Consider the following 57,671-nt stretch of genomic DNA (forward strand, 5'->3'; position numbering starts at 1 on the left):
GTCCATGAGCTTGGGATGGCCGGGCAAACCGGATAAACCAAGCTCGTCGTCTGTCGTTACATCGATTCGCGCGCGGCGTGCAGTGACGCTCGAGGTCGGTCAGTATAGCGGTGTTGCGCGGTTCCTCGAAGCATCGCTTGCGCATCGTGCCTATGGCCGCGACCGCCGCATGCGTGCCTCGTACGGACCACGAAAAACCGACCCGACGGTTAGCCGACAGTCAGCCGACAGCGGGCCGACACAAAGGCAAATGCCCGTCCGATGGCGTCGAAGGCGCGCTATCATCCGATGTTTTTCATCCCCCGCAATTCGACGAACGAAATGAAAAATATGGGCCTATGCGCCGCCGTCGCGGCGCTTTTCGCATGTGCATCGACGATCGCGTTTGCACAAACGGTCGAGACCGATTGCACGAAACCGCACCAGCCGGTCGATCGCATGGTCTGCAATAACGCGGCGCTGCGCGCACTCGACGCGCGTACCAACGCCTACTACTCGATCTTGCTCGAGGCCAAGCCGGCTGCCGACACGAAGGCGTATCACGACTTCCGCGACGGCCTCCAAGCCGAACAGCAAAAGTGGCAACACGACACGCGCGACGCTTGTGGCGCGCAACTCTCATGCCTGACGCAGGCTTATCAAAACCGCATCGACGCCTTGCGCGATAGCGCGCTCGCACGCCTAAGCCTCGTCGTCACGGCGGCGCCCGCGCAAAGCCAGCCGGCGGCGCCCTCGATCGACTATAAGAACGCGATCTATCACGTTGGCGACAAGGATGTAACGCTGCTCGAAGGTCAGCACGCCCAGCCGGCCGCGGACGATTCGTCGGCACAAGACGTGACCCATATCGTGGAGCCGCCCGCGCATGCGGCCGGCAAGCTCGGCGGGCGCAATGTCGTGGCCGTGTTTCTTTCCGAAGAAGGCGGGGGCAGCGGGACGTTCTATTACGTCGCCTTGGCGTTCAACGACGGGCGCGGTACCACGTTCAAAATCGGCGATCGAATTCAGCCGATCTCGATCGCGATCAATGGCGACGACTTGGTCGTGAGCTACCTCGACCGTAAAGCCGACGAGCCGATGGCGGTGCCGCCGACTGTGCCGCGCGAACGTCATTTCGCCTACATGAACGGGCAAATCCTCGAGCGTCCGCAGGCGGCCGCCGCGCAGTGACGGCCGCCTGGCCGGTGCTTCGGCGCGCCGGCCGGCTCCGAATTCAATCGCGCGCCGGGTAAATCAAGCGGTTGAGCAATTCGCGCACGGCGGGTGCGAGTTCGCCGGCGGTGAGCCCGGCGGGACCGCGGCCGGCCGCGGTGAGGGTTTCGGCGGCTAGGCCGTGTAGATAGACCCCGGCCAAGGCCGCTTCGTAGCTTGGCAACCCCTCGGCCAGCAACGCGCCGATCATGCCGCCAAGTACATCGCCCGTGCCGCCGGTCGCCAGCGCCGCATTGCCTGTCGGATTGACGGCTGCCCGGCCGTCGGGCGATGCGATGACGGTACCCGCTCCCTTCAGGACGACGACGGCGTGCAAGCGCGCGGCGAGCGCACGTGCCGCGCCCATTCGGTCGCGCTGGATCTGCGTGGCGTCGCATCCCGTGAGCCGCGCGGCTTCGAGCGGATGCGGCGTCAATACGCACGGCCGTGCGCCCGTGTCGCCGCCGGCCTGCAATGCGCCGCGTGCGGCCAACGCGTCGGCCAATGTTGCTTCACGCGCGAGTAAGTTCAACGCGTCGGCGTCGATCAGCAGCGGAATCTCGCAGGCAAGCGCCCGTGCGAGCGCGGATACGGCGCCGGGGCCGCTGCCCATGCCGCAGCCGATCGCGAGCGCATCCATCGCCTCGAAGCTCAGCGAACCGGGAGGATGCAGCATCAACTCGGGATAAGGGGGATCGTAGGGCGGCGCACCCTTGCCGACGAAGGCGACGTGAACTTTGCCCGCGCCTGTGTGCAGCGCTGCGCGCGCGGCGAGAATCGGTGCGCCGCACATCCCGCTATCGCCGCCGACGATCGCCAAGCTGCCGAACGTCCCTTTGTGTGACGCGAATGTCCGGGCGGGGAAATGGGCCGCGAAGAGCGCGGGCGCGTTCAGCCTCGGGACGTCGTCGGCTGCCGGCAGATCCACGCCCAACGGGGCAAGCGTCACGGCGCCGGCCAGGTCGCGACCGTGAAGCATATAGAGGCCCGGCTTCGCACCGAGGAACGTCACCGTTTCGGTCGCATGCACGGCGCTCCCGCCACCGACGACGTTTCCCGTATCGCTATCGAGCCCGCTCGGGACGTCCAGCGCCAGCACCCGCCCCCCGTTTTCCGCACGGTGGCCGATCCGTGTCGCGAGGTCGGCGAAAACGCCCTCGAGCGGGCGGGTCAATCCGATGCCGAACAGGCCGTCGACGATCCACGGGTAATGTTCGAGCGATGCCGGCGGCATATGCGAGATGGGCACGCCGGCGGCTCGCGCTTCCGAGAGCGCCCAGCGTGCGTCATCGGGCACGACTTCGACCGGCATGCAAACTTCGACGGCGATGCCGGCCTGTCTGAGCCGAGTGGCCGCGACGAGCGCGTCGCCGCCGTTGTTGCCGGGCCCCGCGGCGATCCAGACGGGGTGTTCGGCCGCTAGCGAGCCGTCGTGAGCGGCCCGCTCGAGCAGATATTGCGCGCTCGCGGCGCCCGCGCGCGCCATCAGCGTGTGCTCGGGCAAGCCCGCGGCGCCTTGCGCTTCCAGCGCGCGTAGCTCGGTCACGGTCGATAACGGGAGCGGCCGATCGGCCGGCGAAAGCAGCGAGGGCGGGACGGCTGGCGAGCTGGGAACGTGGGTCATGGTCGGCGCAATCCAGTGAGAGCCCGCATCTCGCGCACGCAAGGCGGCGCCCGAAGTCGGCCGCAGCACGCATGCGCGCGAGCGCGGGGCGGCATGCAGCGTCGGCGCCCAAGCGGGCGCCTCGCGAAAACCTATCGGGCCGCCTGCGTCGCGAAGCGATCGACGCGCAGTGCCGCCAGCGTATCGGGCGGCACGCTCGGCGGCGTGCCCGAGACGAGATCGGCGACCACTTTAGCAGAGCCGCACGCGAGCCCCCAACCGGCGGGGCCGTGTCCGGCGTTGACGAACAGGCGCGGGTGAAGCGCATTGCCGACAACGGGCAAACCGTCGGGGGACAGCAGGCGCAAGCCTTCCCACGCGTGAGCCGCGGAAATCCTGGCGGCCCCGGGAATCCAATCGTGCGTCGCCTGCGCGAGCAGCGCGGTGCCCGCTTCCAAGACCGATTCCGCGAGCGGTTTGGCGAGTTCGCGCTCGGGTTGCAGTACGGCGGCGCCGGCAACGCGAATGCGCTGATTCATGCGCGTCATCGAGACGCGCCGCACGGAATCGACAACCGTCATATGCGGCACGCATTCCTCATAGGCAATCGGCGCCGTGAGCGAGAGCATGCGGATCGGATGCAGCGCAAGCGTGAGCCCGAGCCGTTCGAGCAGCGGTTTGCTCCCCGCGCCGGCCGCGACGACGATCGCGTCGCACGACATCACGTCCACTTCGCGGCTGCTCTTGCGCTCGCCCTCGGCGGGGGCGAGTTCGACCGCCGCGCGGTGGTTTTCGAGCCGGATCGCCTCGACGGCCCGACCGAACAGGAACTGGACGCCGCCTTGCTCGTCGAGCACTTGTTTCACGAGCTTCGTAAATAGGGGGCAGTTGGCCGTTCGCTCTTGCGGGAACAGCACGCCGCCGGCAAACGCGGGTTCGGCCGGCACGGAGCGCTCGGCTTCTGCGCATTCGATGGCCGACAGCACGTTGTGATGCATTTCGAATTCGCCGAGCAGATCGAGCGCGCTTTGCGCCTGTTCCCATTCCCGGGGAAGACGCGTCACGTGCAGCACGCCTTCGCGCTGCTCGAATTCGAGGTGGAAGCCGGCTTCGATCGATGCGATGGCTTCGCGCGAGAGGTCGACGAGCGGGCGCAGGCGCAGCCATTGATCGCGGAACGCGTCGGGCGCTTGCAGGCGAGCGAGCTCGCGGGCGAACCGGCGTGCGCTTGAATTGAAGCCCGGCCGATACACCACGCCGCGGCGGCTGCCGAGGAAGGTGGGGCCGAACCAGGCGTCGAGCGGCGTGGGCAGAACGATGCCGCCGTGGCCGTAGGTAGCGCCCTGGGCGACCGTCGCGTGACGTTCGACGACGCAGACCCGGTGGCCGGCTGCGCGAAGCTGGTAGGCGGTGGCGACGCCGACGATTCCGCCGCCGATGACGATGACATCCATGAGAGAGCTGGTACGGTGCACTGCGGACAGCCACGGCGCATCGGCGCGGCAAGCGCCGTGCCGAATGCAAGACGCAAGCGAGACGCAAGGCGAGGGCCGTGACGCTCGCTCATCCGCATGGGATGAGGCAAACCGCGCATGATAGCGCCAAACGCATTCGGATGGCTCGCAAAACGGTGCAAAAACCATGCGGGCGTCGCGCCCGCGCCCGTCCGAATGGCTTACAAGCGCCTATGGGGGACCGACTTCCGGGTATAATCTCGGTCTTCATTTCGCCTCACGTCGTGGCATGCGCGCGCGAACCGCGCGATGCGCGACTCATCGACGCCTACGTCCTTCCATGGCCCACTTCTCGTGCTTCCCCGGTGCTTCGGCGCTTTCCGATTTCCGTCAAACCCGCCTGCTCGAAACGCTCGCCCGCATCGACTCGAACATCGTCGGCGTGCGCGGCCAGTACCTGCACTTCGTCAACGCGCTGACCCCGCTGTCGGCGCAGGACAACGAGCGGATCGAAGCGCTCCTGCACTACGGTGAACCGTTCGCGGCCGGCGAGGGGCGCGGTGCTCAAGAAACGTTCCTCGTGCTGCCCCGCCTCGGCACCGTCTCGCCGTGGGCGAGCAAGGCCACCGACATCGCGCACCACTGCGGCCTCGAGCAGCTACGCCGTATCGAGCGCGGGATCGAATTCACCGTCATCCTGAAAACGGGCTTGACGGGCCTGCTCGGCGGCAAGAAGGCGTTGTCCGACGAAGCGCGTGCGGCCGTCGCCGCGGCGCTGCACGACCGCATGACCGAAAGCGTCGTCGCGTCGCGCGAGGATGCTCTGCATTTGTTCGACGAGTTGCCGGCCAAGCCGCTCACCGCCGTGGACATCCGCGCGCAGGGCCGCGCGGCGCTCGAGCGTGCCAACGGCGAACTCGGCCTCGCGCTGGCGGACGACGAAATCGATTACCTCGTCGACGCATTCTCGAAGCTCGGCCGCAATCCGACGGACGTCGAACTCATGATGTTCGCGCAGGCGAACAGCGAACACTGCCGGCACAAGATTTTCAACGCGCAGTGGACGATCGACGGCGAGCCGCAAGACATCTCGCTGTTCCAAATGATCAAGAACACCGAGAAGCTCAATCCGCAAGGCACGATCGTCGCCTATTCGGACAACTCGGCGATCATGGAGGGCGGTCCGGCGGAGCGCTGGTTCCCGCGTCCCGCGCAGGCCGGCGAAAGCGCTGCGCTCGACGAACGCTACGGTCGCCACGTCGAACTGACGCATACGCTCATGAAGGTGGAGACGCATAACCACCCCACGGCGATCTCGCCGTTCGCCGGCGCGGCCACCGGTGCGGGCGGCGAAATCCGCGACGAAGGCGCGACCGGGCGTGGCGCACGGCCCAAGGCGGGCCTCACGGGCTTCACGGTGTCGAACCTCGAATTGCCCGGCGCGATCGAGTCGTGGGAGAACGCACGCGATTGCGCGCAGCCGTCCACGCTGCGCAATCCGAACGAGCAGCACGCGGCATACGGCCGTCCGGACCGCATCGCGTCGCCGTTGCAGATCATGATCGACGGCCCCCTCGGCGGCGCCGCGTTCAACAACGAATTCGGCCGACCCAACCTCGGCGGCTATTTCCGCGTCTACGAGCAGAACGTCGGCGGTCAGGTGCGCGGCTATCACAAGCCCATCATGATCGCGGGCGGGATCGGCAACATCTCGGACGCGCATACACATAAGCACGATCTGCCGGCGGGCTCGCTGCTCGTTCAAATCGGCGGCCCCGGCATGCGCATCGGCATGGGCGGCGGCGCGGCCAGTTCGATGGCCACGGGTGCGAATACGGCCGAGCTCGATTTCGACTCCGTCCAGCGCGGCAACCCCGAAATCGAACGCCGTGCGCAGGAGGTTATCAACGCGTGCTGGCAACTCGGTGCGAACAACCCGATTCTGAGCATTCACGACGTCGGCGCGGGCGGTCTTTCAAACGCGTTCCCCGAGCTCGTCGACGGCGCCAACAAGGGCGCGCGCTTCGAGTTGCGCCAAGTGCAGCTCGAGGAAAGCGGTCTTTCTCCGCGCGAGATTTGGTCGAACGAGGCGCAGGAGCGCTATGTCTTGGCTATCGCCCCGGCCGATCTGCCCGCGTTCGAAGCGATCTGCTCGCGCGAGCGTTGCCCGCTCTCCGTCGTCGGGGTCGCGACCGAGGAGCGCCAATTGCAGCTCATCGACGCGCAAGCCGAAGGCGAGGCCGTTTATCCCGTCGATATGCCGATGGACGTCCTGCTCGGCAAGGCGCCGCGCATGCACCGCAATGTCGCGCGCGTTGCGGCCGAGCGCCCGAGCGTCGACGTGACCGGCCTTGCGTTCTCCGAAGTGGCGGTCTCGGTGCTCAAGCACCCCACGGTCGCAAGCAAATCGTTCTTGATCACCATCGGCGACCGTTCGGTCGGCGGCACGAGCGTGCGCGACCAGCTCGTCGGGCCGTGGCAAGTGCCGGTTGCCGACTGCGCCATTACGGCGGCCGATTACGCGGGTTTCCGCGGCGAGGCGATGACGATGGCCGAGCGTACGCCGCTTGCGGTCATCGATGCGCCGGCCTCGGGCCGCATGGCCGTCGGCGAAGCCGTGACGAACATCGCCAGCGCCCCGATCGCGGCGCTCGACAAGCTCAAGTTGTCGGCGAACTGGATGGCGGCCTGCGGCACGGCCGGCGAAGACGCCGCGCTGTTCGATACGGTGAAGGCGATCGGGATGGAGCTGTGTCCCGCGCTCGGCATCAGCATTCCGGTCGGCAAGGACTCCTTGTCGATGAAGACGAAGTGGGACGATAAGGGCGTGGCCAAGGAAGTCGTCGCCCCCGTTTCGTTGATCATTTCGGCGTTCGCGCCCGTCGAGGACGTCCGCCGCCACCTCACGCCGCAACTGCGCCGCCACGACGAGGTGGGCGATTCGGTCTTGATCGCTATCGACCTCGGCCGCGGCAAGCATCGGCTCGGCGGGAGCATCCTCGCGCAAGTCACGCAGCAGGTGGGCGACAGCGTGCCCGATGTCGACGATCCGGAAGACCTGAAGCGCTTTTTCGCGGCGATTCAAGCACTGAACGCGAACGATCGTCTGCTCGCTTACCACGACCGCTCGGACGGCGGCTTGTGGGCGACCGTTTGCGAAATGGCCTTCGCGGGTCATGTGGGCGTGTCGCTGAACGTCGACATGCTGACGCTCGACGCGGCGCACGAGTTCGACTACGGCGATGCGAAGGATTGGGCGAAGCAAACGAGCGGCCGCCGCGACGACCAAACGTTGCGCGCACTGTTCTCGGAAGAGCTCGGTGCTGTCGTGCAAGTGCGCGCCGCCGATCGCGATGCCGTGCTGGCCGCGTTGCGCGAACATGGCTTGGGCGCGTGTTCGCACGTGATCGGTAAGCTGAACGAGCGCGACGTCATCGAAATCTATCGCGATGCGAAGAAGATCTACGACGCCCCGCGCGCCGAGTTGCATCGCGCTTGGAGCGAAGTGAGCTGGCGCATCTCGCGTTTGCGCGACAACCCGGCCTGTGCCGATGCCGAATACGAGATGCTGCTCGATGCGGCCGACCCGGGCATTGCGCCGCATCTGACGTTCGATCCGAACGAAGATGTCGCCGCGCCGTTCTTGAACGTGGGTGCGCGTCCGCGCATCGCGATTCTGCGCGAGCAGGGCGTGAATTCGCATTTGGAAACGGCGTACGCGTTCGATCGCGCGGGCTTCGACGCGTACGACGTCCATATGAGCGATCTGCTCTCGGGTCGCGCCACGCTGGCCGATTTCACGGGTGCGGTGGCTTGCGGTGGCTTCTCGTATGGCGACGTGCTTGGCGCCGGCGAAGGCTGGGCCAAGACGATCCGTTTCAACCCGCAACTGGCCGATATGTTCGCGGCGTTCTTCGGACGAGCCGATACGTTCGCGCTCGGTATCTGCAACGGCTGTCAGATGATGAGCAGCTTGGCTTCGATGATCCCGGGCGCCGATGCATGGCCGAAGTTTACACGCAACAAGTCGGAGAAATTCGAGGCGCGTTTCTCGTTCGTGCGTGTCGAATCGTCGCCGTCGATCTTCTTCGCCGGCATGGAAGGGTCTCGTATTCCGGTGGCGATCGCGCACGGCGAAGGCTTTGCCGACTTCTCGCAGCAGGGCGATGCCTCGCGCGTGGCCGTGGCGATGCGTTTTGCCGACCACCATGGCGAAGCAACCGAACGCTATCCGTTCAACCCGAACGGCTCGCCGCAGGGGATTACGTCGGTCACGACACCCGACGGCCGCTTCTCGGTGCTGATGCCGCATATGGAACGCGTACACCGCACCGTGACGATGAGCTGGCACCCCGAGGGCTGGGGCGAGGCCAGCCCGTGGATGCGCGTGTTCCGCAATGCGCGGCGCTGGCTGGGTTAAGGGATGAGGGGACGATCGCGCAGTCAGCCGCGATAGTTACGATCATCACGATAGCCGCTGCGTAGCTGCTTCATGGCTAGAAAGGCGGCGGTTCGATCGTCCCGTAGTTCGGCTCACGATTTTCCCTTCAGGAAATTCGGTGCGCGTTTGCCATAAAATTTGTTGATATCTCTCGCGCCGGTTTCCGTCCTTTCGAAAAGCGACGCGGCGGTCAGCAGGTATTTGAGGTATAGCCGGTCGTCCGCCAGCAGGACCTCGCGCGCGAATGCGATGTCTTCGCCCTCGGCGGCAAGGTCGGCAAGTATCGACTCTATCCGAGCGCGCACGCGTGCATAGGCAGCCACCCGATCCGTGCCAATGCGCTGCACGAAACCCTCGACCAGAGCCGCGATGTTCAATTGCAGCGTAATCGTGGTAAACATTTGGGCCAGTGCGAGCCGATCGGCGGCCTCGATCCGTAGGTCCTCTAAGCCGTGCAAATGCACATCGAGCGCCGGCCAACGGCTTGCAAGCAGCCCACGATCGATACGCGCCGCATCGTTGTCTTTCAGCAGCAACCGCAAGCCGTTATCCCCGTAGGCCAGCATGGAGTTTTGCTGATTCGATTCCAGGGCGATACCGTAGCGCAGCCATAGCGTTAGATGCAGGCGCAGGGTCAGTTCCAGGTAGTCGTCAAACCAAGCGTCGAGGTTGCGGTAGCGGAAGCGTTCGGCCAACTCGACGGCAACCAACTTGCCCGCGCTGGTCTCGGCGAGTAGGGCTGCAACCGGTACAACCGTTGCATCGGTGAGTGCGGCCACGGGATAGCGGCGCAGAATGAAACCCAGGAAAGGGCGCTTGTCGACGTCTGCACCATTGCCCTCGTCAGTGAGCAGTATCCGTCCTTGAATTGCGGGCTCCCGTTCGGTAATGGCTTGAAGCAGCGTTTGGATCCGCTGCCCATCCGTGATCGAACTGGGCTTGATCGTTCGGATATTTTTCACGCCGAGCGTGCGGATGGTGAGGGGCACCTTGATGTGCCATTCCGGCTCCTTCAGAAGAATCAACGACCGAACCGATAGCGTCGGGCTCACTTGCAGATAGGCGCTCGGTGCTCGAATCGCTTTGCCGGTTAAACCGGCTCTTTCCAATAGGGCGCCAAGATGACGGCGCCAGACAAATGGATGAACGGGGATAAGCGCATGCGTGGTCGATAAAGACGATGCCAGCCCGACGTCGGGGAATCGTGGCCAATGCGCCGGGCGCACGAGCCCGATGGGTTGGTGCAGCTCATGAGGGACAGCGAGCCAGTTGAGCTCGAACACGGGGCCGAATTCGGGCGCGTAGTGCGCGAGATCGCTTGCGGCAAAACCAACTTTGGCTCGGGCGCTGGGGTAAAACGGGTGGTCTACGAACGAGGCGAGTCGCTCGTAATAAAGCATGCGACGGTCCCAACGCGATGAATTGGAATCGGCGGCACCTCGCGGCGATGCGTACCATCGTGCACGTTCAGCCAGCGCCGCACTCCGATGATCGCAGGCGAGTTTGCACTCGTCAGCGTAGGCAGTGAATGCTCGAGCCGTTTCATCGGGAAGTCCGCTAGCGAACGCCGCCAAGATGGAATCGACGTCGCGCAATGCGACCCATCCTTCAGCGCTTTCGCACACGACTACCGGGGCTGCCGCCCGCCAATCTTGCATATACCGTGTAGGGACGACGGGAATCCAGAGCGGCGCGGGCCCGAGATGGCATACACGCAGCCAATACCGATCGACGTCGAAACCCGCCGGTGCGCAAAAGGACGAGATGTCGCGGCGAACCAATGTGGCGCGGCTGACGCATTCGCGAACGTTTTCTCGAAGCAATGTATCGAGGACGCGGATACAGATGTAGTCCGCAGGCGACTCGCCTTTTTTGGAGGATGGTCCGATGGAAGCGCACGGGACGTCGATCATTATGCGAACGGTCCAATGCCCCAAACCGTCCTCACCTCGAATATGAGCGTGCCTCGATTACAGGAAGTGAATTGAAAACATCGCACCAAGCGCATTTTCAATCTAATTCTCGGTAATGTAATTGGCCTGCTCGATTTTGCAAGCGATCAATGGCGCTCGCGTTCAACGCGTTTTCTCTATGTGAGGTGGCGTGCTTGCTGTGCGTTACGGCGATTTCGTGGCCGATCCGCTGTGAGGGAGGGCGAATGGTGTCGCCGGAAAGTCGATTAGTCGAGCCGGTGGATGGGGGAGTGCGTGGAGTGCTTGGAGTACTTAAGACCGACGCTGGAATCACGCCAAACGTCGAGGCGAAGTCAGCGCCAGGCGCTGACTTCGATGCCTAACGGCCGACCAAACTTACTGGATCTTGGCCTTCGAGCGCAGGTTCTGTTCGAACGCCTGCACCTTTTCCTGCTGGATCTGCTGGACGATCTGCCCCTTGACCTGATCGAGCGGCGGCGGGGTGATGTTGCGGATGTCGTCGACACGAATGATGTGCCAGCCGAATTGCGTATGCACCGGCGTGTCCGTCATCTGGCCTTTTTGCAGCTTCTCGGCTGCGGCGGCAAATTCGGGCACGTAGGTGTGCGGATTCGCCCAGTCGAGGTCGCCGCCGTTCTTACCCGATCCCGGATCCTTCGAGAATTGCTTGGCCAGGTCTTCGAACTTCGCGCCGCCCTTGATCTTCGCGATCAAGTCTTTCGCTTGCTGCTCGTTGTCGACGAGGATGTGGTGCAAGTGATATTCCTTGCCGCCGGCTTGCTTGACGAGATCGTCGTAGCGCGCTTTCACTTCGGCATCGCTCGGCTTATTCTTCGCCGCGTAATCCTCGATGAGCGCATGCAGCACGACGCTTTGCTGAGCCACGGCCACTTGCGCCTTCACGTCGGGGCGATTCGGGATGCCCTCACGCACGGCTTCTTGCATGAGAATTTCGCGATTGACGAGTTCGTCGCGAACGGCTTGGTGCAGTTGGGGCGTATCTTGCTGGCCTTGCTTGACCAGTTGGCTCACCAGTGCGTCGGCCCGCGATTTCGGAATGGCCGTGCCGTTGACGACGGCGATGTTCTGTGCGAAAGCCGGGGCGGCAGCGAATGCAGCCAGCATCACCCAGAGACGGGTCTTTTTGTGGGTCATCGGAAGTTCCTAGCGTTCCTGTCGAAATGAATCGGTTCAGTCAGCGCGCCTCCGCCAAAAGAGGGGGGCGCTAGAGGTTCAACCCTGCGACGATACGAGTTTCACGCGCCGGGTAGCTGCGCAAATTCCTCGGGCGTGTAGGCCATGATCGCGAGCGCATGAATCCCGCGTTGCATAACGTCGGCCAGCGCATCATACACTAGCCGATGCCGCGCCACGCGGGGCTTGCCCGCGAATGCCGCGGCCACGATCGTCACCGTGTAATGCCCGCCCGCGGCCGCGCCGGCGTGGCCCGCGTGTTGTGCGCTATCGTCGCGCACGGCAACCGACTCCGGGGCGAGTGCCGCTTGGAGCCGGGCTTCGATAAACGCGATGCGCGCGTTCGGCGATGCATCGATGAATTCGGAGGGCGTGCTCATTGTTCCTCCTCCTTCATGTACTTCGCGAGCCAAAGGCTTTGGATGACGATGAATACGACCATCGCCCCCGTCGTACCGAACAGTTTGAAGTTGACCCACTGTGCCTCGGTAAAGTTGCCGACGACGTACAAATTAGCCACGCCGAGCGCGACGAAAAACAGCGCCCACGCGATGTTCAGCTTGTCCCAGACGGCGTGCGGCAAAGTGAGCTGCTTGCCCATCATCGATTCGATGACGTTTTTACGGAAGCCATAACGCGCGACGGTCAGGCCGACGGCGAACAGCCAATACAGCGCCGTTGGTTTCCATTGGATGAATTTCTGGTTGTGCAGCACAAGCGTGGCGCCGCCGAATACGACGATGACGCCCAAGCTGACCCACAGCATTGGATCGACCTTCCGATGGCGAAAGGCCACCCACGCGACCTGCACGAGCGTCGCCGCGATAGCGACGGCGGTGGCCGTGAAGATGCCCCAGAGCTTGAATGCTACGAAAAACAGAATGATCGGGAATAGGTCGAAAAGAAATTTCATGAAGGCCGAAGAGTCCGAAAGCGTCGATGGACGGGGCGCGCCCGGCGCCTAGCGCGCTCGTCGCCGCGCCGGTACGGCGCGGCAAAGGCAACTTGCGCGGGTTGCGCTACTTGGGCTCGAATTGTAGCGCAGCCGAATTGATGCAGTAGCGCAGCCCCGTCGGCGCCGGGCCGTCCTCGAATACGTGGCCGAGATGGGCGCCGCATTGGTTGCAACGCACCTCGATGCGCAGCATGCCGTGCGAGCGATCGGTTTTCTCCTCGATGACCTCGCCGTTGATCGGCTTGAAATAGCTGGGCCAGCCGCAGCCGGCATCGAACTTCGTCGACGATTCGAACAGCGGCGAGCCGCAACAGACGCACTCGTAGATACCGCCTTCCCAATGGTCCCAATAGCGGCCCGAAAACGGCCGTTCGGTCGCGGCGTGGCGCGTCACTTCGTATTCGATATCGGACAACTGCTCGCGCCAAGCGTTATCGCTTTTCTTGACCTCGTAGGTATCGCGCGAGGCGTCGGAGGAGTCGGTCAAAGCAGTTGGGCGTTCGTTCATGAGATGTGTCTCCGTTGGACGATGACGGCGCAGCTTGTGGCGCGCCGGGTAAGGGGCGTCGGCCGCGCGGCGCGATGATCGAGTGTCGCGATCGATGGCGCCGGGCGGCGCGGCCTATCGGTTAATACGTCGGCAAGGGGCGTTCGGATGCACGCCGCGACGCCGCACGATAAGGACAAGACAGCGTCGCGCCGGCCAGGTTCACGACGAGCAGCTCACTTCGAGCGAGCCGGCCCAGTCGGGCGGCAACGCGGCATAGGCCTCGTTCTCGGGCTGTTCGTCGAACGGGCGGCGCAGCACTGCGGCGAGCCGTTTCAGTTCGGAAAAATCCTTTTCCTTCGCTCGCCGTATGGCCGTTTCCGCGAGGTGATTGCGCAGCACGAACTTCGGATTGACGCGGTTCATCGCCTCGCGCCGTGTTGCGTCGTCGGCCTGCTCCAGCGCGAGCCGAGCGCGATAATCCGCCAGCCAGCCGTCGATCGCGGGCAAATCGAGGAAGAAATCGCGCACCGGAGCGTCCCCGCTCGCGTCGTGCTTCGATATCTGCGCGAGCCGCCGGAACGTCAACGTGAAGTCGGCGCGGCTCGCATGCATGAGCGCGAGCAACCGGTCCGCGAAAGCCGGATCGCCGTCGCGCTGACCGGTCAGACCGAGCTTGGCTTGAAAGCGACGCTCGAGCTCGGGCGCGAAGTGCTCTTTGAAGCGCTCAAGAACGGCTTGCGCATCGGCCACGGATCGCTCCGCACGCGCCGCTTCGTCATAGCGTTCGCCGACGAGCGGCAGCAGCGCTTGCGCGAGGCAAAAGCAGTTCCAGTAGGCGATCTGCGGCTGCATCCGATAGGCGTAGCGGCCTTGCGTATCGGAATGGTTGCAGATGTAGCCCGCATCGAATCCGTCGACGAAACCGTACGGACCGTAATCGATCGTGAGCCCGAGGATCGACATGTTGTCGGTGTTCATCACGCCGTGGCAAAAGCCGACGGCCTGCCATTGCGCCACGAGCAGGGCCGTGCGCTCGACCACGGCGGCAAGCAGCGCGAGAAACGGATCGTCGGCTTCGCGACAGTCGGGATAGAAGCGGTCGATGACATGCTCGGCCAACGCGCGCAGCTCATCGGGTCGATCGGCGGCGTAAAAGTGCTCGAAGTGACCGAAACGCACAAAGCTTTGAGCGACGCGCGTCACGACGGCAGCCGTCTCGATTTCCTCGCGGCGCACCGGCAGGTCGGAGCCGACGATCGATAAGGCGCGCGTCGTCGGAATGCCGAGATGATGCATCGCCTCGGAGCAGAGGAATTCGCGGATGGACGAGCGCAACACGGCGCGGCCGTCGCCCATGCGCGAGTAGGGCGTGCGTCCGCTGCCTTTCAGTTGAAGCTCGAAGCGTTTGCCCTCGTGCTCGAGTTCGCCGAGCGAGAGCGCGCGGCCATCGCCGAGCTGGCCTGCCCAGACGCCGAACTGATGGCCCGAGTAGACGGACGCGTACGGCAACGCTTCGCTCGGCCATTCGCGCGAGGCGTTGCCGGCGAATAGGTCGGCGAAACGCGGCTCCGACGCGATCGCGGGATCGAGCCCCAACATGCAAGCGACCTCGCGGCTGACGCCCACGAGATAAGGGTCCGGCAACGGTGCAGCCGGCAGCCGAGTATGGAATGCGCTGCCCAGCGCGGCGAATGCGCCGGGGCGTCGAGTCGATAACGCGTCGGTCAACGACGAAATGCTTGCCGACGGCTCGGCAACGCCTGGGGAAAACGACATATTGAGGGCCTCTGGGTTACCCGATATTGTAAGTCGCCGCTTCGCGGCGTGCTGAGCACGGCTCAGACGGCGCGAACGCACGACAAATCAAGCTTGACGGGCCCTAACCGTACGACCGCGCAAGGAGACCGCTACATGCCAATGCCGTTGCTGGGCCAGATGATGGATGTACCGTTGAACGTATCGACGTTGCTGACGCATGCGGCGCGCTACGCCGCCGAGACCGAGATCGTGTCGCGGCGCATCGAAGGCGATATTCACCGCTATACCTACCGGGACTGCGAGCGTCGTGCGAAGCAACTCGCGCAAGCGTTGATCCGCCTGGGCGTGGCGCAAGGCGACCGAATCGGCACGCTTGCCTGGAACGGCTACCGACACCTCGAGGCCTACTACGGCACGACCGGATTCGGCGCGGTTTGCCACACGATCAATCCGAGGCTTTTTCCCGAGCAGATCGCCTATATCGTCAATCACGCCGACGACCGCTACGTGCTCTTCGATACGACGTTCGCGCCGCTCGTCGCCGCGCTCGCGCCGCATTGCCCGAAGGTCAAAGCCTGGATCGCTTTGGCCGACGACGCCCACGTGCCGGCGCTCGACGCGCCGCTGCTCGGGTATGAGTCGCTCGTGAATGCCGAAGACGGCGACTTCGAATGGCCCGTGCTCGACGAACGGCTTGCGTCGTACCTTTGCTACACGTCGGGTACCACGGGGCATCCGAAGGGCGCGCTTTATTCGCATCGATCGGTCTATCTCCATGCCATGGGCGCCGCGTTGCCCGATGCCATGGCCTTGTCGGCGCGCGACTCGGTACTACCCGTCGTGCCGATGTTTCATGTGAACGCATGGGGTATCCCGCACGCGGCGCCGCTCACGGGTGCCAAGCTCGTGCTGCCCGGCAAAGATCTCGACGGCAAGTCGCTGTTCGAACTGATGGAGGCCGAGCGCGTGACGTTTTCCGCGGGCGTGCCGACGGTTTGGATGAGTTTGCTCGCGCATGTGAAGTCGATCGGTGGGCGCTTTTCGTCGCTTGCGCGCACCGTCATCGGCGGCTCGTGCTGCCCGCCGTCGATGCTCGAGACGTTCGAGGACGAGTACGGCGTGCGTGTCATCCACGCGTGGGGGATGACAGAAATGTCGCCGCTCGGGACGCTCGGGCGATTGAATTGGGAACAATCGCAGCGCCCGCTGGCGGAGCAGCGGCGCCTATTGCAAAAGCAGGGCACGGTGATTTGCGGGGTCGACATGAAGATCGTCGGCCCCGACGGACACGAGTTGCCCCGCGACGGCGTGGCATTCGGAGATCTCCACGTGCGCGGCCCGTGGGTCATCGACCATTACTTCTCGAGCGGCGACGCGCCGAACGAGCCTTCTCCGCTCGTGGACGGCTGGTTTCCGACCGGCGATGTCGCGACGATCGATCCGGATGGCTTCCTTCAGATCACCGATCGCAGCAAAGACGTCATCAAATCGGGCGGCGAATGGATCAGTTCGAGCGAACTCGAGAACGTCGCCGTCGCGCATCCGGACGTGGCGGAAGCCGCATGCATCGCTTGCCGTCATCCGAAGTGGGACGAACGGCCGGTACTCGTGGTCGTCAAACGCCCCGGCGCCACCGTGACGCGCGAGGCGCTGCTCGCCTTCTACGAGGGCAAAGTGGCCAAATGGTGGGTTCCTGACGACGTCGTATTCGTTGCCGAACTGCCGCATACGGCAACCGGCAAGCTGCTCAAGTTGAAGCTGCGGGAGATGTTCCGCGATCACGTGCTGCCGACGTCGGGCGCGGCATCGGCTTGACGCGCACTGTCCGCCGCGAGTTCATCGCGCTTGCGGATCGGATAGGGATGGACGAGCACGAGGTTCGCTGCCGACGGTAGGATCGTGATCCACCTGACTTGGGCTCGCATCTCGGCGTCGTCCTCGCGGATGCATTGAGCCGCGCGAATTCCGCCCCACAATTGCAAGCACGGCGGACGGGGATCGTCGGGATGCGGCTCGTCCCAAGCGATCTCCATCGAATCGCCGGAGGGAAATTCGAAATAAACCGTCTCGGCTGCGAGCGGGGTCAACTCGCCGGACGCATCGCGGATATAGGCTTTGATTGGCTTCGAATCGGGCATGCCGAGGCTCCTACGGTGAACGATGATCCGACTATTTAACCTAATGCCGCAATGCGGCGGGCACTAGGACGCCGCCGCGCCTGCGCGCAGAGCAGTCTCATCAATTGGACGCCCCCGGATCAGAGCCGTCGCGATGCCGGCCCGTCTCGTTACGATCCATAAAATGCACGGTCGTTCGATTGTGTGTATTCTAGCTGGCATCCATAGGATAGGCGGCCCGCTCGGGGCGCCGCTCGACAGGGAGGCACATCGATGGCAGATCAGCAGATTCTGGAAAGCCGTGCGTTGGAGCATGCTCGAATGGCCGCACACGCGGCGCGCGAGATCGCGGACGTCCCGGCCGACACCCCCTTGCGAACCGTCGCGCGCGTCGCCGTGATCGGCGCCGGCACGATGGGTGGGGGCATCGCCATGAACTTCATCAATGCGGGCATCCCCGTCACCCTCGTCGAGACGAACGCGCAAGCGCTCGAGCGCGGCCTCGGAACGATCCGGCGCAACTACGACGTCTCCGTCAAACGGGGCAAATTGACCGAGGCCGAGCGCGACGGGCGCATGGCGCTGCTTGCGCCTACGCTCGCGTATGAGGCGATCGCCGATGCCGATCTCGTCATCGAGGCCGTATTCGAGGAAATGGGTGTCAAGGAAGCGGTGTTTCACGCGATCGATGCGCATGCCAAAACGGGCGCGATCCTCGCGTCGAACACGTCGACGCTCGACGTCAACCGCATTGCCGGCTTCACGAAGCGGCCGGCAGACGTCGTCGGCATGCACTTTTTCAGCCCCGCCAATGTCATGAAGCTGCTCGAGGTCGTGCGCGGTGAGGCGACATCGAAGGACGTTCTCGCCACGGTCATGCACGTGGCCGGGACGATCGGCAAAACGGCGGTCGTCTCGGGCGTATGCGACGGCTTCATCGGCAATCGGATGATCGAGCAATACTTTCGGCAAGCGTTGTTCATGCTCGAAGAGGGCGCGCTGCCCGAACAAATCGACGGGGCGATCGAGCGCTTCGGGTTTGCGATGGGGCCATTCAGGATGAGCGACTTGGCCGGCAACGACATCAGTTGGGCCATCCGCAAGCGCCGCTACCGCGAACTGCCGTCGATGCATTACCCGCGCGTGGCCGATCGCTTATGCGAGGCCGGCCGTTTCGGGCAAAAGACGGGCGCCGGCTGGTACGACTACGAAACCGGTCAACGCGAGCCGCGCGTCTCGAGCGTCGTCACCGAGATGATCGTCGAACACTCGGCCAGCATCGGCTGCGCGCGGCGAGCCATCGCCGATGAGGAGATCGTCGAACGCTTGGTCTATGCCCTCGTGAACGAAGGCGCGAAGATATTGGCGGAAGGGATCGCGTCGAAGTCATCCGATATCGACGTCGTTTATTTGAACGGTTATGGTTTTCCCGCTTCGCGCGGTGGGCCGATGTACTACGCCGACCATGTCGGGCTCGAGCACGTGGCGCAGGCGATTCGCCGATATGCGTCGCAGGTGAACGGGGACGGTTGGGAGATCGCGCCGCTGCTCGTCGACTTGGCTCGCTTGGGGCGGCGCTTTGGCTCCTAGCCTGCCCGGGCAGCGCGTAACGAAGGAGGGGTGAGCACCCATGAAAGGACCTGACGACGCACTGCTCGTAGTCGATGTGCAAAACGATTTCATGCCGGGCGGTGCGCTCGCGGTGCCGCATGGAGACGAGATCGTTCCGATCGCGAACCGCCTGGCCGCCGCGTTCGAACATGTCGTGCTGACGCAGGATTGGCACCCGCGCGATCATCGCTCGTTCGCCGCCAATCATGAAGGACGGCAGCCGTTCGAGACGGTGAGTTTGAGCTATGGCGAGCAAGTGCTGTGGCCCGTTCATTGCGTACAGGACACGCCGGGGGCCGCGTTGCACGACGGACTGCACATACCGCACGCCAGACTCGTGATCCGTAAGGGATACCGGCGCGACGTCGATAGTTACTCCGCGTTTGTCGAAGCCGACCGAACGACGCCGACAGGGCTCGCAGGCTACCTGCACGAGCATGGCGTAAAGCGTGTCTGGTGCTGCGGGCTCGCGACCGATTATTGCGTGGCATGGTCCGCGCTAGACGCACGAGCGGCCGGGTTCGACGTGATCGTGATCGAAGACGCTTGTAGGGCGATCGATATGGACGGATCGCTCGCGCGCGCCTGGCGGCAACTGGACGCCGCCGGCGTAGTGCGAATGCGTTCGGAGCAGGTCTTGGCCCAGCTATAGAGTAGGGCGGAGTACGGCGGCGGCAAATCGTGGGAGCTTGGCGGGCGCTTGACGGTCCAAGCGTACGATCGTCGCAGCGCGAGTGTGCGCCGCGACCCTTCGCTCATCGCCCCCACGAAAGGATGCATGCCATGAACTACTACACCGAGCACCGCTACCTCGAGCCGCGCGATCTTACTCCTGCGAGAACCCCCGAGCGTTACGCCGCCGTGGTCGGGACGGCCGCGCTTTCGACCGAACACGAGATTACCGGCCGCGACGGCGAGCACTGGCAGTTCTATGTCGATACGGGCAACGGCGTTCGCTACCAAGTAGACGTGAATATCCAATCGAGCGACGGCGAAGCGACCGAAATGTATGTCGGCGCGGAGAATTTGGATCCCACCGGCGTCACGCCCGACGAGCCCTTCGGCTCGCCGCAATACGGCGTGTTCGCCGCTTCGCTGAGCTATGCGGCAATCGGCCTTGCCGACGCCATGTTCGAGCCTGCCGATTCCCTGCGCATTCGCCAGCAACTCGAAGCCGCGCTCGCGCAGTCGACCTTCGTCGCCGTCTACGGGTTCGTCTTCGACGATGGCGGTCCGCGCGGCAAAGGCATTCACGACACGCATCTGAACGTGCAGCACGCCGATGAGGACGGCGCACTCGCAGTCTATGGCAAAGACGCGAACGGGCAGCCGCAGCGCACATGGTTCTTCTTCAAATTCGCCGAAGATCATATCGCGGCCCGGTAAGTCGGTCCCGTTTCAGTGTCTACGCGTGAGCTCGATCACGCGCGCTTCTCTCATTAACATTCGGTAACAACACTGGCGTCTCTCGAGATTTTCGAGACGATTACAGTTTCCCGCTCGATCCGCGGCGCCATAGCGTGATGCATGGCGCCGCGGCATGTCACTACCGCCAGCCGGCGCTGCAAAGGCTGCCGGTGCGATGTTCGCCGCATACCGCGGCGCCATGATCAACGCATGCCCAAACTCCGAGATCGCCGGCTTGTAGCCGGTGCGAGCGCGCTCGCCGTGCTCGTCCTTACCGTTGCCGGCTACCGGCACCTCACGGCCAAAGACGCGCCGTCTTATCTCACCGCACGCGTCGAGCGGGCCGATCTCGAGGACGCCGTCCTGGCGGTCGGTACGCTTTCCGCACATCGCCAAGTCGATGTCGGCGCGCAAGTGTCGGGGCAACTGAAGTCGCTGAAGGTGGGGCTTGGCGACCAGGTGCGAGAAGGGCAATGGCTCGCCGAGATCGATCCCACATTGCTCGAACATGCGCTCAAACAAGCGCAAGCCGAAGAGCGTTCGCTGCTTGCGCAGCGCGCGGCGACCGAGGCGCGCCTGCGCCAAGCCGCGCTCGCTGCCGCGCGCGAGCGAGCGCTTTGGGCACGCGAGGCCACCTCCCGGGAAGCGCTCGAACGCGCCGACGCACAGTGGGACGTCGAACGGGCCAATCGGGAAGAACTCGATGCGCGGTGCAAAGCCGCGCGCATCGAAGTGGATAAGGCGAGGGCCAACGCGAGCTATACGCGAATCGTCGCGCCGATGTCGGGTGAGGTCGTGGCTATCGTGACGCGCCAGGGGCAAACGGTCATCGCGGAGCAGCAAGCCCCGGTCATTATGAAGCTCGCGGATCTCGACACGATGACGGTCAAGGCGCAGGTATCGGAAGCCGATGTGCTGCGCGTCGCCCCGAACGATCGCGTCCACTTCACGGTGCTTGGCGATCCCGACACGCGTTACGAAGGCAAGGTCCGGGCAATCGAACCGGCGCCGCAGGATTTCGCCGAGCCGCCGGGCCAGGGAAGCGCATCGACAGGCGGTCCGTCGCGCGGCGGCGCGGCGGTCTTTTACAACGCGCTGTTCGAAGTCCCCAATCCCGCGCATCGATTGCGCATTTCGATGACGGCTCAAGTCTCGATCGTGCAGGGGACGGCGAAGGGCGCGCTTGCCGTGCCGGTGTCCGCGTTGGGCGCGAAGGCCGCCGACGGCGCGATCGCCATTCGCGTGCTAGCCGATGACGGCCGGCTGCAAACGCGCCAAGTGCGCATAGGGATGAACAATCAAGTCAAAGCGCAGGTGCTCGAGGGACTGCGCGAGGGCGAGCGCGTCGTCGTCGGCGAAGCGGCGCCCGACGACGCGGCGAGCCATGCCGGCGAAGCGGGTTGAGCGATGACCGAACCGCTTCTGACACTCGACGGCGCGGCTCGTCGCTATCGCTTGGGCGACAAGGAGATCGACGTCTTACGCGGCATCGATCTCACGATCGACGCCGGGGAATTCGTGGCGATCATGGGGGCGTCGGGCTCGGGCAAGTCGACGCTCATGAACTTGCTTGGGTGCCTCGATCGTCCGAGCGTGGGCCGATACTGCGTCGGTGGGGTCGACGTCCGCGAGCTGGAGCCGGACGCGCTTGCGCGGTTGCGGCGAGAGCGCTTCGGTTTCGTCTTTCAGCGGTACAACTTGATGCCGCATCTAACGGCGGCCGACAACGTTCAGGTTCCGTCCGTCTACGCCGGCGTCGCGCGAGCGGCGCGGGTTTCGCGATCCCAGGCATTGCTCGAGCAACTGGGTTTGAGCGAACGCGCGGGGCACTATCCGAACCAGCTTTCAGGCGGTCAGCAGCAGCGGATCAGCATCGCGCGTGCATTGATGAACGATCCCGATGTCATTCTGGCCGACGAACCGACAGGTGCACTCGACAGCCGCAGCGGCGCCGAAGTGATGCGTATTCTGTGCGAGCTACATGCGGCAGGCCGCACGGTAGTACTCGTCACGCACGACGAACACGTGGCCGCGTACGCGCACCGGATCGTCGAAATGCGTGACGGCGCGATCGTCAGCGATCGGCGACGCGATAATGTAATGCCGGCTCGGGCGGCGCCGAAACGGGTAGGCGCCTTGCCGACCTTCAAGGCGGATGCCGCCCCGATCTGCGGTCTTCGGGCCATATCGGCTCGTATCGTTCAGGCCCTCGCCATTGCTTGGGCGGCGCTCTTGGCGCATCGGCTGCGCACCATGCTGACGATGCTCGGCATCGTCATCGGCATCATGGCGGTCGTGTCGATCGTCGCCGTCGGCGAAGGCGCGAAACGCTACATGCTCGACGAAATCGCCGCGATGGGGACCAATACGATTGAAATCTACCCGGGACGCGATTGGGGCGACAGCGAGGCCGGTCAAATCAAAACGCTCGTCGCCGCCGATGCGCACGCACTCGGCAACGAGCCTTACGTCGATAGCGTCACGCCGGGTGTTAGCCGATCCGCGACGGTGCGGCACGGCAACGTCGACGTCCAGGCGACGGTCAGCGGTGTGGGCGAGCATTTCTTTCACGTGCGCGGTTTGACGCTGGCCGAAGGCGCCTCGTTCGATGCGGAGGCGGTGCGGCGCAATACCCAGGTCGCCGTAATCGATGCGAACGCGCGCCGCAAACTGTTCGGTGCGCAGGCCGAGGCCGTCGGGAAAACGATACTCGTCGGCAACGTGCCGTGCGTCGTCATCGGCGTGGCGGCCGACAAAGGTTCGGCCTGGGGCGGCGGCGCGAGCGAGCTAACGATTTGGGCGCCTTACACCACGGTCGGTGCACGGCTCGTGGGCGGGCGCAGGCTCGACGCTGTTACCGTGCGGATCAAGGCGGGCCAGCCGAGCGAAGCGGCGGAACGCGGCATCGCCGAGTTGCTGACTCGCCGCCACGGTCGCAAGGACTTCTTCACGTACAACATGGACAGCGTCGTCAAAACGGTTCGCTCGACCGGGCGGACGCTCACGCTGTTGCTTTCGCTGATCGCGGTCGTGTCGCTCGTGGTCGGAGGAATCGGGGTGATGAACATCATGCTCGTGTCGGTAACCGAGCGCACGCGTGAGATCGGTATCCGGATGGCGGTTGGCGCGCGGCCCGGCGATGTGATGCTGCAATTTCTCGTGGAAGCCGTGCTTGTCTGCCTGATGGGCGGAGCGATCGGTATCGCGTTGTCATTCGGCGCCGGCGCTGTGTTTTCGGCATTCGTCACGCAATGGAGCATGGTCTTCTCGACGGGATCGCTCATTTCCGCCGTCGCATGCGCCACGGCGATCGGCGTCGCATTCGGTTTTATCCCTGCTCGAAACGCTGCGCGGCTCGATCCCGTGCAAGCGCTGGCACGCGATTGAATCGGAGGTTCCTTGCAATCATTCAAACGTTTGTCGGGCTTAACCGCGGTGGCCACAACGACCGCGCTGACCATGCTATGGCTCTCGGGCTGCGCATCCTCGGAGCACCGCCCGGAACTGGCTTGGCCGGCACTGCCGGCGAGCTGGTCCGCCGCGTCGGCCGAAACCCAGCCGGCACACGACGCAGCGTCGCCCGAACGTTGGTGGGCGCGTTTCGGCGATACCGTTTTAGACGAACTCGTCGAGACGGCACTGGCCAACAATGCGGATCTCGCGATCGCTGCGATTCGCGTTCGCCGAGCGCAACTCGAGGCGGGACTCGTCCGCGCTGAGACCGGGCCGCAAGGCGCGCTGGCGGCCGGCGTCGGCGCGACGAGGGCGTTCGGTGCCGATCGTGCTCGCGTGTCGACCGGCGTCAACGCGGCGCTCTCTTTCGAGCTCGACTTGTGGGGGAAACTGGCCGCGCGGCGCGACGAAGCGAGCTGGCGCGCGCAGGCGAGCGAAGCGGATCGCGATGTCGCCGCCTTACTATTGATCGGCACGACTGCGAAGCTATATTGGGGCATCGGCTATCTGAACGAATCGATTGCGCTCGATCAGGCTTCCATTGTCGATGCGCAGCGGACGGTCGAGATCGTCGAGGCGCGTGTCGCCGCGGGCGCCGCATCGCCGCTCGACGCGGCGCAAGCACGGGGGCAGCTTGCCGCGCGGCGAGCGGATTTTGCGCAAACCACGATGGCGCGAGAGGCGAAACGAAACGCGTTGGCGCTACTTCTGAACCGGCCGCCGAACGAGCGTGGCGCGGAGCCGGCGAGCTTGCGCGATGCGGCGATACCCGGCGTCGCGGCCAGCTTGCCGGCCGTCGTACTGGCCAGGCGGCCCGACATGCGAGCCGCCGAAGCGCGTTTGCGGGCGCAACTGGCCAACGTCGATTTCGCGCGAGCGTCCATTTATCCGGAGATCACGCTGACCAGCGAGATGGGTACGAGCAGCGACATGCTGCTGCGCACCTTGCAAAATCCGGTTGCCTCGCTCGGCGCAGCGCTGGCGTTGCCGTTCATACAATGGAATACCGTGCGTCGGAAGGCCGCATTGTCGGAAAACGAGTTTGCCGAGGCCTCGATCGCATTTCGTAAAGGGCTCTACGGTGCGCTAGCGGAAGTGGAGGACGCACTGTCGGCTAAGACCCAACTCGAGCGTCAAGCGGAACAACGCACGCATGCGTTCGAGGAGGCAAAGCTTGCCGTCTCCGTGGCCCGGACACGCTTCGACTTAGGCACGACCGATGCGGCGCCATGGCTCGAGGCGCAGCGTGTTCAGCGTTCGGCCGAGCTGGACCGGACGGCGAATCGACTGGCCCGCCTGGAAAATCGAATCGATTTGTTTCTCGCGCTCGGAGGGGGCTGATAGAGGGCATAGCCGTTCGGAGAACTGGCTAGTTCGGGGGAAGCGAGTATCATCCGTCGCTGTCGGTCAAATCAATCGCCATCCAAGCGTCGAGGAGTTAAGCAAAGTGATTCGTCACATCGTCATGTGGAAGTTGAAGGACAATGCGCTGGGCGCGAGCCGTGCCGAAAACGCGGCGAAGCTGAAGGAACGCTTGGACGGTTGCCGCGATATCGTACCGGGCATCTTGCGTATCGAAGTCGGTCTTGCCACGCCGGGGCTCGACTCGACCTATGATGTCGTGCTGATTTCCGATTTCGCGGATAAAGCAGCGCTCGATGCGTACCAAGTCCATCCCAAGCATGAAGCCATCAAGGAGTTCGTGGTGGCCGTACGTGAGTCGCGCGAATGCGTCGACTTCGAAGTTTGACGGCTGCGCAACCGCGCTGAACGAAGCGAAGGCATGATGTCGGAGCGAGAAAAATCGCAAGCCGCGCAACCCGTTCAGGGCGCGCAGGACCGAACGATCGAAAGCCCATTCGTCGATCACCTTGGCGTTCGTCTGATCGCCGCGGCGAACGGTGAAAGCGAGGTCGCGCTTACGTTGAGCGACGCGCAAATGAACACGTGGAATGTGGCGCACGGCGGCGTGACGATGACGCTTGCCGACGTTGCGCTCGCCACCGCGGCACGCAGCTTGACCGAAGACGGCGTCGGTGTCGTGACCGTCGAAATGAAAGTCAACTTCATGCAACCGGGTCGCGGCGAGTTGCGCGCCTATGGCCGCGTCCTGCACCGTTCGAGCACTATGGCGTACTGCGAAGGCGAGGTCCGCGACGATAGCGGAAACTTCGTCGCCAAGGCGCTCGGCACGTTCAAGTACATGCGGCGGCTCGCGGTTGGCCGCGAAGTCGTCGAGCAAAGAAGGCGCCGGCCGCCCGGCACCCAGCCCGGTCCGAGCGACGGCTGATCGCTCGGGGCTCTGCGTTTTCGTCGCCGTTTTCCCGCCCATTCGCGAATCGGAGAGAAAAATCGCCATGACCCAAATGAATCGCCGCATCGTGCTGGCCTCGCGCCCGCAAACAGCCGTTTCCCCCGATAACTTCCGGCTCGAGCAAACGCCGCTCGCGACGTTGGGCGACGGCCAGTTTCGTGTCCGCAATCACTACTTGTCTATCGATCCGTATATGCGCGGCCGGATGAACGACGCCAAGTCGTACGCCGAGCCGCTTGCGATCGGAGATGTCATGATCGGGGCCACCGTGGGCGAGGTCGTCGAATCGAAGCATCCGAGCTTCGTCGTGGGCGACAAAGTAACGGGCATGTTCGGTTGGCAAGATTACGATACGTCCGACGGCGTGGGCGTGCGCAAGGTCGACGATGCGCTCGTGCCGCTCACGGCATATTTGGGCGTAGCCGGTATGCCGGGCGTGACGGCTTGGTACGGGTTGAACAAGATTATCGCGCCGCAGTCCGGCCAAACGATCGTCGTCAGCGCGGCCAGCGGAGCCGTCGGCAGTGTCGTCGGGCAGTTGGCCAAGCTGGCGGGATGCCGGGCGGTCGGCATCGCGGGCGGCGAACAGAAGTGCCGCTATGTCGTTGAAGAACTCGGTTTCGATGCCTGCGTCGACTATAAAGCGGGCAACTTATACCCGGCTCTGAAGGCGGCAACGCCTGACGGTGTGGACGGCTATTTCGAAAACGTCGGCGGGGAAAGCTTCGATGCGACGCTCTCGCGGATGAATCCGTTCGGCCGTATCGCGCTATGCGGCATGATCGCGGGCTACGACGGGCAACCGGTCCCGCTCAAACAACCGTCGATCATTTTGACGATGCGTTTGCTCGTGCAGGGCTTCATCGTCACCGAGCACCTCGACGTCTGGCCCGAAGCGCTAGGCGCGCTGACTCGCCTCGTCGCCCAAAAGAAACTGAAATTCCGCGAGTGCGTCGCCGATGGCCTCGAGCGTGCGCCCGAGGCATTGATAGGCTTGCTGCACGGCCAGAACTTCGGCAAGCAATTAGTGAAGATCGCCTAACGATTGGATCGGCTTGGCGCGGGCGGCCGTATCCAAGTTAAGGAGGAGGCATGGAACAATTCGACGGCAAGGTCGCCGTCATAACCGGCGCCGCGAGCGGGTTCGGCCGCGCATTCGCGCAAAAGGGCGCAGAACTCGGAATGAAGCTCGTGTTGGCCGATATCGACGGCGATGCGCTTGGGGATGTCGTAGAGTCGCTTACCGCAGTGGGAGCGGACGCGATCGCGGTGCCGACCGACGTCTCCGACGGTGCGGCCGTCGAAGCGTTGGCGCAACGTACGCTCGATGCCTACGGCAAAGTGCATCTGCTGTTCAACAATGCCGGTGTGGGCACGAGCGGCTTTATTTGGGAGATGAGCGCGAACGATTGGTCGTGGGTGTTCGGCGTCAACGTGATGGGCGTCGCTCATGGCGTGCGCGTCTTTACGCCGATTATGCTGAACCAAGACGAGCCCGCTCATATCGTCAATACGGCGTCGGTCGCTGGCCTCGTATCGCCGCCGGCGATGGGAATCTACAACGCGTCCAAGCATGCTGTGGTCGCGCTGACGGAAACGCTCTATCACGATCTTCGCCGCACAGGCGCAAAGGTCGGATGCTCGCTGCTGTGTCCGGCGTTCGTGCCCACCGGCATCGCGCAAGCCGAGCGCTCGAGACCCGCGCGCTGGCGCAACGAAGCGCCGCCGTCGGCGTCGCAGGTGCTCGCGAGCAAGGAGATTCGCAAAGCCGTACGTTCGGGCCGGCTCGCCGCGACCGATATCGCCGAGGCGACGTTCGATGCGGTGCGCTCGGATCGGTTCTATGTCATCACGCACCCGGCGATCATGGCAAGCGTCCGGACTCGCCACGAGGATATCGAGCAGATGCGGGCCCCGAGCGATCCTTCGCTCCGCCCCGACGGCAGTGTCTGAGACGTTTGACTCGTTAGATACCGGCGCGACACGCGCCGGGCTCGATATATACAAGGAGATTTCGATGCAGGATTTAACGCTTCGGGCGGGCGATTGGCATGGGCTCGGCAAAGACGCCGCATGTGTGCGCGAGGCCGTGTTCGTGCGCGAGTTGGGCATCGAGGCCCCGTTGATATCGGACGAAGCCGATCTTGCCGCGGTGCATGTGGTTGCCTATCGGGAGGGCGATGCCATCGCGGCGGCTCGTTTGCTGCCCGATGGAGCGATCGGGCGGCTCGCGGTCCTGCCACACGAGCGCAGCGCCGGAGTAGGGTCGAAGATCCTCGAAGCGCTACTGGTTTGTGCGACCGAGCGTGGCGACGAATGCGTACGGCTCTACGCGCAGCGCGATGCGGTTCCATTTTACCTCCGGCATCGGTTTTCGACGGTGGGCGAGCCGTTCTACGAGGCCGGCGTCGAGCATATCGAAATGGTTCGACAGTTGGGAAAATGAGCGATTAGCTAGCGGCCCGTGGCCGACAATGTCGACGCCGCATCGAGGGTCGTGGGCAGACGGAGTACTTCGAGCATTGCGCCGATAGGCGAGTAGCGCTCGCTAGACGGGCTGCCCGGAGATCGCGAAGTCGAATGCGAAGCGGCGTTCGTAGGAGCCCGGGCGTACGATCCGGTGCGAGCCGTCGTCGTCGCTGCGCTCCGCCATATCCGCGCCGAGTACCGTGTCGCGCGTAAAGACACGTAACGCCGTTGTGCCGCGTGTGCCGTAATCGGGCGTTTCGATGAAGGCGGCCGATAGTGCGCGCTCGCGTTCGAGACTGATCCCGGTCGATGGCAGGGCTTCGTCGGCGGCGACACGGGGATCGCGCATCAGCTCGATGAGCGTATCGAGTCCCGGGGCATCGTCACCGTCGACCAGCGCGCCAAGCTCGGCCCGCTTACGGACGAGCTTAGGCCAAGGGGTGTCGAGCACGGCGTTCGAGATGCCGTGTACGCCCGCCGGCAAGAGGCAAGGGGCCGTGTCGGCGCGATTGCAGTACCAGCCGAGTTCGCGCCGCGCGAAGTCGCCGACGATCACATTGAAGCCGTTATACGCCGCGCCTCGCTTCGCAATGTCGTCCAGATAATCGAGCGGCGCACGGTGCGGCCCCGTCAGGTAATCGGCGACGAGCGCACCGCGCGTGGGCGCGTCGGTGCGGAAGGCACGCGGGTCGCGATGATTCGTTAGCGCGGCGAAGCGTCCGTCGCGCGAGAGCCCGAGCCAAGTGCCCGCGCCCACTAGGTCGCGTCCGGCCAGTACGCTTGGGGCGTCGTCCCACCAATCGAGGGGCGCGCTGGCACGCGCGAAAAACTCGTCGCGATTGGCGGTAAGCGTGAGGAGGGCGCCAGTCTCGGCGTTAGGACGCCAATCGAATACGATCAAGCACATGGGTAGGTAGGGGCGAAGGTGACGTTGGCCGGAGGATTGAGGGTAAGTCGGCCCTGATTCGACGCCCGAATGCCGCAGTGCCGCGCGAGCGGTCGGCCCACCGGCGAGCGATACTTTCGTCCGCTCAACGCCCCCGGTGAGCCGAATTGGCCGCCGATACGCTCAGACTTCGCTCGGCAACGCATACGGCAGCGGTTGGAACGCGAGCTGCGGTCCGTCGGCCGAGCCAACGTGGACGCTTCCACCTTCTAGTGCAGCCAGCTTGATTTCGGCCAGCACATCGAACCCGCCCTTAGGCGACGTGGCCGCGTTCACGATCATGCCGCACGGTTGCCCCGGATCATCGGAATGGAACAGCTCCGTACCGGGATTCACCGACTTGTCCGCAGCCTCGGCCGTGCCGCCGGCCACACTCGCGAGCGTCATGCGCCGCTTGATCGTCCCGCGATATTGACTGCGCGCGACGACCTCTTGCCCAGGGTAGCAGCCCTTGCGGAAGTTGATGGCCTCCAGCACATCGAAGTTGACCATCTGCGGCACGAACTGCTCGACCACACCCTGCGTAATGCGGGGCTCGCCGGCGTGAATGTCAAGCCAGTCCCAGACCCCGGGCGAAACCCGCGTGAGTTCGGCGTCGAGCCCGGCTAACCGCTCCTGAACGAGCGCCTTCGGTCCGATCCAAAGGTATCGTGGCCGGGAAGCGGCATCGGGTACCCGAATGAGCGACCCGGCGGGCCCGGCAACATGCACGTGCACGCCGTCCGGCAACGCGTCGAACAACTTGGCGAGCGGCGCGCGTACGTCGCCGGCAAAGCCAACTACCGCAACGGAATCGCTCGCGTCGGCAAGCTTCGCCTTCGCGCGCAGCACGAACATCGACAGCCGCTTTTGCACGGGCGCGGTCAACTCCTTCGAGACCAGCAGGCGGATCGTGTCGGCCGCGCGCCAAATCAGCATCGAGGCCAGCAGCCGCCCCTTGGGCGAGCAGTAGCCGGCCAGGCGCGCGCTCGCGGCGTCCAGATGCTGAACGTCGTTCGTGAGTTGGCCATGGAGAAAACTTGCCGCCTCGTCGCCTACCGCGTCGATCACGCCGAACTGATCGAGCGGCATGAAGGCGCCGTGCGACAGGACCGCTTCGAACTCGGCGGCAGCGGGGTGCGACGGTGCCTGGGACGGGCCGGCACAGGGGGACACGGGAGCGTTCTGATCGTTCATGGAATTCGTGACTAGTCAATCCTGACTTCGGCTTAGGCGAACAAGTATTATATGGGGTCCTCCCTAGCCTTGTTTCGCATGACCTTGCTGAAGAAATGCCTCGCCTTCGGGGTAGTCGTTGCCGTTTTGCTTAGCCTGCTTGCCGCCGTGGGCGGCTACTACTGGGCCACCCGTCCGCTGGCGCTGCCGGCCGCCACAGTCGACGTGACGATTCAACCCCGCAGCACCGTGCGCGGTGTCGCGGCGCAATTGAATCGCGGCGGCATCCCGGTGGAGCCGCAGCCGTTCGTCATCATGACGCGGCTGCTGGGTCTGGAAAGCCGTCTAAAGTCGGGCAATTACGAGTTCCGCACCGGGGTCACCCCGTACGTCGTCCTGCAAAAGCTGGCGCTGGGCGACGTGAACGAATCGGTCGTCACGGTCATCGAGGGCTGGACGTTCAAGCACATGCGAGCCGAGTTCGACGCCAATCCGGCGCTCAAGCACGATACCGCGGGAATGAACGACGCACAGTTGCTGGCCGCTATCGGCGCCAGCGATTCGCCTGAGACAAGCGCCGAGGGCTTGTTTTTCCCCGACACCTACTTGTTCGACAAAGGAACGAGCGACGTGAACGTCTACCGGCGGGCCTATAAGCTGATGCAACAGCGCTTGACCGCCGCTTGGGCTGCCCGGGCGCCGGGCCTGCCGTACCGCACGCCCTATGAGGCGCTGACGGTGGCCTCGCTCATCGAAAAAGAAACCGGCAAGGCGAGCGATCGTCCGCTCGTATCGGCGGTCTTTGCCAACCGGTTGCGCATCGGCATGCCGTTACAGACAGACCCGGCCGTCATTTACGGGTTGGGCGAGAGCTACGGCGGGCGCTTGAGCAAACGCGATTTGCAGCAAGATACGCCGTATAACACCTACACGCGCCGCGGTTTGCCGCCCACGCCGATCGCGCTACCCGGCGTGGCATCGCTGCAAGCGGCCCTGAATCCGGCGCCCACCGCCGCCCTTTATTTCGTTTCGCGCGGCGACGGTAGCAGTATCTTTTCAGACACGCTCGGCGCCCACAACCGCGCCGTCGACAAATACATCCGAGGACAGGAATAAATGGCGCGAGGCAAGTTCATCACGTTCGAAGGCATCGACGGAGCGGGCAAGACGACGCATTTGGCCTGGTTTCGGGAGCGCCTCGAGCAGAAGGTCGCCGCCGCGGGACGCGCCGTCGTCACGACGCGCGAGCCTGGCGGCACGCCGCTTGGCGAAGCATTGCGGGAGTTGCTGCTGCATGAGCGTATGGATCTCGAGACGGAGGCGCTGTTAATGTTCGCCGCGCGGCGCGAACATCTGGCGCAAGTCATCGAGCCGGCGCTCGCGCGCGGCGATTGGGTATTATCCGATCGCTTCACCGACGCCACCTTCGCCTACCAAGGGGGCGGGCGCGGCTTGCCGCGCGATAAGCTCGAGACGCTCGAACGGTGGGTTCAAGGGGGCTTTCAGCCCGACCTGACGGTCTTGTTCGACTTGCCGCCCGAAACCGCGAGCGAACGCCGCGGCGCTGTGCGCTCGCCCGACAAGTTCGAAAGCGAGACCGAGGCGTTTTTCGCCCGTACGCGCGCGGAGTATCTACGCCGAGCGCAAGAGGCACCGTATCGTTTTACCGTCGTCGACGCGTCGCTGAGCATCGAGGAGATCCGCAAACAGCTCGGCGAGGTCATCGACGCGCTATGAGCGTTTCCGCAATCAGCGCACCCATCGCTCCTACGAAGAAGAGGGCTCGACGATGATCTATCCGTGGCAACACGATGACTGGGACCGCCTGCAAGGCATGCGTGCGAAATGGCCGCACGCCTTGCTGCTCTACGGACAAGCCGGCATCGGCAAGCTGCGCTTCGCGCAACACTTGGCGCAGGGCATGTTGTGCGAAGCGCCGACCTCGAACGGCGAACCGTGCGGCCAGTGCGCCGCATGCAATTGGTTCGTTCAAGGCAACCATCCCGACTACCGGGCCATCCTCCCCGAAGCGCTAGCCGGCGATGCCATCGGAGCGGCACCGGCGGACGACAAAGCGGACGGTGAGGAAGGCAAGAAGACGCGTGCACCAAGCAAGGAAATCAAGATCGAGCAAGTGCGGGCGCTGCTCGATTTCTGCGGAATCGGCGCGCACCGGGGCGGCGCGCGGGTCGTGCTCGTCTATCCGGCCGATGCGCTGAACGCGGCGTCCGCCAACGCGCTGCTCAAGACGCTCGAGGAACCGCCGTCCGGCGTCGTGTTTCTGCTCGTGTCGGCGCGGATCGACCGGTTGCTTCCGACGATCATCAGCCGCTGCCGGCAATGGCCGATGTCGACGCCGTCGCCCGAGCAGGCACGCGCATGGCTCGCGGAGCAAAGCGTGCCCGATCCGGCCGCTTTGCTGGCCGAAGCCGGCGGTGCGCCGCTTGCCGCATTGGCGCTGGCCGCCGACGAGAACCGGCCGTTACGGGACTTCACCCTCAAGCAATTGGCGGCAGGCCCCGAATGCGACGCCTTCGCGTGCGCCGAAGCACTGCAAAAGCTGCCGGTCCCCGTCGTGCTCGGTTGGCTGCAACGTTGGCTCTACGATCTCGTTGCGCAACGCGCCGCGCAGCAGCCAAGGTATTTCCCGTCCGCGCAGCGCGAGTTGGAGCGCTGCGCGACGCGCATCGACGCAAACGCGTTCGCCCGCTTCATGAAAGCGGTCACGCGGGAGCGTGCCGTCGAAAACCATCCGCTCAACGCACGGCTCGTCTTCGAAGCGCTGTTTCTCGGGTATCGAGATTTGTTCGTTTAGGCGTCGCGCCGATCACCCTGCGATATGCCTTGTTTTTGTTTGCCGAGTTCAACCGAGAGAGTCCGAGTCATGCATGTCAGTTACCGCGATGCGACACTCGACGATTTGCCCGAGATCGTCGCCATCTACAACTCGACGATTCCGTCTCGGACGGTAACGGCCGACCTCACGCCTGTCACCGTGGAGAGCCGTTTGCCCTGGTTCGAGGCGCACGGGCCGAACAAACGGCCGCTTTGGGTGGTGGAGGGGCAAGCGCCAGGCGGCGCGGATGCCAAGCGCATCGTGGCGTGGCTCAGCTTTTCGGATTTCTACGGCCGTCCCGCGTACGCGCGCACGGCCGAGGTCAGCATCTATCTGGACGAGAACACGCGTGGGCAAGGCCTCGGCACGCGCCTTTTGGCAGCCGCGCTCGATGCTGCGCCGTCGCTCGGCATCGATACCTTGCTGGGCTTCATTTTCGGGCACAACGCGGCAAGCCTCGCGCTGTTCAGGCGCTGCGGATTCCACGATTGGGGGTTGCTGCCGCGCGTGGCCGTGCTCGACGGTATCGAGCGCGACCTGGTCATTCTCGGGCTTCGCGTCGGCGAGTCGTCCGCTTAAACGTTTTCCGGCGCCTGTTGCCAAACCATCTGAACGAAGGTGTAAGGAATAAGATGTTCGTCGATTCGCATTGCCACATCAATTTCGAGGGGCTCGTCGAGCGCCTGCCGCAGGTGCTCGAGAACATGCGTTCGCACGACGTGACGCATGCGCTGTGCGTCAGCGTCGACTTCGAAACGCTGCCGAGCGTGCTTGCCGTGGCGTCGGCTCACGAGAACGTGTACGCCTCGGTGGGGGTGCACCCCGACCATGAGGACGCGCGCGAACCGACGCTCGCCGAGCTGATCGAGCTGGCGGCGCATCCGAAGGTCGTCGCGATCGGCGAGACGGGCCTTGACTATTACCGCCTAGAGGGGCGCTCGATCGCCGATATGGAGTGGCAACGCGAGCGTTTTCGCACGCATATCCGCGCGGCCAAAGCGGTCATGAAGCCGCTTATCGTGCATACCCGTGCATCGAGCGAGGACACGTTGCGGATCATGGAGGAGGAGCAAGCTCATGTCCCGGGCGGCGTCATGCACTGCTTTACGGAGCCGTGGCCCGTCGCCGAACGCGCGCTGGCGCAGAATTTTTACATTTCGCTTTCCGGCATCGTCACGTTCAAGAGCGCGACGGATGTCCAAGACGTGGCACGCCGCGTGCCGCTCGACCGGCTGCTGATCGAAACGGATTCGCCGTACCTGGCGCCAGCGCCGTATCGGGGCAAGCCTAATGAACCTGCGTACGTAAGTTATGTCGGACGCTTCATTGCCCAGGCGCGGGGCCTGTCGGATGCCGACCTCGGTGCCGCGACGACGCAAAATTTCTTCCGTTTGTTCGGCATCCCAACGCCGGATGCCCCTTGAACGAACGCCCCCTCTAATACGACAAAACAAAGGAAGACCAGTTGAACATGCATAACGATCCGTCGCTCTCGACCGTTTCCCGACGCCTCATGCATCGCCTCGCGCTCGTGTGCGCGGGCGTCCTCGCATCGGCGGCATTGACCGCGCACGCCTCCGGTCTCGACTCGCTCATCAAAGCCGTCAAGTTCGACGACGTCGATGCCGTGCAAAAGGCGCTCAAGCAGGGCGCGGATCCCAACGCAACGGACCCGCACGGCATGCCCTTGATCGTGCTCGCGGCGCGCGAGAAATCGGACAAGGTGGCCAAAGCCTTGATGGCCGATTCGAAGACCGATATCGAAAAGCTCGACTCGGCGGGCGAAAACGCGATGATGCTCGCGGCGCTCAACGGCGACGCGGATCTCGTGAAAGCGCTGATCGAGAAGGGCGCCGAGGTCAACAAGCAAGGCTGGGCGCCGCTGCACTACGCTGCCTCGAACGGCCACGACGATATCGTGAAGATCCTCCTCGATAACTCGGCATATATCGACGCTGGCTCGCCGAACGGCACGACGCCGCTCATGATGGCCGCGCGCGGCAACCACCTGTCCACCGTCAAGGTCTTGCTCGACGGCGGCGCCGATTCACGTGTGAAGAATCAACTCGGCCTGACCGCGCTCGATTTTGCCAAGCGCTACCACGCGAAAGACGTGACCGTAGCCATGGAAGACATGTACGCCCGGGAAGCCGCGGCGGCATCCGGTGCGGTCGGTGCGTCTGCTCCGGCCCAAAACGGTGCAAAATGATCGTTTTTTGGCCCGGACGCATGCGCCGGGCCAGTCGTACCCGTTCACCGCTCGGAGAAAAGGAAGATTATGTTGCGGGCATTGATATGCGTCGGCGCGTTTGCCATGCCGGTCGCCGCGATGGCGGCGGTTACGCTGGGGGGAGGCAAGTTCACGGCCGGCGACCTGCATCGGCTGTGCACCCAGACCGACGCGATTTCGCGCACCGCCTGCGTTGCCTATATCAAGGGGGCCGCTGACGGCGTGTTCAATACGATCGATGCGATCGGCGGGACGACCGGCCCGCGCGTAGGCCAATACTTCTGCCTGCCCGAACGCGTCGATTCGCAACGCCTGGTGGACGCGATCCGCCGCTACGTCGCCGAGAACCCGGACACGGCCGAGTACAACGCCAGTACGGCCGTCTCGCTGGGCCTCGAGAAGGCATTTCCGTGCAAGGGCGAATGAAGGACTAACGCGCCGCGGGCAGCGCGGTACCGAACGATCGAACTATCTTTCGAACTGAACGCCATCACTATGGGTCGACTCATCGCCGTATCGAATCGTGTCGCGACACCCACCGAAACGAAGGGCTCGGCGGGCGGACTTGCCGTCGGCATCTACAGCGCGCTCAAGGACATGGGCGGCGTCTGGTTCGGGTGGAGCGGCGATGTCGTCAGTGAAGCGGTAGCCAACGCCGGACCGACGCTCAAGCCCGAGGGCGCCGTCACGTTCGCGACGATCGGCCTGACGCGGCGCGATTACGATCAGTACTACCGCGGCTTTTCGAACGCGACGTTGTGGCCGGTCTTTCACTACCGCAACGATCTCGCGGGCTACGAGCGCGAGGAGTATGCGGGGTACCGCCGCGTCAACGCCTGGCTCGCGCATAAGCTCGTCAAACTGATCGAGCCCGACGATATCGTCTGGGTGCACGATTACCACCTGATTCCGTTCGCCGAGGCGTTGCGGCGCGAGGGCGTCACCAATCGGATCGGTTTTTTCCTGCATACGCCGTTTCCGTCGCCGCAGATACTGCTCAACGTGCCGCCGCACCAGGAGCTCGTCAAGTCGCTCTGCTGCTACGATTTGCTCGGCTTCCAAACCGACACGGATCTCCGCGCGTTTCACGACTACGTGCAACGGCACGCCGGCGGCACGGTCAGCGCGGACGGCGAAGTCCAATGCTACGGGCGCCGGTTGCGTACGGGCGTCTATCGTATCGGCGTATTTCCCGATCAAATCGCAGCCGAGGCGGAGCGCAACGAGAGCCGTCAGCAGGTGCTGGAACTCAAACATAGTCTCGAGGGCCGCAAGCTCATCATGAGCGTCGATCGCCTCGACTATTCGAAGGGCCTCATCGAGCGATTCCGTGCGTTCGAGCAATTGCTCGAACACGCGCCCCAATGGCGCGGCAACGTCACGTTCGTTCAAGTCGCGCCGCCGACCCGAGCCGACGTCGAAAGCTACCAGCAAATCCGGCAAAACCTCGAATACGAGGCGGGGCGCATCAACGGCCGGTACTCCGGCCTCGATTACACGCCGATTCGATATCTGAATCAGCGCTTCGCCCGCTCGCAGTTGATGTCGATGTGCCGCGAGTCGCAAGTCGGTTTCGTCACGCCGCTGCGCGACGGGATGAATCTCGTCGCGAAGGAATACGTCGCGGCTCAGAATCCCGACGATCCGGGCGTGCTCGTGCTGTCGGAATTCGCCGGCGCGGCCGCCGAGCTGTGCGCCGCCTTGATCGTCAATCCGCACGATATCGTCGGGATGTCGGAAGCCCTCGAACGCGCGCTATCGATGCCGCTCGAGGAGCGTAAGCAACGTCACGAAGTCAATATGGCCGTGCTCAGACGCAACGATTTAGGCGTGTGGCGCGATACGTTTTTGGCCGATTTGCGGGGCGTGCAGAAGCCTGTTTCGCGACTGTAACAACGCGCAGCAAATGAAAGAAGCGCGGTTTCGGGGGCTGTCGTACCGAATAATTGAAGCCATGGCGCCGCATTCGCGGGTTTGGACGAGCGAAGCCGTCTCGGCGCCTCCGAGTAACCGGCCGGACCGGATGAAGAAGAATCATCCCTAGAGGTCCCCTTGCATGGAGTCCATCGAATGAAAATTGCGCAGATCGCGCCGTTGACCGAATCGGTGCCGCCAAAGCTTTACGGCGGCACCGAGCGTGTCGTCTCCTACATCACCGAAGCACTGGTGGACCTGGGGCATGACGTTACCCTCTTCGCGAGCGGCGATTCGAAAACGAGCGCGAAGCTCGAGGCGGTATGGCCGCGTGCGCTGCGGCTCGATCCCGCCATTCGCGATCGCATCGCACCGCACATGCTCCTCATGGAGCTCGTGCGGCGCCGGGCCGAGGAGTTCGACGTCCTGCATTTCCACATGGACTACTACTCCTTTTCGCTCTTCAAACGGCAAGACACGCCCTTCGTCACGACACTGCACGGGCGTCTCGATTTGCCCGAGCAGCAGCCCGTGTTCGATACGTTCAATACCGCGCCCGTCATTTCGATTTCGAATGCCCAACGCCATCCGATGCCGCAGGCAAAGTGGTTGACGACGGTCTACCACGGTCTGCCCGAAGCGCTTTACACGCCGCAGCCGGTCGAGCAAAAGTATCTCGCGTTCCTCGGTCGCATTTCGCCCGAAAAGCGTGTCGACACGGCTATTCGAATCGCCGCCCACTGCGGGTTGCCGATTCGGATCGCAGCCAAGATCGATTCGGCCGATCGCGAGTATTTCGAGCGCGAGATCAAGCCGATGTTCGATTTGCCGCACGTCGAGTTCATCGGCGAGATTGCCGACGACCAAAAGGCGAGCTTCCTATCGGGCGCGCACGCGCTGCTCTTTCCGGTCGATTGGCCGGAGCCGTTCGGGCTCGTCATGATCGAGGCGATGGCCTGCGGCACGCCGGTCATCGCGTTCAATCGCGGATCGGTGCCCGAGGTGGTCGACGAAGGATTGTCGGGCTTCATCGTCGAAGACGAAATCAGCGCCGTGGCGGCGGTGAACCGCTTGCATACGCTGCCGCGAGCGCGCGTGCGGCAACGCTTCGAAGAGCGGTTCACGTCGCATCACATGGCGCGGCAGTATGTAGCGGCCTACCAGTCCGTTATTCGGGCGCAGAAGCGATCGCGCTTCAAGGTAGTGGATTCGGCGTCGAGCTCGGGCACAACGGGCGCCTAAGCGCACGAGCCACGGCCGCCAAGCCGATATTGAAGGTAGATGTCGCGGCGCGCTACCTCGGGTAGCGCGCCGATTTTCGCTGGATCGCGGGTTAGATGTTCAGCCGCGTGATCTTGGTCCCTTCGAGCGAGAGATCGCCCATGAGGCCCGCGTTGGTCATCACGATGACTTCGACGGGCTTGGTGGCCGTCGTCGTATCGATGGCGCCGTTCGCCCCCATCTTCAGCACGGCAACCGAAGCATCGCCGCCGGCCGACCAGCCGTCACGCGCACGGAACGCGTTCAACGCATCGTCCGTCATGAAAAGGAAGACGACGGCCTTCGATTGGGCACCCGCCTGGAGCCCAAACGAGCCCGCGACGGTGTTGTAGTAGCCTACCGTTTGGCCGCCTACGCGCAACGCGCCATCTCCGTATTGCGCCCCCACGACGAAGCCGGCTTGCAGCACCTTCGGGAACACGAGCACGCCGTGCGCCTTTTGCACCAGCTCGCGCGAGCCTGGGACTTGGGCATACATGCGAGAGAGCGTCGCATCGACGCCCGAGTTGATCTCCTGGCGTTTCGACGCATTGCTACCGGGTGTCGAACCGACAGGGTTGCCGTTGTTCGTGGTCGCGGTGCAGCCGGCGAGGGCAAATGCGCCGACCACGACGGCGGCTGCCGCCGCGCGCATCAAGGTTTGTTTCTGCATGGACTCTCTCCGTTATGTTCCGTCGGTCAAACCGCTCGACGGCGGGTTCGGACGAAGCGTGATGTCACACAACGCAAGGAGAGCCGAGCACGGTCCATGCCAGGGCCCGGCCCGAATTTGCATAATACGGTGCGAGGCGGCTCAATGCTGGACCGTGCGCTTGACGACCGGCGGGCGTCGCAGCGCGCGCCGAATGCCCGCAATGAGAACCCCGACGGCAAAAATAAACGCGGCGGGAACGATCCAGTAGCCGACGAACGCATGCCAGAGGTAGAGAAAGAGGGTGCGGCGCCGCAGCGCATATTCGGCGAGGGCATCGTGCTGACGCGGCGCGTTCGCCGCGAGAACGGCGGCAGGGCAGCCGGCCGCGCGCGCGTCGTCCGGTTTGCCGCGACAGCGCGCAGCGTCGCCCGCGGCGCGTTGAGCGTCGGTCAGTTGCCAAGTCGTCAGCGCGCGGTCGAGATCGACGATGTTGTACGACATTTCGTCCTGAATCTCGCGTACCGCGACGATCGCCACCGGGACTGCCCAAAAGACGATGACGACGAGCCAACGTCTTACCCAGCGGTTATGTCTCCATGCCATTTATGCCTCCGCAATGCACTCACGCATCCACGACGAGACGGTGGCCCGATGGCTTATGTCATAGGGGTTCTAGCGGGCCGTCCTGGCAGCCATCATAGAAGAAATGCGACGAATCGTCGCTCCTAATAACAGGTAGATAGGCCGAGCGCGCGGCGTATCGCGGCGCCGACCGGTAATTTCTTCAAACTTCCCGGCATTTCGGATCTTCGACGAAAGCGCGCGCCACCGGGCAAGCGCGCTAGCGTTCGACGCGATAAAGGGAACGCCTTTTGCGTTCATTGGTATGACCGTCAAAGGTCAACTCACACCGCAGCGGTTGGCGCGGGACAGACAGTCTTTCTATCGATGGAGCGTCAGTCATGGCCGTACCGTTTTCCGAGCAATACAAGGGTTTTGCGATCGGGGTGCAGGCGCTTCGGCGCGCGAAGGAGCCGGATCAATCGGACGACGCGCCGCGCAGATTCGACATTGTCGTGACGATCACGCGCAAGGCGAGCGGTGACCGAGCCAAGCCGGAGATGTTCGGCGTTCCCGAACACGCGCCGCTCGACGACCAACTTCAAGCGCATCGCATCGGCGTGCAATACGCGCGCGACATTATCGACGGCAAGGTCGACGGCGCCTCGCTCGAGCATTAGCGTCATCGGCGACATAAACGAATTCGTGTGAGGAGCGTACCCAAGCGTTTCGCGTAGGGTCCGCCGCGGCGCGTCGATCGGGACGGCGCATCTCCTTGCGCGTTCGCGAAGATGGGTCCAGCATAGGCGATCCCCGGTTCATCGCGGGGAACGCGGCCGTTCGTCGTGCAAAGCGATGACGCGCCGCGGTAATTCTCGCCGGCGTTCGAATCGAAAAATCACGGCTCCCCTCGGGCCGAATAAGAAAGGAGAACCTTATGCTGCACCGCACCCGTCGCCGTATGCTTGTCGCCGTCGCAGCGCTCGCCTGCACAAGCCTCGCACCGTTTGCATCGAGCGACGCGCTGGCCGTAGGCGCCACGAAACCGAAGGTCGCGCTCGTGATGAAGTCGCTCGCGAACGAGTTCTTTCTGACGATGGAAAATGGCGCCAAGGACTATCAACAACACAACGCCTCGAAGTTCGATCTCATCACCAACGGCATCAAGAACGAAACCGACACGGCGGCTCAGATCAATATCGTCGAGCAGATGATCGACAGCCACGTCGATGCGATCGTGCTCGCACCGGCCGACTCGAAGGCGCTGGTGCCGGTTGTGAAGAAGGCGGTGGATGCGGGCATCATCGTGGTCAATATCGACAACCGACTCGACCCGGACGTCGTCAAGTCCAAAGGGTTGAACGTGCCGTTCGTCGGTCCCGACAATCGCAAAGGCGCCGAAAAAGTCGGCGACTACCTGGCCAAGAAGTTGAAAGCAGGCGACGAAGTGGGCATCGTCGAAGGCGTCTCCACGACGACGAACGCCCAGCAGCGCACCGCCGGCTTCAAGGACGCGATGCAAAAGGTCGGCGCGAAGGTCGACTCGACTCAATCCGGCGAGTGGGAAATCGACAAGGGCAACGCGATTTCATCGGCGATGCTCAATCAATATCCGAACATCAAGGCGTTGCTCTGCGGTAACGACAATATGGCGATCGGCGCCGTATCGGCCATACGCGCGGCCGGCAAGCAAGGCAAGGTGCTCGTGGTCGGTTACGACGACATCGACGCCATCAAGCCGATGCTCAAGGATGGCCGCGTGCTCGCGACCGCCAATCAGTACGCGGCGAAGCAAGCCGTATTCGGCATCGACACCGCGCTCAAGGCAATCGAAGAGCATAAGAAACAATCGGAGCTATCGCAGGTTGTCGAAACGCCCGTCGACCTCGTCACGAAGGCTTCGAAGTAGTTGCCGCAGCCGCGAACGGCGCGCCCGGTATTGCGCCGGCGCCGCGCCGCTGCGTGCGGATCGAACCGGCGCGCTCAAGAAAGCTCACGCCGGTGCCGTTATCCTCCGACATAAGCGTCATAGTGGCTAAGGGACGTTGGGCCGGCGCATCGAGCCGTTCATCGTCTTGCTCGGCGTTGCGCCGGGTTCGTGCTCGCTCTTGTCGTCACACGCTCGGCTCACGCGGTATCCCTGCGCGCAGTCTTCGGCCGCAACCGGTTGCAATCGGGGCGAACGAATTCGCGGTAAAGCGCGCGGGCATCGATAGGCTGAGGCAAGTGTGGCGTAAAAAGTGCGTCGCGAAGTGGCCGATCCGGGCACCGCGCGGGGAAACGCGGCGGATCGGTAGTATCAACGGATGGATGGGGTAGCTGTGGGGCTCGTTCGGCCCGCACACAACAACAAGCGAGAGAGTATCGGTAATGGCGACGATCAAAGATGTGGCGGCCATGGCCGGCGTGTCGTTCACCACGGTGTCACACGTGGTCAACAATACGCGCCCGGTGTCGGCCGACGTGCGCACGAAAGTCGAGCGCGCGATCGCGCAATTGAACTACGTGCCGTCGGCGGTCGCGCGGTCGCTGAAAGCGCGGGCGACGGCAACGATCGGGCTCGTCGTGCCCAACAGCACGAACCCGTATTTCGCCGAATTGGCCCGCGGAATCGAAGATGGTTGCGCGCGCCAAGGGTATTGCATGTTTTTTTGCAATTCCGACGACGATCCGGCAAAACAACGCAACTATCTGCGAATCCTCCAGGAAAAGCGGATCGACGGCCTGATCATCGCTTCCGCCGGAGACGACGCCGTTCTCGCGAGTAGCCTCACAGATACGCGCGAGCCGCTTGTCGTCGTCGACCGCAATATCGAGGGGCTTGCCGCGGACCTCGTTCAGATCGATCACGAACGCGGCGCCTACCTGGCGACGCGACACTTGCTCGAACTGGGCCACGTACGTATCGGTTGCATCACGGGGCCCGTGGCAACCGCGGTTAGCGCGATGCGCGTGCATGGATTCATTCGGGCGATGACCGAGCGCGGCATCGACATCGAGCCCAGCGCGATCGTGGAAAGCGATTTTTCGGGTGAGGGCGGTCAACTGGCGGCCGGGCAGTTGTTCGATACCGTGCGGCCGACGGCGATTTTCGCCTGCAACGACATGATGGGCATCGGCGCGCTTCGCGTCGCAGCCGAACGCGGGATTCGCGTGCCCCAACACTGCTCGATCATCGGGTTCGACGACATCGAACTCAGTAGTTACACCTACCCGGCACTGTCGACGGTGGGTCAATCGGTTCGTACGCTGGGCGAGGCTGCCGCGCAGATGCTGATCGAGCGCATCACCGGCGTCGTGAGCGGCCCGACGCGCCGACGCGTCATCACGCCGCGGCTCGTGTTGCGCGAGTCGACAGCGGTCTTTGCCGGCCCCGTCAGCGCCGCGCTTTGCGCCTAAGCGCCGGCTCCCTCATCGCTAGGACGCGAGGGGCCGGCCATTCCCTCGACGGCCCATCCCGTCCCGCACCCAAAACGCATCTTGCTAGTCCGTTTTCATTGATATGGACTATTCGCGGCTGCCCCACGATTTGTCCTATCAATTAGTTCTCCTCAAGTTACGTTCCTGAAGGGCCGTAAACGTTAGACAGAGCGCGCGCTTCCCTCGCAGGGTGCGATGAACGGTGCGCTCGAGCCTTTGGTTCTGAGAGGACGGAGTTCTAATGCTTAAAAACGGTATATCGATCAAAACGCGCATCGGCATCGCGATGGCGTTTTTGTCCGCCTTGTTGCTGGCACTCGGCGTACTCGGCTTGTCCGGTATGGGACAGGCAAGTCGAGCGACAAGCGATATCTATCAGAACCAGATGCCAAGTGCGGTGGCCATCGGAATGGCGGAAAGCTATGCCGCGCGCGAACGTCTAGCGTTGGACCGGGCGGCGATGCACGCGGGCCAGGCCGATGAGACGAAAAAGAACGTCGACCGCGCCGCGGAACTCCGTGCTCGTTCGGAGGATTGGTGGAAGAAGTATCTGCAATTGCCGCGCGATGCCGAGGAGGACCGGCTCGCGCAAGACGTTGCCGCCAAACGTGACGCGCTGCGTTCGGTTGTTTCGACTTATATCGACGCGATCAATTCGAACGATCACGACAAAATTCTTAGCACTGCTGACGGTTTGCAAGTCGCTTTTGTCGCGATGTCGAAAAGCGACGAAGCGTTGAGCCAAGTGCAGTTCTCGCAAGCGAAGACCGAATTCGAGGCGTCGCAATCGACCTACGAGACGTTCCGCGTGGTCACGCTCGTTTTGCTTGCCGCGGCGCTTGCGGCGGCGCTTGTGTCCTACCTGACGCTGCGCGCAGCGATTGCCAAGCCGCTGGCCGAGGCGCTTGCCTATTTCGATGCGATCGCCTCGGGCGATCTGCGGCGTCCGGTCGTCGTGCGCAGGCGCGACGAAATGGGCCTCATGCTGGAAGGGTTGGCAAAAATGCAACGCAGCCTGACCGACACGGTGCGTACGGTCCGCAGTGGCAGCGAATCGATTGCCTCGGCGACTAAGCAAATCGCGGCGGGCAACCTCGACTTGTCGGCGCGCACCGAAGAGCAAGCGGCATCGCTCCAGGAAACCACCTCCAGCATGGATCAACTGACCGGCACGGTGCGGCAAAACGCCGACAACGCCCGCCAGGCCAGTGCGCTGGCTGCCAACGCATCGGAAATCGCCAACAAGGGTAACGAGGTCGTGGGGCAGGTCGTGGGTACGATGGGCGAGATCAACGACAGTTCCGCCAAAATCGCCGATATCATCACGATCATCGAAGGGATTGCGTTCCAAACCAACATCCTTGCGTTGAACGCGGCCGTGGAAGCCGCTCGCGCCGGCGAACAAGGCCGCGGATTCGCGGTCGTGGCCGGCGAGGTGCGCGCGCTGGCGCAACGCTCCTCGGGCGCGGCCAAGGAGATCAAGACGTTGATCGATACGTCGGTCGACCGCGTACGCTCGGGATCGGCACTCGTGGGCGAAGCGGGACGCACGATGGAGGAAATCATCGCCGCGGTGCAGCGTGTGACGGACATCATGGGTGAGATTGCCGCGGCCTCGGAAGAGCAAAGCGGCGGTATCGGCGAGGTCGCGCGCGCCGTTTCGCAAATGGATGAGGTGACGCAGCAAAACGCCGCGCTCGTCGAACAAGCTTCGGCGGCCGCGCATTCGTTGCAGGAGCAAGCCGACCGCTTGCGCACGGCCGTGAGCGTCTTCCAACTGGCCGACGAAGGCGCCACGTGGCGTTCCGCGCCGGCGCAGGCGAGCGTGCCGGCAAAGGCGGCATCCAAACCTGCCGCGAAGCCCACGATAGCGCGCTCGGCACGCACGCCGGCGGTATCCGCGCCCAAACGTCTGGCCGTTGCGCCCGCAAGCACCTCGAGCGCGGCTCCTGCCACCGTGTCGGCGACGCCGAAATCCGCGCCGGCCGCAACGACGTCGTCCCACGCTCAGCGCGACGCTCAGGCGAAACCTGTCGCGACGGTCCAGAGCGCGACACCTTCCGCCGCGGCGGCGCCTGCCGCGGTTCGCAAAGCCCCCACGGCAAACGTCGCGAAGGCCGCGGCGTCGGACGACGATTGGGAAACCTTCTAACGTCCGCTGCTAAAGGCCCTTTCGCCATCTTGATCTAGCGCGTCCGGTTCCGGACGCACACGAGCCCGATCGCTTCGATACCGAACGATCGGGCTCGTCGCTTTTCTGCCCCTAAAAAGCTACAACCATCGTGTACCGCACGGCGGGATTGTCGTTGTTCGCCAGGTAGCGGCCATTCGAAAAATAACTTGTAACCGGCGTTCACCGACGTCATCGGAAACGCTTGTCAGTGCGTATACAGGTGAAGAGCGACGGGTAAAGAGCGGGCAATCGGCGCGCAGAGCATAAGGTTACGGCGTGGTCAGGCATCGCACGTGCGAAGGGGCGATGGGCGTGTAGCGCTTCGCCGGCGAGCAAGCCGCCTGAAACTCGCTCGACGACGGTGAGAACGGATGCCGGTATGTGAGAAGCGTGCGTGCGATGCAGCGTTGGCGCACACGACGATATCGACGAGACACACGGCGCGTGTTCGTGTGGTCTAGGTTGATTGCAGGGACGAGGGGAGTGCGGCGAGAACGAGGACCTGCTCGCGAGCATGTCGCAACGGGGGGCGAGCGAGAAGCAGGATGAAGATTGTAGGCTAGTGCGCCCGCATATCCAAGTTAGGGCACACGTGTAGTGCACAGCGACACGTAGGTCGTGAAAAAAAATTTAAAAGGGTTTAGGATGAATTCGAGCGAGGTCGTTTCGGTATAGCCACCAAGTAGACGACATCGTCCGCAGACTTCGGCGAGGAGGTAGCATGGATATTTACAGCAGCTTCGCGAACCGCTTCGAGAAAACCCGAGAGGAGGAACTCTCGCTTGAAGAGTATCTCGCGCTCTGCAAGAACGATCCCGCCGCGTACGCGTCGGCGAGCGAACGCATGTTGACGGCGATCGGGGAGCCGGAACAGATCGACACGCGCCACGACCCCCGCTTGTCGCGAATATTCGCGAATAAGGTCATCAAGGTTTACCCAGCGTTCCGAGAGTTCTACGGGATGGAGGATGTGATCGAGCAGGTGGTCGCCTACTTCCGTCACGCCGCGCAAGGGCTCGAGGAGAAGAAGCAAATCCTTTATCTGCTCGGCCCGGTAGGCGGCGGCAAGTCGTCGATCGCGGAACGGCTCAAGCAGCTCATGGAGCGTGTACCGTTCTATGCGATCAAGGGTTCTCCGGTCAACGAATCGCCGCTAGGGCTCTTCGATTACGAGGAAGACGGACCGATCCTCGAAGAGCAATACGGCATTCCGCGCCGCTACTTGAAGAGCATCCTGAGTCCGTGGGCGGTTAAGCGACTGCACGAGTACAACGGCGATATCCGCAAGTTCCGCGTCGTGCGCCGCTATCCGTCGATACTGCGTCAGATCGGTATCGCGAAGACGGAGCCGGGCGACGAGAACAATCAGGACATCTCCTCGCTCGTCGGGAAGGTGGACATCCGCAAGCTGGAGCAGTACGCGCAAGACGACGCCGACGCGTACAGCTATTCGGGTGGTCTGTGCCTCGCCAATCAGGGCTTGCTCGAGTTCGTCGAAATGTTCAAGGCGCCGATCAAGGTGCTGCACCCCTTGCTCACGGCGACCCAGGAAGGCAACTTCAAAGGCACGGAAGGGTTCGGCGCAATTCCGTTCGACGGCATCATCCTCGCGCACTCGAACGAATCGGAATGGAAGGCATTCCGCAACAACCGCAACAACGAAGCATTGCTCGACCGGATTTTCGTGGTCAAGGTGCCGTATTGCCTGCGTGTCTCGGAAGAGATCAAGATCTACGAAAAGCTCATCCGCAATTCGTCGCTCGCTCAAGCCGTCTGCGCACCGGGCACGTTGAAGATGATGGCGCAATTCTCGGCGCTTACGCGTTTGCAAGAGCCCGAAAATTCGAACCTCTTCTCGAAGATGCAGGTCTATGACGGCGAGAACCTGAAGGACACCGATCCGAAAGCAAAGTCGTATCAAGAGTATCGCGACTATGCGGGCGTCGACGAGGGCATGACCGGGGTGTCGACGCGGTTCGCCTTCAAGATACTGTCGCGGGTCTTCAACTTCGACACGAGCGAGGTGGCCGCGAATCCCGTTCACTTGATGTATGTGCTCGAGCAGCAGATCGAGCGCGAGCAATTCCCACCCGAAACGGAGCAGAAGTATCTGTCGTTCGTGAAGGACCTGCTCGCTTCGCGCTATGCCGAGTTCATCGGGAAGGAGATTCAGACCGCGTATCTCGAGTCGTATTCGGAGTACGGCCAGAACATTTTCGATCGTTACGTCACCTATGCCGACTTCTGGATCCAGGATCAGGAGTTCCGCGATCACGATACGGGCGAAAGCTTCGATCGCGCAGCGCTGAACGCCGAACTGGAGAAGATCGAGAAGCCGGCGGGCATCAGCAATCCGAAGGATTTCCGCAACGAAATCGTGAACTTCGTGTTGCGCGCCCGGGCTGCCAACGGCGGGAAGAATCCGGCCTGGATCAGCTACGAGAAGTTGCGCGTCGTCATCGAAAAGAAGATGTTCTCGAACACGGAGGAATTGCTGCCCGTCATCTCGTTCAATGCCAAGGGTTCGGCTGAGGAGCAGCGCAAGCACGAAGACTTCGTTAATCGCATGGTCGCCAAGGGCTACACGCCGAAGCAGGTACGTCTGCTGTGCGACTGGTATCTGCGAGTGCGCAAGTCGTCATAAAAGAGAGCAGTGGGACGAGTCGTAGCGCTGGCAAGCGCTCGCGGGTTTGCCGCCCGTGAGCGCCTGATTCTCCGGCGCGGCATGCGCGGGCGACGCGCTGTGTGGGCATACGGCCTGCGCCGGGAGTCGCCGTGTCGCTTTCGGCAATTAAAGCGGGAGACTGGATGTGCTTCATCAAATCATCGACCGCAGGCTGGCTGGTAAGAACAAGAGCATTGCGAATCGCGAGCGTTTTTTGCGCCGCGTAAAGAACTACATTCGGCGCGCCGTATCTGAGGCGGTGCGCGATCGCAGTATCAAGGACATTCAGAACACCCAGAGCATCACGATTCCGCGCAAGGATATCGCGGAGCCTCAGTTTCGCCACGGCCCCGGCGGCCGCCGCGAACTCGTTCACCCAGGAAACGAGGATTACGTGCGCGGCGACAAGATCCCGCGACCGAACGGCGGTGGTGGCGGTGGCGGAAGCCAGGCGAGCAACGAGGGCGAGGGCCAGGACGATTTCGTCTTCGAGTTGAGCCGCGACGAGTTCATGCAGTACTTCTTCGACGACCTCGAACTGCCGCGGCTCGTGAAGACGCATCTGCTGGCCGTCCCCACGTGGAAGAACATTCGTGCGGGCTGGGCGGCGGAAGGAACGCCCAACAATATCGACGTCGTGCGCTCGCTGCGCAGCGCGCTCGGCAGGCGCATCGCGCTCGGCGCGCCGCTCGTCAACCAGTTGCATGAACTCGAGCGGCAGTACGAGTTGCTCCAAGCCGAGCCCGGCGATCACACCGAAGAATTGAAGCGCCTCGAAGAGGAGCTGCATCACCTACGCGGGCGCATCTGGCGCATCCCGTTCATCGATCCGTTCGACCTGCGCTACGTCAATCGCGTCAAACAGCCTCAGCCGTCGAGCCAGGCGGTTATGTTCTGTTTGATGGATGTCTCCGGCTCGATGGACGAACAGCGCAAGGATCTCGCGAAGCGGTTTTTCATCTTGCTTTATTTGTTCCTGAAGCGTAACTACGAAAAGATCGACGTCGTCTTCATCCGTCACCATACGCGTGCGGAAGAGGTGGACGAGGACACGTTCTTTCATTCGACGGAAAGCGGCGGGACGGTGGTGTCGAGTGCGCTGGAACTGATGCGTAAGATCCAGAACGAACGTTATTCGCCGAGTGAATGGAATATTTACGGAGCACAGGCGTCCGACGGTGACAACTGGACCGACGACTCGCCCAAGTGCCGCCGTATCTTGCAGGATGACATCCTGACAAAGGTGCGGTACTTCGCCTATATTCAAGTCGCGCCCGAAGAGCAAAATCTGTGGCTGGAGTATGCGCAGCTAGCCCTGACGGAACCGCATCTGGCGATGAAGAAAGTCGATGCCGCGGCCGATATCTATCCGGTGTTCCGGGAGCTGTTCGAAAAGCAGGTGGCGGCCTCATGAGTACTAAGCATTTGCATAACGAGTCGCGCGGTTACCAGCCGGAGCGCCGCCGCAAAGGCGCGCACGCGCGCAGCGAGCAACAGACGAAACCCGAGCAGCCAGCCGACACCGAAGCACCAGGCCATGCCGAAGCACTTCCTCCCGTTCAGGCGCAAAGGGAACCCCGTATGAATGTCGCCGACCGCAGACCGTTACCGTGGCCGTCCGATTGGACCTTCGAGTTGATCGAAGAGTACGACACGCACATCGCGCGAGTGGCCGAGCAATACGAGCTCGATGTGTATCCGATCCAACTCGAGCTCATCAGCGCCGAGCAGATGATGGATGCGTACGCTTCCGTCGGCATGCCCGTCAATTATCGGCACTGGTCGTTCGGCAAACACTTCTTGTCGACCGAGAAGAGCTACCGGCGAGGCCAAATGGGGCTCGCCTACGAAATCGTCATCAATTCGAACCCGTGCATCGCGTATCTCATGGAAGAGAACACGATGACGATGCAGGCGCTCGTGATCGCCCATGCGGCCTATGGGCACAACTCGTTCTTCAAGGGCAACTACCTGTTCCGCCTTTGGACGGACGCGCACGCGATCATCGACTATCTCGTCTACGGCAAGAATTACATCGCCGAGTGCGAAGAGCGTTACGGCATGGATCGAGTGGAGGAATTGCTCGACTCGTGCCACGCATTGATGAATTACGGCGTGGACCGTTACAAACGGCCGCAAAAACTGTCGCTGGCCAAGGAGGCCGCGCTGCGCCGTGAACGCGAAGCGTACCTGCAATCGCAGGTGAATGAGCTTTGGCGCACGCTGCCCTCGCACCAAACGCCGCTGACGGAAGAAGAAGAAGGGCGCTTCCCACCCGAACCGCAAGAAAACTTGCTGTATTTCGCGGAAAAGAACGCACCGCTGCTCGAGCCCTGGGAGCGGGAAGTCATCCGTATCGTACGAAAGATCGGCCAGTACTTCTATCCGCAGCGGCAAACGCAGGTGATGAACGAAGGCTGGGCGACGTTCTGGCATTACACGCTACTGAATACGCTCTACCATCAAGGGCTGCTTGAAGACGGGTTCATGATGGAGTTCTTGCATTCGCACAGCAACGTCATCTATCAGCCGCCGGTCACCAAGCCGTACTACAGCGGGATGAACCCGTACGCCCTCGGTTTTTCGATGATGAGCGACATCCGTCGGATTTGCGAAGCGCCGACGGAAGAGGATCGCCGCTGGTTCCCGGACATCGCGGGCACGCCTTGGCTGCAAACGCTGCACTACGCGATGCGCAACTTCAAGGACGAGAGCTTCATCGCGCAATATCTGTCGCCGCATCTGATTCGCGATATGCGTTTGTTTTCGGTGCTCGACGACGATACGCGCGACGCGCTCGAAGTCTCTGCCATTCACGACGACAGCGGCTATCAACACGTGCGGCAATCGCTCTCGCGTCAGTACGACATGCATCATCGCGAGCCGAACATCCAGGTCTGGTCGGTCAATACGCGGGGCGATCGCAGCCTCACGCTGCGGCACTTCATGAGCGAGAACCGGCATCTAGCCGGCGATAGCGACGAAGTCCTCAAGCATATGGCGAGGCTGTGGCAGTTCGACGTCTACCTTGAGAGCGTCGACGAAAACGGCACGGTTAGGAAGCGCTACGACTGCCGCTATACGCCGCCGGCGGTACGACTGTAGCGAGGACAAGCGCGGTGCCTCACTGCGCTTGTCCTGGTTGTCCGCCCCATGCCCGCTGTAGTAAGGCGCGCACGTCCTCGTCCGTGGTTTCTCCGAAGTCCTCGTAGTGCTGGCCGACGCTGAAGAACGGCGCCGGCTGCGCGACGCAGAAGAAAGCATCGACCATATCTTCGAATTCGGCCTCGATACCGGCCGGCGCAACGGGCAGTGCCGCCACGATGCGAGCCGGGCGACGCGCGCGCAAAGCGCGAATAGCTGCTTTCATCGTCGAGCCGGTTGCGATGCCGTCGTCGACCAGCAACACCGTGCGTCCCTCGACAGACGCCGGCGGGCGATTTCCGCGGTAAGCCGACTCTCGTCGCGCTAATTCAATACGCTCTCGAGCCAATACCGCATCGAATTGGGCTTGCGTCACGTGCGCCGCCTGCATGGTGTCGTGCTCCACGTGCAACGCACCACCGGACGCAATGGCTCCCATCGCCAATTCCGAATGACCGGGTACGCCGATCTTGCGAACCGGCAACACATCGAGTTCCGCCCCGAGCGCCATGGCGACTTCGAAAGCGACCGGGACACCCCCGCGCGGCAGGCCGAGTACGACCGTGCCCGCACCGGCTTCCTTGCGCAAACGCTCGGCGAGTATGCGGCCCGCCTCGTTGCGGTCTTTAAACAACGCGAACATAGCGATGCCTACGCTAGATGAGGGCAACGGATCGACCATCACGTTGCATTTTAGGAGGGAATTGCAAGGGTGTAGCGGGTACTTGTCTCGCACGGGTTCGTCAGTACTTGAGCATACTGGCGGCGCATGCGAATACGTGTCACCTTTGTTCAGTTTTCATAGGTATGTGCTGACTACCGTCAAAGGGACGAACGCGTGCAAGCGTTTTTGCACGTGACCCAACATGCGACATGCATGATGTCGCGGTCGCAGAGGAGTCGGACGTGCAAGACGGACAGCAACAGCCTGAATATGTGGAGAAGAGCGCATCGGGAGGCGTATCGAACAAGCTGGCATCGGCCGTTCGAGCGTGGCGTCGCTCATGGAGTGCGGGTTCGCGGCGACGGGGGAAGTCGGGGCAACGCGATCGGCATACAGGTATCCGGGCCGACGGTTTGGCTGCGCTCGAAGCCATCGGCGGAGAGAAGGGCGATGCGCTCGTCGGAACGCTCCAGCGCCTGTCGCCGGAATTTGCGCGGCTTTTGATCGAACAGATCTATGGCGAAGTTATCAGCCGCCCGGCGTTATCGTTGAAGGACAGGGAGCTGGTCACGGTGGCGATACTTGTCGCGCTCGGCGACGTGCCTTCGGCGCTCGACTTGCATTGTGTCGGTATGTTGCGAACAGGCTGGACGCCGCGCGAAATGACGCAGGTCATTTTGTTGGCGGCGGTTGGCGCCGAAATGCGGTCGTTCGAGGCGTCGATGGTCGTCGCTCGCAATGTCGTGGCGAAGAGCCGGGGCCGTGCGGGCGCAACGTTGCGCGAGCCGGGGCACGCCCAGCCGATTCCGGAGGACATCCGTGAAATGGCCTATTTGCTGTTCGGCGCTTCGCGGCACACGGATGTCTTGCTCGCGCTCGAGGGTATCGAGACTTGGGAAGGGATGCCGCTCGGCCCACGCGACAGGCGGTTGGTCGAGTTGTCGAGGACACTTGCACGTGGCAACGAACGCAGCGCGATCGCCTCGCATTTAGAACGCTGCCTGCTCGCCGGATGGACGCAAGAACAACTCGTGGAGCTGCTCATGCATATGACCGTCTACGCCGGCTGGCCGTTGACGCTCAATGCATTGCAACCGGCGACAGCTACGTTCGAGCGGTTCTCGGCGCAGAAAACGTAGACAAGCCTGCCCACGTTGGGGCTCGGGCTGGCGCTACGTAGCGTTGGGGTAGGTTAGAGCGCATCGTGAAAAATGATGCCGACCGTATGGCGTTCCCCGGAGCGGACGCGGCTCACGCCGTGGCGCAAGTTGACGCGATAGGGACCGCGCGTACCTTGGACGGGGCGGTGGCTCACGGCGAAGATTACGGCGTCGCCCTGTTGGAGCGGCACGACCTCGGGTCGCGATTGCATACGGGGGCGCTGTTCGGTGAGCACAAACTCGCCCCCTGTGAAGTCGGTGCCCGGTTGCGACAGCAAAATCGCAACTTGCAACGGAAACACATGTTCTCCGTAGAGATCTTGGTGCAGGCAGTTGTAGTCGCCCGGCCCGTATCGAAGGATGAGCGGGGTGGGACGCTGTTGGCCTGCTTCGTGGCAGCGCTCGATAAACGCCGTATGGGTTTTCGGATACCGTACCGCAATGCCCATCGCTTCGTTCCAACGATTGGCGATCGGTGCGAGATGCGGATACAGGGCCGAGCGTAGGGCGGCGATAGGTTGAGGAAGCGGGTAGGCGAAATATTTGTACTCGCCTTGTCCGAAGCCGTGCCGGCTCATTATCACGCGGCTGCGGTAGAGCGATTCGGTGTCGTAACGCGCGGCCAGGGCGCGGCATTCCGCGGCCGTCAGCATCCCGGAGACGACGGCGCATCCTTGCGCGTCGAGCGAGGCCTCGATATCGGGCCAATGGACGCTCCGCAGCTTCTCGGCCGGCGACTCGTCGGGGGCGGCGTGATTGACGGCGAGCTTGCCGTCGGGCGCGAATGGAACGGGTTTAACGATAGGCATGCTTAGCGGTGCGCGTAGTGCGGATGATCTCGATGCAGATATCGTGCACTGACTCTCAGGCATTCGCCCATCGAAACTTGCGGTTTCATTCGACCGCGCTGCCGCCGCTCAAGGCTGGGCTTTATAACCGAAATCGCGCAGCAGGGTTTTGCGGGCAACGACTTCTTCGTCGTTTTCAATGCCGAGGGGCGGGAAACCGTCGACCACGCCGAGGATGCTGCGGCCCTGGCCGGTTTCGGCTACGACCACTTCAACCGGATTGGCCGTTGCGCAAAAAATGCGGCAGACCTCCGGGACGTCGCGGACCTTCGGCAGGACATTGATCGGAAAGTAGCCTTGACCGAGGAAAAGTATGAAGCTGTGTCCGGCGCCGATAGCCTGGGCGTTATGGCAGGCGAGCTCGGTCAAACCGCTATGCGTGCCCGAGTGGCGGACGAGCCGTTTGCCGGACGCTTCGCAAAATGCCAGACCGAATTGAATACCGGGTACGGTTTCGTATAGCGCCTCATGGATGTCCTCGACCGATTTGATGAAATGCGTCTGGCCTAGGATGAAGTTCAGGTTGTCCGGGTTCGAGACGGTTACCGTGAGCAGTTGGAGCATGACGACCTCGCTAGGTGGCTGTTCGAGGGGTAGCTAGGTTCATTTTAGGTGGGCCGGCGCTTGGATTGTTGATTTGACATAACATGAATTATCAACCTAAGAAGTGTAAGAGCAAAGTTCTAATGTCGTATCTGGGCAAAGTTCAGATGTCGTAGTGCTGGGCTGTTTGGGCGCATTCTGGCGGAGTTTCGACCTGCCGGAGATCGCCCTGACGCGTTCAGGACTGATCACCATGAGCATGCGCGAGCTGGACAGATTGAAGGTCATTCAGGACGTGGTGGACGGCAAGCTACAGCCATGGCGTGCGGCCAACCGGCTGGAGCTAACGACGCGGCAGATTCGCCGGCTGGCTGCCCGGTTTCGGGAACACGGGCCGGCCGGGCTGGTGTCTGGTCATCGAGCCAAGCCCGGCAATCGTCGACTTGACGGCGACTACGTGGACGATGCGACGAGCCGCTTATTGACGCTGCATTTCACAGCGGCGGAGTTGGTCGTCAGTGACGCTAGCGCGTTAAACGGCGATTGAGATCCAATACCGCCAGTCCTCCCCACACGATCAATGCGGAGATGAAAAACCCTAAAAGCAGCATCACCGCAACAACTGGATCGTCATAGCTCTCCCCGTCAAGCGGTTCAAACGGCTTCGAAGCCCATCGCAATATGCGGTGTCCTATCGGACTTCTGACCAGCGACCAAAACCAGTGTTGCGATCCGAGGGCCCACCCGATCGGGATCGTAAGAACAATCGCTACGAGGAGCCGAAAAAGGAAACGCTTCATCGCACCTCCACCGTTCCGTAATACTCTATGGTGGTCCCGGGGATCCTCATAGTCGGCTGCCTCTTCAAAAACGCGCGGAGCCGCTGAAACTGTGCTGGATTCGCCAGCGTAATACAACCTTTGCTCTCGCCTAACCGCCTCACCGGATGCAACCGGAAGTGTCCGCGCTTGACCTCATCGATAACCGTATAGTCATCGATTACGCCGTCATTGCGGTACAGCGCGAACCACTCGCTACGCTGGCTATGGACCAATGCATCTTTAACCGCATCCCACAACCACCCCAAGTGCCCGCCGGATTGCCTATCGATGATGTAATACGTGCCTTTCGGGAGTGGCCCTTCGTCTTGTTTGGCTGTTGCCGCTGGGTTATCGATGGACGACCCGTCTCCCGAAAAAGCGGCGACCGCGCCGAGCCCAGGGCATTGAAGTACGGACATTCGTTCATTGTTTAGGTAGAACATGCAGCTAACCGGTATAAATATGGCCCTCTATTTTTTGTGCCGACATTATAAATAACTTGCTGATAAACCCGACTCGCCGACCGCACTCAACGAAACCGCAAGATGCGGTTAGCCCGCTTGAGCCGCGTTGGACACCATACGCCTGACTCCACTCGCTAAGCAGGCTTCCAACGCAATGCCAGTCCAAACCGCGACACCCCCATCCGCCGCATCGCTACCTGCGGCCTTTCATCGCCTCGCCTGGTCGAATCTCGCGGCCCAGTGCGCCGAACAAATCTGCCTCGCCGCGACGCCGATCGTCGCTGTGTTCACGCTTGGCGCCGGAGCCGGTCAAACCGGTTGGCTGCAAACGGCCCAGACCATGCCGTTCCTCGTTCTATCGGTTGTGCTCGGCGTTTGGGCCGATCAAACTTCACGCCAAAAGCTGATGGCCTGTGCCGAAGCCGTGCGCTGCGCTGCCCTCCTCGCTATCCTCGCCGCGCTCGTCACCGGCAGCTTGTCGTTACCGGTGCTGGCCGTTTGCGGATTCATAGCCGCATGCGGCACGGTCGCCTACAACGTCGCAGCGCCAGCGCTTGTCACGACCTTGGTCGAACGCGGCGCATGGGCCGCAGCGAACGGGCGCATCGAGCTTGCTCGCAGCGTCGCTTATTCAGCCGGCCCGGCAATCGGTGGGCTGCTGGTCGGCATGATTGGCGCTCCGGTCGCTTTCATCACCGCAGCCGGCCTTTCCGCTGTGGCCGTCTTACTGCTCGCAAAGATCAGAGAACCGGCGCGCGCGCCCACGGAAACGCGACGATTCACATCCGAACTGCGCGACGGCGCAACATTCGTAGCGGGCAACGCTCTTTTGCGAGCCGTCGTCTCGACTGCAGTCTTTTTTAATATCGGCTTCTTCGTCATCCAAGCGGTATATGTCCCGTACGCGAGACTGCACCTCGGACTCTCGGCGGCGGAAGTCGGTGCGACCCTAGCCGCCTACGGCGTAGGCATGATCATCGGCGCGTTATGCGCTCCGAAGATATCGATGTTGCTGCCCTTCGGTCGCGTGCTGATCGTGGGACCGCTATGCGGGCTCGCCGCATCGCTAACGCTATGCGTAACGCTTTTCGTCCCTTCACCATGGATCGCGTCAGCCGCCTATTTCGAACTCGGCTTCGGGCCGATACTTTGGGTGATCAGCTCCACTACCCTTCGGCAGGCGATCACGCCCCAGGCCATGCTGGGCCGCGTATCGGCGTTGATCAGCACCGCGACTTACGGCTCGCGTCCGGTCGGCGCTTTGATCGGCGCGACGTTGGGCGGCGCGGCGGGCGCGCGGCCGTGTCTTGTCGTGGCGGTTGCCGCATTCGCAATTCAGGCGTTTATCATCCTGCGCTCGCCCGCCGCTCGGCTCGACGATCTGCCCGCCAGTGCGCTCACGACACACAAGTAATCGACCGCGGCGTTGGGATTGGGCTTACTCCGATGCAACAACAAGCGCATACGACGCTGCGATGACCCGATCGAGAACAGTCGAGTCCGGCTTCATGGCTTCCGAAACGACGTTGGTATCGAGGTCGATCATTCGAACCTCACCGGTTCCGCCGGCTTCTTTTCTCGCGTTTGATCCATCGCCGCGACATCCTCATTTGTCAGCCCCACTTTGCGTCCTAGAGCGGCCAGGGCGTCGCCCAAGCGAACGCGTTTTTCCGGTTGGACGGCACTCGCGAGAATCTCCCGGATCTCCGCCGCGGTACTTTGCCCATGCTGTGCAGCCTGAAGCCTAAGGGCGCGATGGACCTCGTCAGGCACGTTGCGTACGGTCAGAATCGCCATAATCAATTCTCCAGCCAATGCTAG

The 57,671-nt window shown here is 63.0% G+C and carries 49 protein-coding genes and 2 pseudogenes; 33 read left to right on the forward strand and 18 right to left on the reverse strand.

What is annotated here, in order from left to right:
• The first annotated feature begins 321 nt into the window (after positions 1-321).
• Positions 322-1,170 (forward strand): lysozyme inhibitor LprI family protein, encoded by an 849-nt coding sequence (locus AB1286_RS01595; RefSeq protein ID WP_430361614.1) that lies wholly within the window; start codon positions 322-324, stop codon positions 1,168-1,170.
• A gap of 43 nt (positions 1,171-1,213) precedes the next feature.
• On the opposite strand, the gene AB1286_RS01600 is transcribed toward AB1286_RS01595, so the two are convergent.
• Together AB1286_RS01600 and AB1286_RS01605 are read right to left on the reverse strand one after the other, a co-directional pair.
• Complete coding sequence (locus AB1286_RS01600; RefSeq protein ID WP_430361615.1) at positions 1,214-2,815, reverse strand: NAD(P)H-hydrate dehydratase; 1,602 nt, start codon at positions 2,813-2,815, stop codon at positions 1,214-1,216.
• Between the two features lie 131 nt (positions 2,816-2,946).
• Positions 2,947-4,248, reverse strand: coding sequence for an FAD-dependent oxidoreductase (locus tag AB1286_RS01605; protein WP_430361616.1), 1,302 nt, complete (start codon positions 4,246-4,248; stop codon positions 2,947-2,949).
• A gap of 340 nt (positions 4,249-4,588) precedes the next feature.
• On the opposite strand from AB1286_RS01605, the gene purL reads away from it, so the two are divergent.
• Entirely contained in the window at positions 4,589-8,668 is a 4,080-nt protein-coding gene (gene purL, locus AB1286_RS01610) for a phosphoribosylformylglycinamidine synthase (RefSeq protein ID WP_430361617.1), read from the forward strand.
• 113 nt (positions 8,669-8,781) lie between these two features.
• Here purL and AB1286_RS01615 read toward each other — a convergent pair whose 3' ends face one another.
• The 6 genes from AB1286_RS01615 to AB1286_RS01640 form a co-directional block, all read right to left on the reverse strand.
• Complete coding sequence (locus AB1286_RS01615; RefSeq protein ID WP_430361618.1) at positions 8,782-10,089, reverse strand: IucA/IucC family protein; 1,308 nt, start codon at positions 10,087-10,089, stop codon at positions 8,782-8,784.
• Positions 10,090-10,998: 909 nt separating this feature from the next.
• The gene (locus AB1286_RS01620) at positions 10,999-11,778 is read right to left on the reverse strand and encodes a peptidylprolyl isomerase (protein WP_430361619.1); all 780 of its coding nucleotides are present in this window, start codon (positions 11,776-11,778) and stop codon (positions 10,999-11,001) included.
• Between the two features lie 101 nt (positions 11,779-11,879).
• Positions 11,880-12,197, reverse strand: coding sequence for a BolA family protein (locus AB1286_RS01625; RefSeq protein ID WP_430361620.1), 318 nt, complete (start codon positions 12,195-12,197; stop codon positions 11,880-11,882).
• A complete protein-coding gene (locus tag AB1286_RS01630; protein WP_430361621.1) occupies positions 12,194-12,730 on the reverse strand; it encodes a septation protein A in 537 nt (178 codons plus the stop codon). The genes AB1286_RS01625 and AB1286_RS01630 overlap by 4 nt, the downstream gene beginning before the upstream one ends.
• Positions 12,731-12,836: 106 nt before the next feature.
• Positions 12,837-13,280: a peptide-methionine (R)-S-oxide reductase MsrB gene (msrB, locus tag AB1286_RS01635; RefSeq protein WP_430361622.1), complete on the reverse strand. Its 444-nt coding sequence runs from the start codon at positions 13,278-13,280 to the stop codon at positions 12,837-12,839.
• Between the two features lie 201 nt (positions 13,281-13,481).
• On the reverse strand, positions 13,482-15,038 hold the full coding sequence (locus AB1286_RS01640; RefSeq protein WP_430361623.1) for a protein adenylyltransferase SelO: 1,557 nt from the start codon (positions 15,036-15,038) through the stop codon (positions 13,482-13,484).
• Between the two features lie 135 nt (positions 15,039-15,173).
• Between AB1286_RS01640 and AB1286_RS01645 the strand changes: the two genes are divergently transcribed.
• A complete protein-coding gene (locus AB1286_RS01645; RefSeq protein WP_430361624.1) occupies positions 15,174-16,835 on the forward strand; it encodes a 3-(methylthio)propionyl-CoA ligase in 1,662 nt (553 codons plus the stop codon).
• Here AB1286_RS01645 and AB1286_RS01650 read toward each other — a convergent pair.
• Positions 16,799-17,158: a hypothetical protein gene (locus AB1286_RS01650; RefSeq protein ID WP_430361625.1), complete on the reverse strand. Its 360-nt coding sequence runs from the start codon at positions 17,156-17,158 to the stop codon at positions 16,799-16,801. The genes AB1286_RS01645 and AB1286_RS01650 overlap by 37 nt on opposite strands.
• 273 nt (positions 17,159-17,431) lie before the next feature.
• Here AB1286_RS01650 and AB1286_RS01655 point away from each other — a divergent pair.
• From AB1286_RS01655 to AB1286_RS01705, 11 genes and pseudogenes are all read left to right on the forward strand, one after another.
• Positions 17,432-18,727, forward strand: a pseudogene (locus AB1286_RS01655) (3-hydroxyacyl-CoA dehydrogenase NAD-binding domain-containing protein); the annotation flags it as partial.
• 40 nt (positions 18,728-18,767) lie between these two features.
• Positions 18,768-19,400 (forward strand): bifunctional nicotinamidase/pyrazinamidase, encoded by a 633-nt coding sequence (gene pncA / locus AB1286_RS01660; RefSeq protein ID WP_430361626.1) that lies wholly within the window; start codon positions 18,768-18,770, stop codon positions 19,398-19,400.
• Positions 19,401-19,531: 131 nt separating this feature from the next.
• Positions 19,532-20,134, forward strand: a complete 603-nt coding sequence (locus AB1286_RS01665) for a hypothetical protein (RefSeq protein ID WP_430361627.1) — start codon at positions 19,532-19,534, stop codon at positions 20,132-20,134.
• A 231-nt stretch (positions 20,135-20,365) separates the two neighbouring features.
• Positions 20,366-21,559: an efflux RND transporter periplasmic adaptor subunit gene (locus AB1286_RS01670; RefSeq protein WP_430361628.1), complete on the forward strand. Its 1,194-nt coding sequence runs from the start codon at positions 20,366-20,368 to the stop codon at positions 21,557-21,559.
• A gap of 3 nt (positions 21,560-21,562) precedes the next feature.
• Positions 21,563-23,542: a MacB family efflux pump subunit gene (locus tag AB1286_RS01675; RefSeq protein WP_430361629.1), complete on the forward strand. Its 1,980-nt coding sequence runs from the start codon at positions 21,563-21,565 to the stop codon at positions 23,540-23,542.
• A gap of 12 nt (positions 23,543-23,554) precedes the next feature.
• Positions 23,555-24,949 carry an efflux transporter outer membrane subunit gene (locus AB1286_RS01680; RefSeq protein WP_430361630.1) on the forward strand — a complete coding sequence of 465 codons (1,395 nt, stop codon included), beginning with the start codon at positions 23,555-23,557 and terminating at the stop codon, positions 24,947-24,949.
• 106 nt (positions 24,950-25,055) lie between these two features.
• Positions 25,056-25,358 (forward strand): Dabb family protein, encoded by a 303-nt coding sequence (locus tag AB1286_RS01685; RefSeq protein WP_430361631.1) that lies wholly within the window; start codon positions 25,056-25,058, stop codon positions 25,356-25,358.
• A gap of 36 nt (positions 25,359-25,394) precedes the next feature.
• On the forward strand, positions 25,395-25,898 hold the full coding sequence (locus AB1286_RS01690; protein WP_430364956.1) for a PaaI family thioesterase: 504 nt from the start codon (positions 25,395-25,397) through the stop codon (positions 25,896-25,898).
• Positions 25,899-25,965: 67 nt separating this feature from the next.
• On the forward strand, positions 25,966-26,964 hold the full coding sequence (locus AB1286_RS01695; protein WP_430361632.1) for an NADP-dependent oxidoreductase: 999 nt from the start codon (positions 25,966-25,968) through the stop codon (positions 26,962-26,964).
• Positions 26,965-27,014: 50 nt separating this feature from the next.
• On the forward strand, positions 27,015-27,875 hold the full coding sequence (locus AB1286_RS01700) for an SDR family oxidoreductase (protein ID WP_430361633.1): 861 nt from the start codon (positions 27,015-27,017) through the stop codon (positions 27,873-27,875).
• 64 nt (positions 27,876-27,939) lie between these two features.
• Positions 27,940-28,368 (forward strand): GNAT family N-acetyltransferase, encoded by a 429-nt coding sequence (locus tag AB1286_RS01705; protein WP_430361634.1) that lies wholly within the window; start codon positions 27,940-27,942, stop codon positions 28,366-28,368.
• Between the two features lie 102 nt (positions 28,369-28,470).
• Here the strand turns inward: AB1286_RS01705 and AB1286_RS01710 are convergent, their stop codons facing one another.
• Both AB1286_RS01710 and AB1286_RS01715 read right to left on the reverse strand, forming a co-directional pair.
• Complete coding sequence (locus AB1286_RS01710) at positions 28,471-29,298, reverse strand: NRDE family protein (protein WP_430361635.1); 828 nt, start codon at positions 29,296-29,298, stop codon at positions 28,471-28,473.
• A 162-nt stretch (positions 29,299-29,460) separates the two neighbouring features.
• Positions 29,461-30,513: a YgfZ/GcvT domain-containing protein gene (locus tag AB1286_RS01715; protein WP_430361636.1), complete on the reverse strand. Its 1,053-nt coding sequence runs from the start codon at positions 30,511-30,513 to the stop codon at positions 29,461-29,463.
• 78 nt (positions 30,514-30,591) lie between these two features.
• Here AB1286_RS01715 and mltG point away from each other — a divergent pair, with 78 nt between their 5' ends.
• The 9 genes from mltG to AB1286_RS01760 all read left to right on the forward strand — a co-directional run bounded on the left by mltG (position 30,592) and on the right by AB1286_RS01760 (position 38,714).
• Positions 30,592-31,608, forward strand: a complete 1,017-nt coding sequence (mltG, locus tag AB1286_RS01720) for an endolytic transglycosylase MltG (RefSeq protein WP_430364957.1) — start codon at positions 30,592-30,594, stop codon at positions 31,606-31,608.
• Complete coding sequence (gene tmk / locus AB1286_RS01725; protein ID WP_430361637.1) at positions 31,609-32,229, forward strand: dTMP kinase; 621 nt, start codon at positions 31,609-31,611, stop codon at positions 32,227-32,229.
• A gap of 52 nt (positions 32,230-32,281) precedes the next feature.
• A complete protein-coding gene (locus AB1286_RS01730; protein WP_430361638.1) occupies positions 32,282-33,307 on the forward strand; it encodes a DNA polymerase III subunit delta' in 1,026 nt (341 codons plus the stop codon).
• 69 nt (positions 33,308-33,376) lie between these two features.
• Positions 33,377-33,907, forward strand: a complete 531-nt coding sequence (locus AB1286_RS01735; protein WP_430361639.1) for an N-acetyltransferase family protein — start codon at positions 33,377-33,379, stop codon at positions 33,905-33,907.
• Between the two features lie 53 nt (positions 33,908-33,960).
• On the forward strand, positions 33,961-34,752 hold the full coding sequence (locus AB1286_RS01740) for a TatD family hydrolase (RefSeq protein ID WP_430361640.1): 792 nt from the start codon (positions 33,961-33,963) through the stop codon (positions 34,750-34,752).
• 47 nt (positions 34,753-34,799) lie between these two features.
• A complete protein-coding gene (locus AB1286_RS01745) occupies positions 34,800-35,537 on the forward strand; it encodes an ankyrin repeat domain-containing protein (RefSeq protein ID WP_430364958.1) in 738 nt (245 codons plus the stop codon).
• 69 nt (positions 35,538-35,606) lie between these two features.
• A complete protein-coding gene (locus AB1286_RS01750) occupies positions 35,607-35,984 on the forward strand; it encodes a Rap1a/Tai family immunity protein (RefSeq protein ID WP_430361641.1) in 378 nt (125 codons plus the stop codon).
• 69 nt (positions 35,985-36,053) lie between these two features.
• Positions 36,054-37,451 (forward strand): alpha,alpha-trehalose-phosphate synthase (UDP-forming), encoded by a 1,398-nt coding sequence (otsA, locus tag AB1286_RS01755; RefSeq protein ID WP_430361642.1) that lies wholly within the window; start codon positions 36,054-36,056, stop codon positions 37,449-37,451.
• Positions 37,452-37,628: 177 nt separating this feature from the next.
• Positions 37,629-38,714 carry a glycosyltransferase family 4 protein gene (locus AB1286_RS01760; protein WP_430361643.1) on the forward strand — a complete coding sequence of 362 codons (1,086 nt, stop codon included), beginning with the start codon at positions 37,629-37,631 and terminating at the stop codon, positions 38,712-38,714.
• A 91-nt stretch (positions 38,715-38,805) separates the two neighbouring features.
• On the opposite strand, the gene AB1286_RS01765 is transcribed toward AB1286_RS01760, so the two are convergent.
• Entirely contained in the window at positions 38,806-39,405 is a 600-nt protein-coding gene (locus AB1286_RS01765; RefSeq protein WP_430361644.1) for a BPSL1445 family SYLF domain-containing lipoprotein, read from the reverse strand.
• 141 nt (positions 39,406-39,546) lie between these two features.
• The gene (locus AB1286_RS01770) at positions 39,547-39,990 is read right to left on the reverse strand and encodes a hypothetical protein (protein WP_430361645.1); all 444 of its coding nucleotides are present in this window, start codon (positions 39,988-39,990) and stop codon (positions 39,547-39,549) included.
• Between the two features lie 359 nt (positions 39,991-40,349).
• Between AB1286_RS01770 and AB1286_RS01775 the strand changes: the two genes are divergently transcribed.
• From AB1286_RS01775 to AB1286_RS01805, 7 genes are all read left to right on the forward strand, one after another.
• Complete coding sequence (locus AB1286_RS01775) at positions 40,350-40,628, forward strand: hypothetical protein (protein ID WP_430361646.1); 279 nt, start codon at positions 40,350-40,352, stop codon at positions 40,626-40,628.
• Between the two features lie 257 nt (positions 40,629-40,885).
• Entirely contained in the window at positions 40,886-41,857 is a 972-nt protein-coding gene (locus AB1286_RS01780; protein WP_430361647.1) for a sugar ABC transporter substrate-binding protein, read from the forward strand.
• Positions 41,858-42,318: 461 nt separating this feature from the next.
• On the forward strand, positions 42,319-43,347 hold the full coding sequence (locus AB1286_RS01785; protein WP_430361648.1) for a LacI family DNA-binding transcriptional regulator: 1,029 nt from the start codon (positions 42,319-42,321) through the stop codon (positions 43,345-43,347).
• A gap of 262 nt (positions 43,348-43,609) precedes the next feature.
• On the forward strand, positions 43,610-45,520 hold the full coding sequence (locus AB1286_RS01790) for a methyl-accepting chemotaxis protein (RefSeq protein WP_430361649.1): 1,911 nt from the start codon (positions 43,610-43,612) through the stop codon (positions 45,518-45,520).
• A gap of 742 nt (positions 45,521-46,262) precedes the next feature.
• The gene (locus AB1286_RS01795; RefSeq protein WP_430361650.1) at positions 46,263-48,185 is read left to right on the forward strand and encodes a PrkA family serine protein kinase; all 1,923 of its coding nucleotides are present in this window, start codon (positions 46,263-46,265) and stop codon (positions 48,183-48,185) included.
• Between the two features lie 166 nt (positions 48,186-48,351).
• A complete protein-coding gene (locus AB1286_RS01800; protein WP_430361651.1) occupies positions 48,352-49,620 on the forward strand; it encodes a YeaH/YhbH family protein in 1,269 nt (422 codons plus the stop codon).
• The gene (locus AB1286_RS01805; protein WP_430361652.1) at positions 49,617-51,311 is read left to right on the forward strand and encodes a SpoVR family protein; all 1,695 of its coding nucleotides are present in this window, start codon (positions 49,617-49,619) and stop codon (positions 51,309-51,311) included. The genes AB1286_RS01800 and AB1286_RS01805 overlap by 4 nt, the downstream gene beginning before the upstream one ends.
• 19 nt (positions 51,312-51,330) lie before the next feature.
• Here AB1286_RS01805 and AB1286_RS01810 read toward each other — a convergent pair whose 3' ends face one another.
• Positions 51,331-51,993, reverse strand: a complete 663-nt coding sequence (locus tag AB1286_RS01810) for a phosphoribosyltransferase (RefSeq protein WP_430361653.1) — start codon at positions 51,991-51,993, stop codon at positions 51,331-51,333.
• Positions 51,994-52,256: 263 nt separating this feature from the next.
• Between AB1286_RS01810 and AB1286_RS01815 the strand changes: the two genes are divergently transcribed.
• Entirely contained in the window at positions 52,257-53,153 is an 897-nt protein-coding gene (locus AB1286_RS01815; RefSeq protein ID WP_430361654.1) for a carboxymuconolactone decarboxylase family protein, read from the forward strand.
• Between the two features lie 53 nt (positions 53,154-53,206).
• Here AB1286_RS01815 and AB1286_RS01820 read toward each other — a convergent pair whose 3' ends face one another.
• Both AB1286_RS01820 and AB1286_RS01825 read right to left on the reverse strand, forming a co-directional pair.
• On the reverse strand, positions 53,207-53,983 hold the full coding sequence (locus tag AB1286_RS01820) for a 2OG-Fe(II) oxygenase (RefSeq protein WP_430361655.1): 777 nt from the start codon (positions 53,981-53,983) through the stop codon (positions 53,207-53,209).
• A gap of 108 nt (positions 53,984-54,091) precedes the next feature.
• Positions 54,092-54,586: an adenosine-specific kinase gene (locus AB1286_RS01825; RefSeq protein WP_430361656.1), complete on the reverse strand. Its 495-nt coding sequence runs from the start codon at positions 54,584-54,586 to the stop codon at positions 54,092-54,094.
• Positions 54,587-54,818: 232 nt separating this feature from the next.
• Between AB1286_RS01825 and AB1286_RS01830 the strand changes: the two are divergent.
• Positions 54,819-55,040, forward strand: a pseudogene (locus AB1286_RS01830) (helix-turn-helix domain-containing protein); the annotation flags it as partial.
• A gap of 321 nt (positions 55,041-55,361) precedes the next feature.
• On the opposite strand, the gene AB1286_RS01835 reads toward AB1286_RS01830, so the two are convergent.
• Positions 55,362-55,844: a DUF2778 domain-containing protein gene (locus tag AB1286_RS01835; RefSeq protein WP_430364959.1), complete on the reverse strand. Its 483-nt coding sequence runs from the start codon at positions 55,842-55,844 to the stop codon at positions 55,362-55,364.
• Positions 55,845-56,004: 160 nt separating this feature from the next.
• Between AB1286_RS01835 and AB1286_RS01840 the strand changes: the two genes are divergently transcribed.
• On the forward strand, positions 56,005-57,264 hold the full coding sequence (locus AB1286_RS01840) for an MFS transporter (RefSeq protein WP_430361657.1): 1,260 nt from the start codon (positions 56,005-56,007) through the stop codon (positions 57,262-57,264).
• Between the two features lie 128 nt (positions 57,265-57,392).
• Here AB1286_RS01840 and AB1286_RS01845 read toward each other — a convergent pair whose 3' ends face one another.
• Positions 57,393-57,647, reverse strand: coding sequence for a FitA-like ribbon-helix-helix domain-containing protein (locus AB1286_RS01845; protein ID WP_430364960.1), 255 nt, complete (start codon positions 57,645-57,647; stop codon positions 57,393-57,395).
• Positions 57,648-57,671: the final 24 nt, after the last annotated feature.

The sequence above is a fragment of the Trinickia sp. NRRL B-1857 genome, assembly GCF_050470685.1.
Taxonomy (GTDB): Bacteria; Pseudomonadota; Gammaproteobacteria; order Burkholderiales; family Burkholderiaceae; genus Trinickia.

What these genes read in the sequence shown, in the direction of transcription:
- AB1286_RS01775 (WP_430361646.1), top strand. Translation starts at nt 40,350, where the DNA reads ATGGCCGTACCGTTTTCCGAGCAATACAAGGGTTTTGCGATCGGGGTG.
- AB1286_RS01795 (WP_430361650.1), top strand. Translation starts at nt 46,263, where the DNA reads ATGGATATTTACAGCAGCTTCGCGAACCGCTTCGAGAAAACCCGAGAG.
- AB1286_RS01670 (WP_430361628.1), top strand. Translation starts at nt 20,366, where the DNA reads ATGCCCAAACTCCGAGATCGCCGGCTTGTAGCCGGTGCGAGCGCGCTC.
- AB1286_RS01740 (WP_430361640.1), top strand. Translation starts at nt 33,961, where the DNA reads ATGTTCGTCGATTCGCATTGCCACATCAATTTCGAGGGGCTCGTCGAG.
- AB1286_RS01605 (WP_430361616.1), bottom strand. Translation starts at nt 4,248, where the DNA reads ATGGATGTCATCGTCATCGGCGGCGGAATCGTCGGCGTCGCCACCGCC.
- AB1286_RS01805 (WP_430361652.1), top strand. Translation starts at nt 49,617, where the DNA reads ATGAGTACTAAGCATTTGCATAACGAGTCGCGCGGTTACCAGCCGGAG.
- AB1286_RS01600 (WP_430361615.1), bottom strand. Translation starts at nt 2,815, where the DNA reads ATGACCCACGTTCCCAGCTCGCCAGCCGTCCCGCCCTCGCTGCTTTCG.
- AB1286_RS01785 (WP_430361648.1), top strand. Translation starts at nt 42,319, where the DNA reads ATGGCGACGATCAAAGATGTGGCGGCCATGGCCGGCGTGTCGTTCACC.
- otsA (WP_430361642.1), top strand. Translation starts at nt 36,054, where the DNA reads ATGGGTCGACTCATCGCCGTATCGAATCGTGTCGCGACACCCACCGAA.
- AB1286_RS01760 (WP_430361643.1), top strand. Translation starts at nt 37,629, where the DNA reads ATGAAAATTGCGCAGATCGCGCCGTTGACCGAATCGGTGCCGCCAAAG.
- AB1286_RS01765 (WP_430361644.1), bottom strand. Translation starts at nt 39,405, where the DNA reads ATGCAGAAACAAACCTTGATGCGCGCGGCGGCAGCCGCCGTCGTGGTC.
- tmk (WP_430361637.1), top strand. Translation starts at nt 31,609, where the DNA reads ATGGCGCGAGGCAAGTTCATCACGTTCGAAGGCATCGACGGAGCGGGC.
- AB1286_RS01735 (WP_430361639.1), top strand. Translation starts at nt 33,377, where the DNA reads ATGCATGTCAGTTACCGCGATGCGACACTCGACGATTTGCCCGAGATC.
- AB1286_RS01665 (WP_430361627.1), top strand. Translation starts at nt 19,532, where the DNA reads ATGAACTACTACACCGAGCACCGCTACCTCGAGCCGCGCGATCTTACT.
- AB1286_RS01820 (WP_430361655.1), bottom strand. Translation starts at nt 53,983, where the DNA reads ATGCCTATCGTTAAACCCGTTCCATTCGCGCCCGACGGCAAGCTCGCC.
- AB1286_RS01750 (WP_430361641.1), top strand. Translation starts at nt 35,607, where the DNA reads ATGTTGCGGGCATTGATATGCGTCGGCGCGTTTGCCATGCCGGTCGCC.
- AB1286_RS01615 (WP_430361618.1), bottom strand. Translation starts at nt 10,089, where the DNA reads ATGCTTTATTACGAGCGACTCGCCTCGTTCGTAGACCACCCGTTTTAC.
- AB1286_RS01625 (WP_430361620.1), bottom strand. Translation starts at nt 12,197, where the DNA reads ATGAGCACGCCCTCCGAATTCATCGATGCATCGCCGAACGCGCGCATC.
- AB1286_RS01705 (WP_430361634.1), top strand. Translation starts at nt 27,940, where the DNA reads ATGCAGGATTTAACGCTTCGGGCGGGCGATTGGCATGGGCTCGGCAAA.
- AB1286_RS01620 (WP_430361619.1), bottom strand. Translation starts at nt 11,778, where the DNA reads ATGACCCACAAAAAGACCCGTCTCTGGGTGATGCTGGCTGCATTCGCT.
- AB1286_RS01810 (WP_430361653.1), bottom strand. Translation starts at nt 51,993, where the DNA reads ATGTTCGCGTTGTTTAAAGACCGCAACGAGGCGGGCCGCATACTCGCC.
- mltG (WP_430364957.1), top strand. Translation starts at nt 30,592, where the DNA reads ATGACCTTGCTGAAGAAATGCCTCGCCTTCGGGGTAGTCGTTGCCGTT.
- AB1286_RS01710 (WP_430361635.1), bottom strand. Translation starts at nt 29,298, where the DNA reads ATGTGCTTGATCGTATTCGATTGGCGTCCTAACGCCGAGACTGGCGCC.
- AB1286_RS01630 (WP_430361621.1), bottom strand. Translation starts at nt 12,730, where the DNA reads ATGAAATTTCTTTTCGACCTATTCCCGATCATTCTGTTTTTCGTAGCA.
- AB1286_RS01780 (WP_430361647.1), top strand. Translation starts at nt 40,886, where the DNA reads ATGCTGCACCGCACCCGTCGCCGTATGCTTGTCGCCGTCGCAGCGCTC.
- AB1286_RS01825 (WP_430361656.1), bottom strand. Translation starts at nt 54,586, where the DNA reads ATGCTCCAACTGCTCACGGTAACCGTCTCGAACCCGGACAACCTGAAC.
- AB1286_RS01845 (WP_430364960.1), bottom strand. Translation starts at nt 57,647, where the DNA reads ATGGCGATTCTGACCGTACGCAACGTGCCTGACGAGGTCCATCGCGCC.
- AB1286_RS01840 (WP_430361657.1), top strand. Translation starts at nt 56,005, where the DNA reads ATGCCAGTCCAAACCGCGACACCCCCATCCGCCGCATCGCTACCTGCG.
- AB1286_RS01770 (WP_430361645.1), bottom strand. Translation starts at nt 39,990, where the DNA reads ATGGCATGGAGACATAACCGCTGGGTAAGACGTTGGCTCGTCGTCATC.
- pncA (WP_430361626.1), top strand. Translation starts at nt 18,768, where the DNA reads ATGAAAGGACCTGACGACGCACTGCTCGTAGTCGATGTGCAAAACGAT.
- AB1286_RS01715 (WP_430361636.1), bottom strand. Translation starts at nt 30,513, where the DNA reads ATGAACGATCAGAACGCTCCCGTGTCCCCCTGTGCCGGCCCGTCCCAG.
- AB1286_RS01700 (WP_430361633.1), top strand. Translation starts at nt 27,015, where the DNA reads ATGGAACAATTCGACGGCAAGGTCGCCGTCATAACCGGCGCCGCGAGC.
- AB1286_RS01745 (WP_430364958.1), top strand. Translation starts at nt 34,800, where the DNA reads ATGCATAACGATCCGTCGCTCTCGACCGTTTCCCGACGCCTCATGCAT.
- AB1286_RS01650 (WP_430361625.1), bottom strand. Translation starts at nt 17,158, where the DNA reads ATGCCCGATTCGAAGCCAATCAAAGCCTATATCCGCGATGCGTCCGGC.
- AB1286_RS01730 (WP_430361638.1), top strand. Translation starts at nt 32,282, where the DNA reads ATGATCTATCCGTGGCAACACGATGACTGGGACCGCCTGCAAGGCATG.
- AB1286_RS01790 (WP_430361649.1), top strand. Translation starts at nt 43,610, where the DNA reads ATGCTTAAAAACGGTATATCGATCAAAACGCGCATCGGCATCGCGATG.
- AB1286_RS01595 (WP_430361614.1), top strand. Translation starts at nt 322, where the DNA reads ATGAAAAATATGGGCCTATGCGCCGCCGTCGCGGCGCTTTTCGCATGT.
- AB1286_RS01675 (WP_430361629.1), top strand. Translation starts at nt 21,563, where the DNA reads ATGACCGAACCGCTTCTGACACTCGACGGCGCGGCTCGTCGCTATCGC.
- msrB (WP_430361622.1), bottom strand. Translation starts at nt 13,280, where the DNA reads ATGAACGAACGCCCAACTGCTTTGACCGACTCCTCCGACGCCTCGCGC.
- AB1286_RS01640 (WP_430361623.1), bottom strand. Translation starts at nt 15,038, where the DNA reads ATGTCGTTTTCCCCAGGCGTTGCCGAGCCGTCGGCAAGCATTTCGTCG.
- AB1286_RS01690 (WP_430364956.1), top strand. Translation starts at nt 25,395, where the DNA reads ATGTCGGAGCGAGAAAAATCGCAAGCCGCGCAACCCGTTCAGGGCGCG.
- AB1286_RS01695 (WP_430361632.1), top strand. Translation starts at nt 25,966, where the DNA reads ATGACCCAAATGAATCGCCGCATCGTGCTGGCCTCGCGCCCGCAAACA.
- purL (WP_430361617.1), top strand. Translation starts at nt 4,589, where the DNA reads ATGGCCCACTTCTCGTGCTTCCCCGGTGCTTCGGCGCTTTCCGATTTC.
- AB1286_RS01645 (WP_430361624.1), top strand. Translation starts at nt 15,174, where the DNA reads ATGCCAATGCCGTTGCTGGGCCAGATGATGGATGTACCGTTGAACGTA.